At 59.9% G+C, this 57,269-nt stretch carries 45 protein-coding genes and 1 riboswitch; of the genes, 27 read left to right on the forward strand and 18 right to left on the reverse strand.

What is annotated here, in order from left to right; translation table 11 throughout:
- Nucleotides 1-74: 74 nt before the first annotated feature.
- From BN873_RS08615 to BN873_RS08630, 4 genes are read left to right on the forward strand one after another with little or no spacing between them, the layout of a single operon-like run.
- Nucleotides 75-941, forward strand: coding sequence for a hypothetical protein (locus BN873_RS08615; protein WP_139031676.1), 867 nt, complete (start codon nucleotides 75-77; stop codon nucleotides 939-941).
- Nucleotides 941-6,553 (forward strand): hypothetical protein, encoded by a 5,613-nt coding sequence (locus BN873_RS08620; RefSeq protein ID WP_048672905.1) that lies wholly within the window; start codon nucleotides 941-943, stop codon nucleotides 6,551-6,553. Before BN873_RS08615 ends, BN873_RS08620 begins: the two co-directional genes overlap by 1 nt.
- Entirely contained in the window at nucleotides 6,550-10,902 is a 4,353-nt protein-coding gene (locus BN873_RS08625; protein WP_048672907.1) for a hypothetical protein, read from the forward strand. Before BN873_RS08620 ends, BN873_RS08625 begins: the two co-directional genes overlap by 4 nt.
- A gap of 55 nt (nucleotides 10,903-10,957) precedes the next feature.
- A complete protein-coding gene (locus tag BN873_RS08630) occupies nucleotides 10,958-13,099 on the forward strand; it encodes a CapA family protein (RefSeq protein ID WP_048672908.1) in 2,142 nt (713 codons plus the stop codon).
- 84 nt (nucleotides 13,100-13,183) lie between these two features.
- Here BN873_RS08630 and BN873_RS08635 read toward each other — a convergent pair whose 3' ends face one another.
- The 3 genes from BN873_RS08635 to BN873_RS08645 all read right to left on the reverse strand — a co-directional run bounded on the left by BN873_RS08635 (nucleotide 13,184) and on the right by BN873_RS08645 (nucleotide 15,595).
- Nucleotides 13,184-14,470, reverse strand: coding sequence for a citrate synthase (locus tag BN873_RS08635; protein ID WP_048672910.1), 1,287 nt, complete (start codon nucleotides 14,468-14,470; stop codon nucleotides 13,184-13,186).
- 130 nt (nucleotides 14,471-14,600) lie between these two features.
- Nucleotides 14,601-15,257 carry a DedA family protein gene (locus tag BN873_RS08640; RefSeq protein WP_048672912.1) on the reverse strand — a complete coding sequence of 219 codons (657 nt, stop codon included), beginning with the start codon at nucleotides 15,255-15,257 and terminating at the stop codon, nucleotides 14,601-14,603.
- An 83-nt stretch (nucleotides 15,258-15,340) separates the two neighbouring features.
- A complete protein-coding gene (locus BN873_RS08645; protein ID WP_048672913.1) occupies nucleotides 15,341-15,595 on the reverse strand; it encodes a hypothetical protein in 255 nt (84 codons plus the stop codon).
- A gap of 25 nt (nucleotides 15,596-15,620) precedes the next feature.
- Here BN873_RS08645 and BN873_RS08650 point away from each other — a divergent pair, with 25 nt between their 5' ends.
- From BN873_RS08650 to BN873_RS18765, 3 genes are read left to right on the forward strand one after another with little or no spacing between them, the layout of a single operon-like run.
- Entirely contained in the window at nucleotides 15,621-16,334 is a 714-nt protein-coding gene (locus BN873_RS08650; RefSeq protein WP_139031677.1) for an invasion associated locus B family protein, read from the forward strand.
- A 36-nt stretch (nucleotides 16,335-16,370) separates the two neighbouring features.
- Nucleotides 16,371-17,243: a c-type heme family protein gene (locus tag BN873_RS08655; RefSeq protein WP_048672919.1), complete on the forward strand. Its 873-nt coding sequence runs from the start codon at nucleotides 16,371-16,373 to the stop codon at nucleotides 17,241-17,243.
- 4 nt (nucleotides 17,244-17,247) lie between these two features.
- Nucleotides 17,248-18,648, forward strand: coding sequence for a serine/threonine-protein kinase (locus BN873_RS18765; protein ID WP_053085275.1), 1,401 nt, complete (start codon nucleotides 17,248-17,250; stop codon nucleotides 18,646-18,648).
- Nucleotides 18,649-18,693: 45 nt separating this feature from the next.
- Here BN873_RS18765 and BN873_RS08665 read toward each other — a convergent pair whose 3' ends face one another.
- Nucleotides 18,694-19,632, reverse strand: a complete 939-nt coding sequence (locus tag BN873_RS08665) for an MBL fold metallo-hydrolase (RefSeq protein ID WP_048672921.1) — start codon at nucleotides 19,630-19,632, stop codon at nucleotides 18,694-18,696.
- Between the two features lie 62 nt (nucleotides 19,633-19,694).
- Nucleotides 19,695-19,773: riboswitch (cyclic di-GMP riboswitch) on the forward strand.
- Between the two features lie 127 nt (nucleotides 19,774-19,900).
- Here BN873_RS08665 and BN873_RS08670 point away from each other — a divergent pair.
- The gene (locus BN873_RS08670; RefSeq protein WP_053085276.1) at nucleotides 19,901-20,164 is read left to right on the forward strand and encodes a hypothetical protein; all 264 of its coding nucleotides are present in this window, start codon (nucleotides 19,901-19,903) and stop codon (nucleotides 20,162-20,164) included.
- A gap of 78 nt (nucleotides 20,165-20,242) precedes the next feature.
- On the opposite strand, the gene BN873_RS08675 is transcribed toward BN873_RS08670, so the two are convergent.
- From BN873_RS08675 to arsS, 12 genes are all read right to left on the reverse strand, one after another.
- On the reverse strand, nucleotides 20,243-20,812 hold the full coding sequence (locus BN873_RS08675; RefSeq protein WP_048672922.1) for a lipid-binding SYLF domain-containing protein: 570 nt from the start codon (nucleotides 20,810-20,812) through the stop codon (nucleotides 20,243-20,245).
- Between the two features lie 38 nt (nucleotides 20,813-20,850).
- Nucleotides 20,851-21,894 (reverse strand): GGDEF domain-containing protein, encoded by a 1,044-nt coding sequence (locus BN873_RS18770; RefSeq protein WP_053085277.1) that lies wholly within the window; start codon nucleotides 21,892-21,894, stop codon nucleotides 20,851-20,853.
- Between the two features lie 186 nt (nucleotides 21,895-22,080).
- On the reverse strand, nucleotides 22,081-22,425 hold the full coding sequence (locus BN873_RS08685) for a Na+/H+ antiporter subunit G (protein WP_048672924.1): 345 nt from the start codon (nucleotides 22,423-22,425) through the stop codon (nucleotides 22,081-22,083).
- A gap of 5 nt (nucleotides 22,426-22,430) precedes the next feature.
- Nucleotides 22,431-22,703: a K+/H+ antiporter subunit F gene (locus BN873_RS08690; RefSeq protein ID WP_048672927.1), complete on the reverse strand. Its 273-nt coding sequence runs from the start codon at nucleotides 22,701-22,703 to the stop codon at nucleotides 22,431-22,433.
- The gene (locus BN873_RS08695; protein ID WP_048672929.1) at nucleotides 22,697-23,191 is read right to left on the reverse strand and encodes a Na+/H+ antiporter subunit E; all 495 of its coding nucleotides are present in this window, start codon (nucleotides 23,189-23,191) and stop codon (nucleotides 22,697-22,699) included. Before BN873_RS08695 ends, BN873_RS08690 begins: the two co-directional genes overlap by 7 nt.
- Nucleotides 23,188-24,705: a monovalent cation/H+ antiporter subunit D gene (locus BN873_RS08700; RefSeq protein ID WP_048672930.1), complete on the reverse strand. Its 1,518-nt coding sequence runs from the start codon at nucleotides 24,703-24,705 to the stop codon at nucleotides 23,188-23,190. The genes BN873_RS08695 and BN873_RS08700 overlap by 4 nt, the downstream gene beginning before the upstream one ends.
- On the reverse strand, nucleotides 24,702-25,031 hold the full coding sequence (locus BN873_RS08705; RefSeq protein WP_048672932.1) for a Na+/H+ antiporter subunit C: 330 nt from the start codon (nucleotides 25,029-25,031) through the stop codon (nucleotides 24,702-24,704). The genes BN873_RS08700 and BN873_RS08705 overlap by 4 nt, the downstream gene beginning before the upstream one ends.
- Nucleotides 25,031-27,880, reverse strand: coding sequence for a monovalent cation/H+ antiporter subunit A (locus BN873_RS08710; protein WP_374727158.1), 2,850 nt, complete (start codon nucleotides 27,878-27,880; stop codon nucleotides 25,031-25,033). The genes BN873_RS08705 and BN873_RS08710 overlap by 1 nt, the downstream gene beginning before the upstream one ends.
- A 109-nt stretch (nucleotides 27,881-27,989) precedes the next feature.
- Entirely contained in the window at nucleotides 27,990-28,892 is a 903-nt protein-coding gene (locus BN873_RS08715; protein WP_048672934.1) for a hydroxymethylglutaryl-CoA lyase, read from the reverse strand.
- A gap of 96 nt (nucleotides 28,893-28,988) precedes the next feature.
- A complete protein-coding gene (locus BN873_RS08720) occupies nucleotides 28,989-29,204 on the reverse strand; it encodes a hypothetical protein (RefSeq protein ID WP_374727159.1) in 216 nt (71 codons plus the stop codon).
- Between the two features lie 39 nt (nucleotides 29,205-29,243).
- On the reverse strand, nucleotides 29,244-29,894 hold the full coding sequence (locus BN873_RS08725; protein ID WP_048672937.1) for a hypothetical protein: 651 nt from the start codon (nucleotides 29,892-29,894) through the stop codon (nucleotides 29,244-29,246).
- Between the two features lie 124 nt (nucleotides 29,895-30,018).
- A complete protein-coding gene (gene arsS / locus BN873_RS08730) occupies nucleotides 30,019-30,987 on the reverse strand; it encodes an arsenosugar biosynthesis radical SAM (seleno)protein ArsS (protein WP_048672941.1) in 969 nt (322 codons plus the stop codon).
- Between the two features lie 300 nt (nucleotides 30,988-31,287).
- Between arsS and BN873_RS08735 the strand changes: the two genes are divergently transcribed.
- The gene (locus tag BN873_RS08735) at nucleotides 31,288-32,754 is read left to right on the forward strand and encodes a sigma-54 dependent transcriptional regulator (RefSeq protein WP_048672942.1); all 1,467 of its coding nucleotides are present in this window, start codon (nucleotides 31,288-31,290) and stop codon (nucleotides 32,752-32,754) included.
- Here BN873_RS08735 and BN873_RS20375 read toward each other — a convergent pair.
- Nucleotides 32,744-32,908, reverse strand: coding sequence for a hypothetical protein (locus BN873_RS20375; RefSeq protein WP_171820442.1), 165 nt, complete (start codon nucleotides 32,906-32,908; stop codon nucleotides 32,744-32,746). The genes BN873_RS08735 and BN873_RS20375 overlap by 11 nt on opposite strands.
- Before the next feature lie 23 nt (nucleotides 32,909-32,931).
- Here BN873_RS20375 and fliE point away from each other — a divergent pair, with 23 nt between their 5' ends.
- The 15 genes from fliE to BN873_RS08810 all read left to right on the forward strand — a co-directional run bounded on the left by fliE (nucleotide 32,932) and on the right by BN873_RS08810 (nucleotide 50,369).
- A complete protein-coding gene (fliE, locus tag BN873_RS08740; RefSeq protein ID WP_053085278.1) occupies nucleotides 32,932-33,255 on the forward strand; it encodes a flagellar hook-basal body complex protein FliE in 324 nt (107 codons plus the stop codon).
- A 48-nt stretch (nucleotides 33,256-33,303) separates the two neighbouring features.
- Entirely contained in the window at nucleotides 33,304-35,061 is a 1,758-nt protein-coding gene (gene fliF / locus BN873_RS08745; protein WP_048672945.1) for a flagellar basal-body MS-ring/collar protein FliF, read from the forward strand.
- Between the two features lie 3 nt (nucleotides 35,062-35,064).
- Nucleotides 35,065-36,075 carry a flagellar motor switch protein FliG gene (gene fliG / locus BN873_RS08750; protein ID WP_048672947.1) on the forward strand — a complete coding sequence of 337 codons (1,011 nt, stop codon included), beginning with the start codon at nucleotides 35,065-35,067 and terminating at the stop codon, nucleotides 36,073-36,075.
- Entirely contained in the window at nucleotides 36,068-36,859 is a 792-nt protein-coding gene (locus tag BN873_RS08755; RefSeq protein WP_048672948.1) for a flagellar assembly protein FliH, read from the forward strand. Before fliG ends, BN873_RS08755 begins: the two co-directional genes overlap by 8 nt.
- The gene (fliI, locus tag BN873_RS08760; protein WP_048672950.1) at nucleotides 36,837-38,207 is read left to right on the forward strand and encodes a flagellar protein export ATPase FliI; all 1,371 of its coding nucleotides are present in this window, start codon (nucleotides 36,837-36,839) and stop codon (nucleotides 38,205-38,207) included. The genes BN873_RS08755 and fliI overlap by 23 nt, the downstream gene beginning before the upstream one ends.
- A 12-nt stretch (nucleotides 38,208-38,219) precedes the next feature.
- The gene (gene fliJ / locus BN873_RS08765; protein ID WP_048672952.1) at nucleotides 38,220-38,693 is read left to right on the forward strand and encodes a flagellar export protein FliJ; all 474 of its coding nucleotides are present in this window, start codon (nucleotides 38,220-38,222) and stop codon (nucleotides 38,691-38,693) included.
- Between the two features lie 39 nt (nucleotides 38,694-38,732).
- On the forward strand, nucleotides 38,733-40,994 hold the full coding sequence (locus BN873_RS08770) for a flagellar hook-length control protein FliK (RefSeq protein WP_048672954.1): 2,262 nt from the start codon (nucleotides 38,733-38,735) through the stop codon (nucleotides 40,992-40,994).
- 211 nt (nucleotides 40,995-41,205) lie between these two features.
- Entirely contained in the window at nucleotides 41,206-42,855 is a 1,650-nt protein-coding gene (locus BN873_RS08775; protein ID WP_048672956.1) for an NAD(P)-binding protein, read from the forward strand.
- A gap of 122 nt (nucleotides 42,856-42,977) precedes the next feature.
- The gene (locus BN873_RS08780) at nucleotides 42,978-43,868 is read left to right on the forward strand and encodes a polyphosphate kinase 2 family protein (protein WP_048672996.1); all 891 of its coding nucleotides are present in this window, start codon (nucleotides 42,978-42,980) and stop codon (nucleotides 43,866-43,868) included.
- Nucleotides 43,869-44,284: 416 nt separating this feature from the next.
- Entirely contained in the window at nucleotides 44,285-45,595 is a 1,311-nt protein-coding gene (locus BN873_RS08785; protein WP_102047015.1) for a polysaccharide deacetylase family protein, read from the forward strand.
- A 15-nt stretch (nucleotides 45,596-45,610) separates the two neighbouring features.
- Nucleotides 45,611-45,958 (forward strand): phenylpyruvate tautomerase MIF-related protein, encoded by a 348-nt coding sequence (locus BN873_RS08790; RefSeq protein WP_048672957.1) that lies wholly within the window; start codon nucleotides 45,611-45,613, stop codon nucleotides 45,956-45,958.
- A gap of 31 nt (nucleotides 45,959-45,989) precedes the next feature.
- A complete protein-coding gene (locus BN873_RS08795) occupies nucleotides 45,990-46,610 on the forward strand; it encodes a Uma2 family endonuclease (protein ID WP_048672959.1) in 621 nt (206 codons plus the stop codon).
- Nucleotides 46,607-47,062: a CBS domain-containing protein gene (locus BN873_RS08800; RefSeq protein ID WP_048672961.1), complete on the forward strand. Its 456-nt coding sequence runs from the start codon at nucleotides 46,607-46,609 to the stop codon at nucleotides 47,060-47,062. The genes BN873_RS08795 and BN873_RS08800 overlap by 4 nt, the downstream gene beginning before the upstream one ends.
- 1 nt (nucleotide 47,063) lies before the next feature.
- Entirely contained in the window at nucleotides 47,064-48,392 is a 1,329-nt protein-coding gene (locus tag BN873_RS08805) for an ArsB/NhaD family transporter (protein WP_048672962.1), read from the forward strand.
- Between the two features lie 69 nt (nucleotides 48,393-48,461).
- Nucleotides 48,462-50,369, forward strand: a complete 1,908-nt coding sequence (locus BN873_RS08810; protein ID WP_082161181.1) for a potassium transporter Kup — start codon at nucleotides 48,462-48,464, stop codon at nucleotides 50,367-50,369.
- Nucleotides 50,370-50,421: 52 nt separating this feature from the next.
- Here BN873_RS08810 and nhaD read toward each other — a convergent pair whose 3' ends face one another.
- Nucleotides 50,422-51,705, reverse strand: a complete 1,284-nt coding sequence (gene nhaD, locus BN873_RS08815) for a sodium:proton antiporter NhaD (protein WP_048672964.1) — start codon at nucleotides 51,703-51,705, stop codon at nucleotides 50,422-50,424.
- Between the two features lie 312 nt (nucleotides 51,706-52,017).
- Here nhaD and BN873_RS08820 point away from each other — a divergent pair, with 312 nt between their 5' ends.
- The 3 genes from BN873_RS08820 to BN873_RS08830 are packed head-to-tail and all read left to right on the forward strand — an operon-like array spanning nucleotide 52,018 to nucleotide 57,262.
- Nucleotides 52,018-53,484, forward strand: a complete 1,467-nt coding sequence (locus tag BN873_RS08820; RefSeq protein ID WP_048672966.1) for a complex I subunit 4 family protein — start codon at nucleotides 52,018-52,020, stop codon at nucleotides 53,482-53,484.
- Nucleotides 53,485-53,493: 9 nt separating this feature from the next.
- The gene (locus tag BN873_RS08825; RefSeq protein WP_048672968.1) at nucleotides 53,494-56,772 is read left to right on the forward strand and encodes a DUF2309 domain-containing protein; all 3,279 of its coding nucleotides are present in this window, start codon (nucleotides 53,494-53,496) and stop codon (nucleotides 56,770-56,772) included.
- Between the two features lie 58 nt (nucleotides 56,773-56,830).
- The gene (locus BN873_RS08830; protein ID WP_048672970.1) at nucleotides 56,831-57,262 is read left to right on the forward strand and encodes an IS4/Tn5 family transposase DNA-binding protein; all 432 of its coding nucleotides are present in this window, start codon (nucleotides 56,831-56,833) and stop codon (nucleotides 57,260-57,262) included.
- Nucleotides 57,263-57,269 lie beyond the last annotated feature (7 nt).

Genomic DNA, 57,269 nt, shown 5'->3' on the forward strand with positions numbered 1-57,269 from the left:
TCCAAAATTTCCGGAGCCCGCCAAAACCAGCCGGTATACCCAGCAACCAGCCGTGCTGGTGGTGGATTGGCTTGGTGGCCTTGCTCGCCTGGCTACCGCCGGCGGGAGCTGCCCAGCAAAGCCCATTAAATCGGCTGTTGCAGGACAGCCAGACCAAAACTTATCAAGCACCGTCCCCCGATGAGTTGAAGCAGGTCGAGTATCTGTTTCGCCAAGCCTTCACGGGTGCTGCTCGGCCGGCGCAGCGGGCGGCTTGGGCAGCTTTAGGCTTTACCGTGGAGCGGGTCACTGAGAAGCAACAGGTTTTTACGGTGATTCGGGAACAGCCGAATCAACGGCAAGGTCGGGGGCTTTACATCTTCGCGCTGGCGGCGGCGGGCGCTCCGATCCTGCAAGCTCCCCACGCACTGGACGACAAGCACACCGGGGCCATTGCCATTGCGCTGCTGGCAGAAGGCGGGTTCATGGCCGGCGCCTGGAGCACGGCCCCACGGCGTTATGAGAATGAAGATGACGAAGTGGTGAAGGATTCCGACATGGCCCATCAACCCGACAGTTATTTCATCGCCTTCAGCCGGGCGGCGGCGGCGGCGCAACCGGCTAGCGCGATTTTGCAATTGCATGGCTTTAGTAATGCAAAGCGGAAAACCGACATCGGGCGCCGTGCGAATGTCATCGTTAGCGCAGGCCAACACCAGCCGACACCGGCAGCGGAGCAGGTCGTCGGCTGCCTGCGCAACCTGATGAATTACGCCCTGCTCTATCCGACCGAGGTGAAAGAACTGGGTGCGCTGACCAACCAAATCGGCCAAGCCTTGCGCACGCTGGAACGATCCAGCTTCGTCCATATTGAAATGAATCAACCGCTGCGCGATCAAGTGAACGCCGACCCCAGCGTGCGTCAGCGGGTCGGCGCGTGTCTGCTCAAGGCTCATCCCTGATGCAGCATCGCCCCTGGCTCCGGTTCCTGCTGGTTTGGCTAATCATCGGGCCAGCAGCCAACGCCGATCCGGATCAGGTGCAAATCGACATGGTAGGTCGTTATCCCTTAGCGCTACGCTGGGATAATGTGGTCGGTGCCCCGGTCTGGGTCGCCGGCGCCAAACCGTTTGCCGGGCACGGTTGGCACCGAGCGGAATCAGAACGGCACGACGCAGGGATGTATCGAATTCGCTTGCATCCCGGTGATAGTGTTACGGTCTGGGTACCAGCTAGCGAGGGGCTGCGGATTTATCGGCCCGATGGCCGCCTGGCACCGGATGATCTAATGGTTGCGGCCGGGAACGGCTCCGGCCTGTTTATCGAGGTGCCGCTCCAACCCTCAGCAGCAGGCGATTCGCTGCTATTAGCGCCCGACTGGCCGGAAGAGCGGCTGGTGCGGGTGAGCCGACTCCCGGACAAGGCCGGCACCCTAGAAATTGCCTTGTTCGTCTCGCGCCGGGATGCGTTGGGCCAATTGGCGCCTTACCGGGAAACCATCGAGCAAACCCCCGTGCCTGAACGTGCGGCGGCATTAGCCTCAGAGCAACCGCAGGAATCTATACCTACGCCGATAGCCGGTGAACAGCGCACTGCGCCAGACCAGGGCATCGTGGCAGCCGCCGGTTCGCCCGTCTGGTTGCGGCCAAGCGACGCAGCAACGGGGCAAGCCTTCTGGCCGCTGGATGCCAGACCGCCACTGCGCGTGCGGCTCCGTGGACCGGTACGGTTGGCTCTGGAACACCGGCTACGCTATCCCCCGCAAGAAACCCGTACTCGGCAAGCCTATCGCGTCTACGCCTGGTTGGACGGTCGGCCTTGGCAGTCATTGGATTTCGTCGCCGCCCAGGAAACCCGGCGGGCGGTTTGGGTCACGACCGAGACGCGCGAGATGCCATGGCAATCCGGTTGCGCGCAGACTCTGGGCCGCGCCGAAACCGGTTATCTCGAACTCCCGGCTGGTGAACACGAATTGGCGGTAGCCGCTACCCAACCGCTCTATGCCCGCCTACGCATCCAGCGTGATCCCGATTATCTGGTGCCTGCCCTCAATGCACCGAAACTGACTGCCGCTGAGGCGCGAACCCTGCGTCCGGTCGCCCACGGCTCCATCTGGGATTTGGCAGTCACCGAATTAGCCACCCCTCTAAACCGTGTATCCCTGGCCGACGAGGACCGGATCGCCTTGCGGGTGGGGCGGGACAATGGCTATCGTGAGGGCGGATTGACCGCCGCGCTGGCCCTACGCCAAGCCGCACTCGGCCACCGTGAAGAACCCCGCCTTAGCCCGCAAGCCCAGGATACACTGGGTCTGTTCACCTTTTACCGCTCGCTGCTGCCGACCAACAAGCCAACCACTACGCCACCCCGGCTGGCCTGGCTACGCAACCGGCGATTGCTGGGGCTGGGCGAGCGACCCCGGCAGCTGGTGGTCGCGGATCGGTTCAGCGACGATCTGCTGGAGACCTTGGCGAGCGTTACCTTCGTGGAACTGGTGCCGGGTGCCGAACTGAACTACTGGTTGCCGGAGCGGCAAGCGCCGTTGCTGTTACGCATTGCCGTGGATCGGCCTGTCGCCGGTACCATCACGGAGTTTCAGCTACGCTACGACGACCAGCCCCCATTGCGGCTCCGGGTCCAAGTGCCAGAATTGGCCTCGGAGTTGTTTCTGCCGGGTACGGGCGAGGCGGGGCTGACTGCCTTGAGCGCCCAGCACGGGACATCCGGTGCCGGCACCCTAAGCGCACCGTTTGCCGCCGAACGCCCACCCGGCCCGCTGGTGGCGGCGGCGGTGGCAGAAATCGCGCTGCCGGCCATGGTCCGCCGGATTCGGCTGGAAAGCGCAAGCCGGCCGCTGGCGGTAGCGCTCCACTATCGCGCCAGCCGTCCCTATCAGCTTTCGGAAAGCGAGTATCTGGAAGTCACCAAGCAATTGGGTACCGAGGAGGTTTACCGGCAATTCGAGCAGGAACTTCACCGGGCAGGAACGCTGAACCAACCCCTCGCCAACAACAGCACGCCTGCCAATCGCTTCGATCCGACCCGCGATGCCCGGCAGGAACTCACCAACCATTGGTTACCTCTACTGCGGTTGCTGCGCGAACACAGCCGACAATTCGCTTCGCTGTTAGGACCACCACCCGCCAACCTAACACCGCGTGCTACCGCCAACGACGATCCGGCGGCGGCCGCACGACTGGAGCAGGCGAACCAATGGCTACCGGCTTTGGAGCAGTGGAGCCAGTTAAGCGACTCCGCCAGGGCAACGACACGGGCGGCGGCTATCGTGGGGCAAGCACGGGCCTTACGCCAATTGAACGAAACCTTGCTGGCCGAGCAGATGTTACGTGGGGCGTTCATGCATGACCCTAGCCCGCTGGTGCGCGGGCAGGCCTTCGAGCAACTGATTCAAGGGGCACTGGCGGCTGAGGACATGGACAATGCCCTGATGTTGGCCAGTGCGGCTGTCACCCGCCAACCGGAGACCGAGCGATTGCGTCAACTGGCGGAACTGCTGCTTGATGAGGGCCAAGCGGATGATGCCCTGACGGTCAGCTTGGCGTTACCGCCCGCTAAACGGCCACTGGCCGTGGTGGCACACGCCGCCTACGAACTGGGCTGGTGGCGAATATTTGCTCGTACTCTGGAACAGTGGCCGGATGTCGCTCAACGCCGACTCTGGGAAGGGTATCGGGCACAGCGCGAGGGGGCTTATCAAGAGGCGGCGCGGCTGTGGCGTGACGCGGGCGTCACTGGGCGGGAATTGGCCGACCGATTGGAAACCGGGCTGGCGATCCGCGACCGGTTGGCTGATCCCGATCCGATGGTGCGGGAGCGGGCCATCGGCGATTGGGCGCGCTGGCAAACCCGACAACCCGGTCCTCACCGCTGGTACAACGCCCATCATCTAATCAGCGACTATGCAGGTGCACCGGCTTTATCGGCACCCGGCCGTGATTTGCTCAGTCAGACCTTTCGCGCCCTGCCCGACCGGCCCGTACAACTGTCCGTGTTCGGCCCGGCCCGGCTGCGCATTGATGCCCGGCTCACTCACCCGGCCCAAACCGTCGCAGATGCCCCGCCGGTCGAAAGCTGGTTGTTGCTGCGTGACGGTGCGCGGATTGAGCGCCTGCCGATTACCGGCGACCGGCCCAGCCAGGGCTTGCGGATCGTCGATGATGGCAGTGAATTGCCGGGCCGCAAAGTCAGTTTAGAGTATATCGTCGATCCAGGCTGGCACCACATTGAAGTAACCGCGCCGCAGCGGTCGTTACTGGTCCAGGCGTCCATTTGGCGGCCGGCCATCCCCTTGCGGGTTCTGCCGGAACTGACCCCCACCGCTGTCATCGCTGCTGCACTGGGTTTGTCGCACGGCCAGCCGGAACAACGCCCGCTCCGGCTTTGGGAACGCTGGCCGTTCGGCCGCAGCGCGAACCAACCGACGGAAGCAGATGCAGAAACCCCCTCAACACCGGCCCCGGAAAAATCGGCCTCGGGCCTCGCGGCCGGCTTGCCGGTTTCGGTTGTCACCGACTGCCGTCTGGAACCGCGCACGCTCTATGCGTTCCCCACCACCTTCCCAGCGCCTGCCGCGCAAGCGGAACTGCTGAGCCGACTGACGGCGGCGCTGCCGGCTGATCTGACCTGGCCCACGCCGCCTACCGGCTCGGCGGATGCGCTACGTCACCGCTTGACAGCGCTGCTGTGGGAAGTGGAACAAGCCCCGGAAACACTGGCACAACGTCTGCCGGAAGCCGAGCAACTGGTCGCCACGCAGCCGGGCGTATCGGGTGTGGAACCGTTGCTGCGTCGGCTACGACAACGCGCGGAGTGGGAACCGTTGCTGAACGTTGGCCGTAGCGCCGGCGTGCGCCCCATAACGACGTCCGGCTGGTGGCCGGAATCACCCTTTCTGCGGATTCGCAAGGCGCTTTCGCCACCGGTCACCGCCGAAGAACAGGTGTTGTCCGGCAACGAGGAGCTGGGGCTATTGAGCGCCAATAACCAAGCGACCCGGCTGCGGCTCGAACTGCGTGCCACCGATGTCCGTTACTCGCTACCACGCCCGCTGACTGCTTGGTATCGGCTGGACGAACAGTCCCCACAGCGGGTGCTTCTCGACGCTGCCACCGCAGCACTCCCGCTTCATTTGGACGTGCCACCCGGTCAGCATGTGCTGCGCATCGGCATTGCCGAGCCGGTCGCCAATCAATACCTGCGCGTGCGGGTTAGCGAATTGCGCGGGCGCACCGCTCGGCCGGTGACGGATGATCTGCGACGGATGTATCAGGTGGCGACCGCCAGTGAACCGCTCCAAGTCCCACTGATGGGTCCGGCCTGGTTACGGATCGATGAATTGCGCGGTGATGTGCTGGATAGCCGCTATCAATACCTTGGCCCCGGTCTACAAACGGTGGAAATTCGCCCGGCCAAGGGTCAGGCGGAAGGGTTGTATCGCCTGCACACCCAACGGCTGCTGGATAAGCCGCGTGAGAGCACGCCGCCACGCATCGCCCGCTGGACTCTGGAACCGCCACCCCTAACTCCCGCTCGTGTTCCGCAAGCGCCGCTGCCATCGACGTGGGTATTACAAGATCAGTATGCTTTGGGCGAGCAGCAAGCGGGCACCTGGTCACTGGGCCTTAACCTCCTGCGCGCGGTGCCCATCGAGGAAACCAACGGCAGCTCAATCGGTGACGATTATTTGGAAACCTTGGCCAGCTACCGTTATTACAACGAATGGCGGCGCGACTACTATCAAGCCGATGCGCTGTACCGCTCACACCGTTACGGCAATCCTACCTTCGGTCTGCGCGCCATCTGGCAGCACGAAACGGAATGGCCTGATACCACCTTCCGGCTGAGTTGGGAAGGCTACGCACAACGGTCGGAAGGCTGGGCTTGGAATTCCACCGTGCGCGGTGAAATCGCCCAGGCTCGTGAAATCGGCCCACGGACCCGACATCAACCCTCGCTCGGTTTCTTTTATCGCGATCTCCGCCAGCAAGCGGATTACGACTATGAGCCGGGCTATGTCGATTCGGACGTGCTCAGCGAATACAAATACTTTCATCGCCGGGGGCTGGTGGTGGCCGACACCCTGGTCCATCGGCCCTGGCTGGATACCCTTTGGTACGCTGGCGCGGCACTGACCTCCGATGAGCGCGGCAGCTTCTTTGAACCGGAACATGCCAGCGCCACGGTTGGCTGGAAACAGCTCCTGGGTGACTGGCAAGTTAACGCTGCTTATCGCTGGACCCACTATTTCGCCCAGGGCGGGCACGATTGGCATCGCCCACGCGCATCCGATAGTCAGACGCTGCGGGGTGCTATCTGGTGGGATGGCGCCTGGGGTGGAACCGGTCGGCTGCAAGCGGGGTTAGAGGCGGAATACGATCCAGACAACCGCGATTATGGGATTTGGTTGAGCCTGCATTGGTTTTCTGACCGGGGCCGAGGTTACCGCGATTTCCGGCCCGGTACCGTGGACTTCCGTGATCTGCGCGAGCGGCTGTTACCGCTGGATTTCAACAACCGCATGGACGAACCACCCGGTGAGGAACGAGTCCCGTGATCGCAACGGCCGAATCCGCTGCCGGCAAATGGAAGAAGTGGGTCGAACCCCCGCGCCCGCGTCTCGCATTTGCCGAAGCCGAGATTCGTAAATACCTGCACGAGGGACTAACGCCGGCACTGGCCCGCGCCTCCCGCAGTTTGCTGGGCGAACTGATTACCGGGTTCCTGGGCGATTGGCCGGGGGCGCGTGATGATCCGCCGGAATGGGCGCTCCCCATGACCCTGCTTTATCGCTTGACGGTGTTTTTGCGCTACGAATTGGAGCGACGGCAAGCCAAAATCCGGCAACTGCGGGCGGATTACGCCGATTACAACCGCCGCTATCTGGGTGCAGCCACGCTGGAAGAGCGCCAGCATCACATGTTGGCATTCGCGGCCACCCTGGGTGCCAACCGCCGTCAGCTTGCCGGTGATCGCCGCGCCTTTGACCGTTGGTTCGGCCACGACACCCTGGTAGAACGCTATCAGCGACACCACGCCATCAGTGATCGGTTCCTGGCGTTTACGCTGGACCGGCTCGGTGCGATCAGCGCGCGTTTGCTCGATCAGGCCGGCCCCCTCGTCGGTCATGCGCTGTTATGGCCTCGGCTGGAATTGGAAGAGGTATTGCTGCCGCTGCTCGACTATGACGGCGATGCGCGGGTACGGGTGGCGGCCTTTCATGCGCTGGCGCTGGCGCTACGGGCCTTGCCGGCGGATCAGATTGAAAACCCGGTCAGTGAAGGTGCCTTGCGCTACATCTACGGTTCGGCGCTCGATCAGCGGCGGATGATCTGGATTCAGACGGAAGCACTGGCACTGTTGCCTCATCTGGATAAGGTTTCCCTCACCACGGCTTTGAAAGTGCGGCTTGGCCAACCGGGTAGCGGTGATGATCTGTTTGTGCGTCGGCGGGCGGTGCTGTTGCTGGGTCAGTATTTGCACCGCCTGCCGGAAATGGCCGCGCTGTTGCCTATCGCGTTGGCAGATACCAGCCCCTATGTCCGCCAGGGTTTGGCGGAAGCGCTACCCACCATGCCACAATCGTTAGCCCTGCCGAGTTGGGAAGCACTGGCGCTGCGCGATGCCACTGCTCAGGTGCGTGCGGCGGCGCTGCTGCAAATCCCGCTTCTATTGGCGGAACCTGGTGCATTTGAACCGCTACTGACCGGGCTGATAGCCGCACTGGCTCAGGAGCAAGATGCCTGGACGCTGCGGGTAGCCTTGCGGGTTGCCTGGCAAGTTCATCAGCATTTACTTAGCAAGACTCGCGAAAGTGAAGCAGCGCGGTGGGCGAATGGTGTATTGCCGGCTGTGACGCACCTGCGCGGCCATGCCGCCAAGCCCTCGGTGCGACGGTGGGCGGCGCAAACCTGCGAGCAGCTTTGGGTGTGGAGCGATCCCCAACGCCGCACATGGCTGCAAACGCTAGCCAACGAGGTCGCCGCCGTGCCCGCCGGCCACCAGCGCCGCTTATCGCGGGCAGTCGCCGCCTTGGAAGAGGCCACGCTAGGGCGCCTGCTGGCATTACTGGCACAGACCGATCACGGCTGTATGCTGAAACGCGGCTGGTGGGGGAGCTGGCTGACGCGCGGTCAGGTGCTGCGCTTTCGGACCTGGCGCTGGCTGCACGAGTTGCGCCATCCGGCCACCGACAAACGGCAAGCCTTTCGCCACACCGTCGGACGAGTCTACGACGGCAATCTCTACGCGCCATCGGGCATTCTTGCCGAGCTGGCCGAAACCAAAGTGCCTGGGGAGCCGCTATATCTGGGCACGGAGGACGGCTGGCGCCCGTATTTGCCGCTGGTAGACGAGCTGATTTCTTGTCTGGATCAGTGGGATCGGCGATTGCGCCGCTACAGCAGCGAAGGGATTACCGAAATCGTCGCGCCGGTGGCGCTGTGGCGGCGGCTGTGGGCGCGGGTTCTGCTCACCGTTCGCTTTGTGGAGTATGCCCGGCTTCGCAACTGGCAGGAAGGTGCGCAAGCCAATCCAGCCGGCTATTTAACAGCCATTGCCCAGCTTGGCTTCACGATCCGTTTCATCCCCTATCCCGCCGCCGCTGCCAATGCGCCGGAGATGATCGATCCCCTAGTAGGGCGATTTTTCCCAGAACCCGTTCCCGAAACAACCCCCGATCTCGCGCCTGCGACTGCACCACTGCTCGCCGGTCATATTCCGCTGTTGGCGGTTATCCCATTCGGCGACTGGTCGGCCTTTTGGGAAGAGTTTCGGAGCTATTTTTTCTCGGTTTATCAGAACTCCCTGTTTGATCTTGGCATTTTTCTGGCCGGACTCGGCGCTCTGTTTTTTGGCCGCCACATCGTCATCAACCAACAGATCCGCCGGGCACGCAGCCGAATTCCGCTGGTGATCGGCGGCTGGGGTACACGCGGCAAATCCGGCACTGAGCGCATCAAAGCGGCGCTGATGAACGCCCTCGGCTTTAGCATCATGTCCAAGACCACCGGCTGCGAGGCGATGTTCCTCCACGCCGATCCCTACAGCACGCTGCGGGAATTGTATCTCTACCGGCCCTACGACAAAGCCACCATCTGGGAACAGGCCAACGTCCTGCGTCTGGGCGACCGCCTCCACACCGAAGTGTTCCTGTGGGAGTGCATGGGGCTAACGCCGGCCTATGTCTACACCCTGCAACGGCAATGGATGCGCGATGATCTGGCCACCATCACCAATACCTATCCAGATCATGAAGATGTGCAAGGGCCGGCCGGCTATAACATTCCGCAGGTGATGACCAACTTCATCCCCCAAAACTCCACACTGCTGACCAGTGAAGAGCAAATGTTGCCGATCCTGCGGGATGCCGCCCAGCAGCTCGGCACCGATCTGGGCACTGTGGGCTGGCTGGAAGCGGGGCTGCTGACCCCGGACGTGCTGGCCCGGTTTCCCTACGAAGAGCATCCTTTCAATATCGCGCTGGTGCTGGCCATGGCCGATAGATTAGGCGTTCCACGGGATTACGCGCTCAAGGAAATGGCCGACCGGGTCGTAATGGACATCGGCGTCTTGAAGAAATATCCGAAAACCAGTGTCGCCGGCCGCTTTCTGGAATTCATCAACGGCATGTCCGCCAATGAACGCTTCGGCTGCTTGACCAATTGGGTGCGGATGGGCTTCGACCGGCAGGATCGCTATCAGGAACCTGGTGTTTGGATTACCACGGTAGTTAATAATCGCGCCGACCGGATACCGCGATCACGGGTCTTCGCGGGCATCCTGGTCGCCGATGTCAGCGCCGACCGCCATTTCCTCATCGGTACCAATTTGGATGGGTTGCAAGGCTACATTGAGGAAGCTTGGGGAATCTATATTCAGGGTCTTAGCCTGTGGCCGACCACTGCCGACGCCGAACCGGCATTACAGATTCTGGAACAGCAGGCCCGTTGGCAGCGGGTGTCCATTGAAGAAATCCATCTCCGCCAACGACTGGATGCAGCGCTGGCTGGCATCGGCGTCACGGTGACCGCCGAACCGCCTGCGGCATTCTGGCGCGATGCAGCCACCTTGCAAGCCTATTTGACGACCGCTGGCGCAGGAGAGCACGCGGAAGCCATTGCCCGCCATCTGGTTGAAGAAGGTGAATGTTATCAAGCCTATCGGGCGCTGGCTGACCGGGTGAGCGCCGCCGATACCGCCCAGCGACCGGCGCTGGAAACGGCGTTTCGTGAGCAACTATGGCAATGGTTTGCCCGCAAACTGGTCGTGATCCGTGACCCCCACAGCACCGGCGAACAAACCATCGCCCGTATCGTCCAGGAAACCCCGCCGGGTTTGTTCAACCGGATCATGGGAATGCAGAACATCAAGGGGCCGGGATTGAGTTTTGTCTATCGCTGGCAAGGCTGGGAAATTTGTCACAAGGCTTGTGATCTGTTGGCCAGCCCTGATCTAACCCTAGCGCGACAGGGGTTACGCGAACTCGCCGCGCTACAGGAGTTCGGGCAACTGGGCGAGCGGTTGGCGCGGGAAACCGTAGCTGCCGTACGCCAGCGCCCGGTAGCCCAAAGCGAACACTTCCAGGCAGAACTAAGCCTGATCGAAACCCGCATCGAGCAATCCTCAGCAAAGCTTAAAGCCCAGCTACAAACTGGCCACGCCGGCAGGCCCGGTCGCCTGACCCAAGTTCTCGGCGCCATTGAGGCCTTTTTGGATTCCGGCGATGCAGTCAAGCGCCGCCAACTCGCCGACCGCATTTACCGGGATTTAGCCGATGAACGCATCGGCCACCAACGCGCCGCCCTGGAGTTGCAAGCGCTGACCCAGCGCCAGAAAGGTGGTTGGCTGGAAAAACAATTCCGGGCCTGGCTGGCCTCACTCCGCCGCCCGCCCGCTTCTGCATAAGACCGGCTTTTCGATACGATAGCTGGTGAAGCCCGTTATTCTGAAGGAGAGTTTGATGCGTATCCGCCCATTGATCCTGCTTGCCGTTCTATCCTTGGCCACCCTTGGTTGTGGCGGCGGTGGTGGCAGTGCTGACAGCAACAATGCACCTTTACCGACCCCGAGCGGCAATATCAGCGGCCTGGTCATCGATTTGGATGGACACCCGATCAAAGATGCGCAAGTCGAATTGGCCGGCAGTACCACGCGCACAGATGCCAGCGGTCAGTTCAGCCTAACCGCCAAGTCACCCGGCTGGGTCACGGTGCGACACGCTCAATTCCTCTCTCGCACCCGTGCCGCCTTCCCTGATCGACGGCTTTTAGTGCGCCTCACGCCGGATGACGGGGAAACGATCACCCTGCACTTAGCCGGCGACACCATGTTTGGCCGGCGTTTTTATGACCCGAATAACGATGGCGATACCCGTGATGGTCTCATTCAAATCGGCAACGAGGCTCAAGGCCAGGCGCAATTATTGCGCTATATCCAGCCGCTGTTGACCAACGCCGATGTGACCGCCCTCAATCTGGAGTCGCCCCTCGCCAGCGTTCCCTATTTTGATCCAACCCAACCGCGCCCCAGCGCTTTTCACCCAACCAAGGCATTTGTTTTTGCCAGTCATGTCAGTGCCCCGCTGGCCTTGCGTGATGCGGGGGTGGATGTGGTCGATCTTGGCAACAACCACATGTATGACTTGCTGGAAGGCGGCATCACTGAAACCACAATCACCTTGGACGGCTCCGGCTACCCTATCGGCACCGGTCAATTCGGGGCCGGTCATACCGAAGCTGCGGCTTGGCAACCAGCATTTTTTACCACTGGCAACACCACAGTGGCCTTCGTCGCGTGTACCACGGTTACCGGTTTTGAACATCCCATCTCTTATGTAGCCAACGGCACCCAAAAAGGTGGGGCAGCCCGTTGTGCAGAAAAACCCTTGCAAGCAGCTCTTCAGACCGCGCGGACGCGAGCGCAAATCGTGGTGATGATGATTCATGGTGGAGTCGAATATGGTCGCAACCCCTCGCCGATTGTCCAAGAGTTCAGCGCCATCGCGCGCAAAGCGGGCGCAAGCCTGATCATCAATCACCACCCTCATGTGGTCGGTGGCCTCGACTGGCAAAACGGCGTCCTGACCGCTTGGACCGTCGGCAATATGCTCTTCGATCAAGATGTTTGGCCGACTTTCGAATCGTATCTAATCGGGGTCCAGTTGCGGCGCGGTCAGGTGATTCACGCCTATGTCGAACCGTTGATGATCGCTGACTATGTGCCGCGGCCCGTGGTGGGTACGCTGGCCGAGTATGTCGCGCGCGGTGCGGCGGGTCGTGCGCCCGGACCCTTCCTCATCGAAGATGGCGCCACCGAAGTGGATATCGGCGGGCGGGCAGTCGCCCAGAAAGTCGCGGTTTCACTGGACGGCGGCACCGGTGCCGGAACGCTTTATCGCTTTGAAAACGGTGCCTGGCTGGACGGAGCACAAGGCTCCGGGACAGTGCTGCCCGGCCGGGATGTACTGTGGGTGGGTTCGTTTGAAGACGAGAGCGCTGATGACCAAGCTAATCCAGGATTATTATGGGATTTGGGAGGAAACGATGATCGAATGATCGGCTCGGCCTACGCTTATGAAGGCCAGGCCGGTGTGCGGCTGCGGCGGCTTTTCAGTAACAGCACAGATCTGGTGCTCACTCCAAAACATCGCATCCTGATCAAGCCCAATCGTAAGGTTTCGGTCATTGGCCGCGTGCGCACCAACGGCAACGTCTCATTGCAGTTGAGTTGGTATCGTGATAGCAGCGGCGCTTCCTCGTTACAAACCGTAGTGCCTGATTTAGTGCCGAACAATGACACCTGGCAGCCGTTCCGGGTCGATACCACGACACCCAATTTCCCTGAAGTCGATGATTTGGACAACCAGAATCCGTTAAAACCGGCCGTCGGCTTATTCCTACGCCTGGCCCCTCCAGGCCGCGACCGAGCGACTGCTGATTTCGACAATATCCGTTTGATTCTGTGGGAAGAACCTGGTATCGCACCAAGCGCCCAGCACGATTACCTCCAGGTCATCGGCGCCGTATCGGCTACGCTACGGCGCGATGTATTGCCGGGAGCGGAAAATTGGGAACCGCCACCTGCGGCCAAAGCGGTTCCTTAACAAACCGTGGACGAAATTGCCTGATCGGCACACGACAAAAAAGGCACGAAGTACGTGCCTTTTTTATCAACAACAGCGGCTGACTCAGCGCTGCTCGACCGGTACGTAATCCCGCAGAGTGTGGCCGGTATACACTTGCCGTGGCCGATAGATGCGGGACTTGGGATCGTCGTGGAGTTCCTTCCAGTTAGCGATCCAACCCGGCATCCGGCCGATGGCGAACATGACCGTGAACATGTTCAAAGGAATCCCCATCGCCCGCAGGGTGATGCCGCTGTAGAAATCGACGTTCGGATACAGCTTGCGCTCAATGAAATAGTCATCGTTTAGCGCCACCTCTTCCATTTGTTGGGCAATATCCAACAGAGGATCGCTGATATTCAACCGTGCCAGCATCTTATCGGCGGCATCCTTAAGAATCTTGGCGCGCGGGTCGAAATTCTTGTAAACCCGATGCCCAAAGCCCATCAGCTTCAGCTTGGTATCTTTTTGCTTGACCCGTTCGATGTATTCGGACACTTTCATGCCGGACTGCTTGATAAACTCCAGCATCTCAATCACCGCCACGTTGGCGCCACCATGCAGCGGCCCCCACAGCGCACACACGCCGGCCGCGCAACTGGCGAACATGTTGGCCTGGCTGGACGCTACCATCCGCACCGTGCTGGTGGAACAGTTCTGCTCGTGATCAGCATGCAAGATCAAGAATAAGTTGAGCGCGCGGCTGACTTCCGGGGTCGGCCAGTATTCACGGTAGGGAATCGAGAACATCATGTGCAGGAAGTTCTCGCAATACTTGTATTCAGGATGCGGATACATCAGCGGCTGACCGATGGACATCTTGTAGCTGGCCGCCGCGATGGTACGCACCTTGGAGATGATCCGGGCCGCCGCCTTTTCCATGGTGTTGTCGTCCTCAATGTCCATCATCTGCGGCTCGTAGCAGCTCATGGCGTTGATCATCGCCGAGAGAATCGCCATCGGCGGTGCATTGGGCGGAAATCCCGCAAAGTGGCTGCGCAGGCTCTCGTGCATCATCTGGTTCATCGTCAGCCGACGGCTGAAGCGTTCCATTTCCTGTTCGGTGGGCAACCGGCCCCAGATCACCAGCCAAGCCGTTTCCACAAACGTGGAATGTTCGGCCAGTTGCTCGATGGGAATGCCGCGATAGCGAAGAATGCCTTTATCCCCATCGATGTAGGTAACCGCCGATTTGCAGGAACCGGTGTTGCTGTAGCCATCGTCGAGCGTGATGTAACCGGTACGGTCGCGTAGCGTGCTGATGTCAATGGAAAGCTCTTTCTCGCTTCCCTCGACAACCGGAAATTCATGGGGTGTTCCATCCAATTCAATGCGGCATGTATGGCTCATGGCGTGGACTCCGTTGGTCTATGGATGTTGTGGTTTTATCAGTGTGGGTCTATGGCGCCGCCGCTGACGGATCGACCGTCGCGGTTGCCGCGCTCGACCGATTATACAGGGCCAATACAACTTGCAAACGCTATGGGTTTTCGCTCACCTCGACCGAGCTACGGCGATGCCGCCAGTATTCGATAATCCCCGGCATGAGTGAAAGAATGATGATGGCGACGATGACCAAAGAGAAATTCTGTTTGACGAAGGGCAAATTGCCGAAAAAATAGCCGCCATAGAGGAAAGAACCGGTCCAAAGGACGCCGCCGGCCACGTTATACCACTGGAACCGGCTGTAGCTCATACCGCCTGCACCCGCCACGAACGGGGCAAACGTGCGCACGATGGGCACAAAGCGGGTGATAATGATTGTTTTTCCGCCATGGCGCTCGAAAAAACGGTGTGTTCGGTCCAGATATTGCTGCTTGAGAAAGCGGGCATCAGGGCTGAACGCCTGTTCGCCCAGATAGCGGCCCACCGCGTAGTTGACCGTATTACCGAGGATGGCGGCGAACGTCAGCAGGAGAAACAGAAGATGAATATTGATCTCACCGATAGCGGCCAGCGACCCGGCCGCGAATAAGAGCGAATCGCCCGGCAAGAACGGCGTGACGACGAGGCCGGTCTCGCAGAAGATAATCAACCAAAGAATTCCATAAAGCCAACTGCCGTACTGGCTAGCCAATGCCGTCAAATGCTGGTCAAGATGGAGAAAAAATGAGATTGCAGCCTGCAAAAAATCCATAGTTGAATACTCGTTGAACTAAAATGGCGCATAAGCGGCCAAAATCGTTGCCGGCGCTGAGTTGTTAGCACCCGCTCTGTGTTTTAATCGGCGCAGTTGCACCACGGCTCGGCCGGATCGGGATAAGGCGCGATCTGATAGCCGCCGCGCCGCAACGCCGACTCGGCGCCCACCGGCCAACGCATCAGCGTCACCGTCTGTGGATTGATCACGGCACCCGCTGCATCGACCAGTACAGCGGTTGCGCTTTCGGCTGGCCAGTGCAGGATCAACGGCCGAACCGCGTAACCGCAACGGACTAAAACACCGATGGATCGACCGCTTTCGGATAAAACCATAGCCATACTCCGCCGCAGCGCACTCATGGCACACTCTATACGTTGGTGGACTGCGCACTATACCGGAACCGATGCACGGCCAGCCATCCCCATCGGCACACCGCCGCTGGGAGGCGGTAACGCTGCCCTGCGAGCGCTTCTACTGACTACACCACTGCAAGAGGAGGTTTGTGCCGTGTCGGCCAATGCATCCAACACGTCATTCGTCGAGTCGCTCGCGGCACCCCAGCGGCGCCCGCTGGCTTGGCTCGTGCTAGCGAGCGCCCTGGCGCTGCTATCGGGACTCGCCCACGCCAGTTGGACGACGGCCATTCAACTCGACCCGATCACCCACCAATCCCGGTGTTTGCTGAGCAGCGAACCGATCCTCACCCCGGCCGGCCACGACGATACCACACCGGTGACGTTGGTCTTCAACGGGAATAGTCTGGTGGTGATCACCCAATCGGAGCTGGACGGTTCCTTCGCCGATTTGCAGTTGACCGTGGACAAGAACCCACCGATCCAGAGTGCCAACATTGCCCGCAAGATGCAGTTGGTCTTTGACCAGAATCTGCCCGATCTGGTCCGCCAGTTGCGGGAAGGTCGTCAAGCCACCGTCCAACTGCGGTTCTGGCCCAACTGGCCAGTTACCCAAACCTTTCCGGTGACGTTTAATCTGGCAGGTTTCAGCAAGGCCCACGATGCCATGAACCAAAGCTGTCAGCCAGCAGCCGGCGCCAATCCGGTCCCCCGCTGATCGCCTTTTTATCTGACAAAATCTCAGGAGCCTCCCATGGGTCTACGCATGAAGTTCAATCTGGTGCTACTGCTGGCTTTCCTGGTCGGCTTAGTGCTGGCGGCCTATCTGACCGACCGCATCCTCAAGCAAAACGCTCGCGAAGAAGTGGTACAAAATGCCCGCATCATGATGGAAAGCGCGCTGGGCGCTCGCACTTACACCGCCGAACATGTCAAACCGCTGCTGACCTTGCAGATGAAACGGCAGTTCCTACCCCAAACGGTGTCGGCCTACGCAGCGGGCCAGAGCTTCAAGGCACTGCGTACTAAATTTCCCGAATACACCTATAAGGAAGCGGCGCTTAACCCGACCAACCCCAATGATCGGGCCAGCGATTGGGAAGCGGATATTATCAACGAGTTTCGTAACAACGCCGATCATAAAGAGCTAGTGGTCGAGCGTGATACCCCGACCGGACGGATGCTAAACCTGGCACGCCCGCTGGGCATCTACGACCAAGGCTGCCTGACCTGCCACGGTAAGATTGAGGACGCCCCGAAAACCATGACCGATATCTACGGCGTCACCAACGGTTTCGGCTGGAAGATGCAGGAAATCATCGGTGCGCAAGTCGTCACCGTACCCATGTCCGTACCCCTGAATCGTGCCCAGCAAACCTTCACTACCTTCATGATTTTGCTGGGAGGCGTGTTTTTGTTGCTGCTGATACTGCTCAATATTCTGCTGCATTTCGTAGTGATCCAACCTGTAGTGCGGATCGCCGATATCGCCAACCAAGTCAGCATGGGCCAGACGGACGCGCCGGAATATGTGCGTCCTGGCAAGGATGAAATCTCATCGCTGTCGCAGTCCTTCAGCCGGATGCGCCTGAGCCTGGAAAACGCCATGAAGATGCTGGGCGAATAGCGATATGGCCACTGAAAGCGGCGAGTCCACCACAACACGTCCGCCGCAAATTAGCCGCTACCGGCTGCTCAGAACGCTTGGCCGGGGCGCGATGGGCGTGGTGTACCTCGGCTATGATGAGGCAATTGATCGGCAGGTTGCCATCAAAACCATTCATCGCACCTTGCTGGAAGGCCGAGATGGCGCTGAATGGCTGGAGCGGTTTCGGCGGGAAGTACGCGCCGCTGGCCGCTGTTTGCACCCGAATATCGTCACGGTCTTCGAGTACGGGGAGGAAACAGGGGTTCCATACATCGTTATGGAATATGTGCAAGGCCGGGAATTACGCGATTACCTGAAGGACCGTCAGCCGCTGCCCTTGGCGAACGCCGTGGCGGTCACCGTGCAGGTACTGCACGCGCTCAATCACGCCCACGCCAGCGGCGTGGTGCATCGAGATATCAAGCCGGGCAACATTATCTTATTGCCCGACAGCCAAGTGAAAGTCTCGGATTTCGGCATCGCCCGCGTGGAAGCGACCAGCGGGATGACGCAACAGGGCATGACGGTCGGTACACCGGCTTACATGGCCCCAGAGCAGTTCAGCGGCCGCGAGGCGGATCGGCGAGCCGATATCTACGCCACCGGCGTGGTGCTGTTCGAAATGCTCACCGGGAATCGCCCGTTCGCTGGGCGTGGCGCTGGCGAGCTGATGTATAAAGTCCTCAACGACCCGCCACCGCGCGCCACCACGCTAAACCCGCGCTTGCCATCGGAATTGGATGCGGTGCTCAAAAAAGCCCTGGCGAAAGCACCGGAGGACCGCTTTCAATCCGCTGGCGAATTTATCGCCATTCTGGAAAATCTGCGACTGGTTGAACGTGAGGTGACGGCGGATGGTTCTACGCTCATCCGGGTCGCACCGGTGCCAGTTCCTGAATCCCCGACCAACGCCTTACCCGGCTGGGATGCCACGTTACTGAGTCAAACCGAGCGTTTATTGACCGAAGTGCTGGGGCCGGTGGCCAGGGTGTTGATCCGGCGCACCGCACAGCAGGTCAGTAGTCCGGCTGAACTGCTGCAACAGTTGGCGGCGGCGATCCCTGGCGAGCCGGAACGGCTGCTCTTCCAGCGGCGAATGCGGGGTGTGATGGGCGGCACCCTGGGGGGTAGCATCAGCCGCACGGTCACGGGGGGCAGCAGTGCGCCCAGTAGCCAGATCAGCGCACCGGTCGGCTCTCTCGATCAGGCAATGCTCGAAACCGCCCGCCAAAAGCTGGCCGTGTATGTCGGTCCAATCGCGAAAGTTCTGGTCAAACAGGCTGCCGCTCAGGCACGAACTCCCCAGGAACTCTACCAGCGGCTCGCGGAGCATATCCCTACCGCGAACGAGCGAAGCGCGTTTCTAAAGCAAACGCCAGGGTAGGCGAGTCGCTCCGTATCAAGGCACGACAACCTCAGCGCCGCCAGTTCACGCTGATTGACCCAGCCAATAATCCAGCCCCTGAGCGCTGATTTCGATATCGGCTCGCAACACCTCGCGCCACTGATCGGCTGGCCAGCGTTTTTGTACCGCCTCTTGCTCCATAAGCGCCCATACCCCGGCTAAAAGCCGCGCACCGCGTTCCGGGCCACTGTCCCGCTCCCGTTCGGCTACTGCGACATGGGCATCGATCAAGCGATGCAGATCACCCCCCAAACGCGGCACATCCCGCACTTCGGCAAAGTGGGTGAGATAAACCGCCGGTGGCCGGTACGACAGAATCCGATCCACCGATTGGTGCATAACCGGCGGCTCGAATTGGCTCGGTGAGGTGGTGGGAATGATGGAAGGCCGCCCATCGATATCCAGCTCACGAAAGGACATGCCGAAGATATCGCCGGTAAACAGGCAACCGCTGCGGGTGTCGAGCAAGACCAAATGGTGGCGGGCATGACCAGGAGTATCCAGGCAGACTAACGTGCGACCCGCCAGATCGAAACTGAAACCCTCGCCCGCTTCCTGAATCCGCTCAACAGGGATTGGGATGGGATCACCGTACAGATGCTGAGCTTCCGCCGCACCGTATACCTCCTGCACAGCGGCAAACAGTCTGCTGGGATCGGCCATGTGCCGTGCGCCGCGTGGATGGACGATGAGCTTCGCCGCAGGGAAGGCTTGAATCATCGCGCCAGCACCGCCGGCATGATCCAGATGGACGTGAGTCAAAAACACATAATCAACGCTGGCGGGCGACAAACCCAAGGTCTGTAACGCGCTGAGCGTGCGCGGTAAACACGCATTACTGGCGGTATCCACCACCGCAACCCGACCATTTTCGACGATGAGATGAACCGCAGCGAGCAGCGGCCGGATGTAACCGGAGTCAACGGCGTAGATACCATGGGCGTAGCTTAATAGATCAGCCATCGGATGTTATTTCCATTTCAAAATTGGGTTAATTATGCTATTATTCATATTGAAATATATACCAAAAACAAAACCAAACCGATTGTAAGGTCGGGACGGAAAGTCACGGGTCCTATTTCACGGGAAAGCCGGGCTGCCGCATTCGATCCGCGTGAGGGTCGGCGTGGTAGACCGGTTTTTTGTTTGAGTGGTTATCGGTGTGCATCAACGCCTCGCATAGCTGGCCTGGCCGCCGCGAGACGATAGCTTCAAGATGAGGAGACGTGCGATGTTAACTTATAAAGATTGCGTAGATGCAACGGGTCTGGAAGAAGGCGAGATCGAAGCCATCGCCCAACATGAGCACCTGCCGGAAATCGTCGCGGCCGAACTCGGTTACGGACTGGCGCAACAGACAGGTGGCGAACAGATCATCGATCAGATGATTCGTGATGACATCAAAACGGCCAAGCAACCCGAGACAGCGATGCGTTGGCAAACGGTTCTCGACCGGTTCGAATCCAACCACCAGATAGGGACTCAAAGCGTCTAGGACGCGACCCGTTCGTCCCAAGTTCTTTAATCCCACCGCATCGCTTCAGGGCGATGCGGTTTTTTGTGCGGATAGAGCTTAATTCAAATCCACATCGCGGAAATAGCGGGCGCCCCAATCCGTCTGCGTGGCGACGCCTCTTTCGTTCAGTTGATACACCACGATCTTGGGATCGCTGGATACGTTGTCCGGCGATCCCGACATGGCAAACTGGCTTAACTGTTGCGGATCGCGGAATACCATGATTTGCCAGTACGGCTTGACCGATGTCCCTGGACCGAGGTCGGTGCGGGCCAGTTGCATGAACGTTACCTTTCCGCTCCTTTCCATCACCATGCCCCGGCCGTGCTTTTCGACCAGGACTGCATTCAAGCCGTTGATCTCGAACACCCCATAACCGGCGGCGCCTTCAATTTCAGTTCGAGTGAACGGCTTAAGCTTGTAGAGTTGTTCCAAGGTGCGGTTGCGGACTTTAAGAATAGCCTGGCGTTGCTCCTGTTTGGCTTTCTCGCTCAACGTCCCAGTAGAGCGCGGCACCGGTTTACTCTTTGGCTTAGACGGCTCCGTGGCGCAGCCGGCTACCAGCAATCCGGCCAGCAAACCACCGATTACCAGGGTGTGCCGGATCGCGGAAGAAGTGAATCGCATGATGTGGTTCTCGCATCTCCGCTGGGAAGACAACAGTTCTAAAACAGTTCGATATCGCCGAAATGGTCATCGGGGACGGCCAACGCGCCATTGGCAATCAGTTTTTCGTAGGAACAAACCTGATTGCGGCCGTGCTCTTTGGCGTAATACAGCGCCTTGTCCGCGCGTGTGATCAACTCCGCCGCTACTTCCAGATCGAGAATTTGAATGAAACCCACGCTGGCGGTCACTTGGCCGACTTGGGGAAAATGATAGCGTTCCAGATTCTGCCGGAACCGTTCCAGCACATTGTGGGCATCCTCCAGTGCGCGCGTCTTGAACACGACGACGAACTCCTCACCGCCATAGCGGAACAGCAGATCGGCACGCCGGAACGAACTGCGCATGATATTGGCCATCAAGATCAACACCTCATCGCCATACAAGTGGCCGTAGGTGTCGTTGATGCGCTTGAAATGATCAATGTCGAGCACGGCTAGCCAATAATGCTTACCGCCATCCCCTTCGCGCCGCTCAGGTTGTTCCCGTCGCAATTTAGCCTGTGCGCTACGCCGGCTGGCGTGCAAGATCTCTAACAGCTTGTCATCGAAGGTTTTGCGATTGAGCAAGCCGGTGAGTTTATCGCGTTCGTTGTCCTCGATTAATTTCAGGTAGTTCCAGTAAATTTGTACGAACCCTTCGACCAGCCGATGATCCTCCCGCAAGTCACGGCTGGCGACCAACCGCAAAAACCCGATCAATTTGTCGTGGCGAGGAATGGGGAAGGTGTGACGATTGCCTTGGGCGGTAGGTTCAACCACTACCTGCTGCTCTTGCACACAGGCGAGAAATCCCGCATCAGTAGCCACCGGAATCATCGTTTCAAGATCGTCCAGGTCGTCACTGGGAACCTGGCAGCCCTCATGATCCACCCGCACCAGCAGGTTGGCTTGATCCGCTTCACAGCGATAGAGAGCGATCTCCTCGACGGCCAGCAGATCGAACATCGTCTGGGTCAAGCAGATTTCCAACGATAGCCGGTTGCGTTTCTCAGTCAACCGTGCGATGGATTCGAGCAGTTTATCGTGGTCAAGCTCGTTCACAAGCACTCAAACAACGGTTAATAGCCTAGACGGAACCAGCGATTAGCCTGGTAGTCACCAAACACTGAGGCCACGCGCGCCGGCAGGTCGCATCGATTCCCAACCCAACGGGTCTTGATACTCGTAATAGTATGATCTGTTGGGTGATCAGACTCAAACGGGCGACCTCAGCGGTCTCAACGATTCCTATCTTGCATCACCCTTAGATCGGGCTGCTTGCTCGTCCGGCAGCAATTCTGCCAACGAACGCAATTTGAGATGTAACGCCGCCTTGGAGAGCAGATGCGCGCTGACCGGTGCGGTGATGAACAAAAACATTGTTACCAACGCTTCATGTAGGCTGACACCTTCGTCGTGTGTGCTGAAATACAATGCTGAGGCAATCAGGAGGCTGCCGACCCCCAAGGTGGTGGCTTTGGTGGGCGCGTGCAGCCTCATATAGAAATCAGGCAACCGCACCAAGCCCAGGGAACCGATGAAGGTAAAAAGCGCACCGGCCAGAATCAGCAAAGACAGCAGGATATCCAGCATTGGACTCACTCGATGATATCGCCGCGCAACAAAAACTTGCACAGCGCCACGGTGCCGATGAAACCCATCAGGGCGATCAAAAGCGCTGCCTCGAAATAGAGGGTGCTGGCCAGATGAATCCCCAGTAGGACCAGCCAGGCGATGGCATTAATGTAGAGCGTATCCAGTGCCAGGATGCGATCTGGAAGATCAGGGCCGACCAGCAGCCGCCAGATACTGAACACAAAAGCGGCCGTCACCAACGCAAACGCGACCGGCAGGGCGACACTGGTCAGCATGGCTCAAAAACCTCCCGCAACGGTGCTTCATAGCGATTTTTGATAGTCGCCACCAAAGCATCTGGGTCGGTGGCATCCAGCGCATGGACCAGCAAATACCGACGATCCAGCGACAAGCGTGACGATACGGTGCCAGGGGTCAGGCAGATGGTATTGGCCAACACGCTAATGGCTAAATCTGAGCGCAGCGCCAGCGGCACCTGTACAAACACCGGCCGCCGCCGGGCTGGTGAGCGAATAATCAGCCACGCCACCACCACATTCGCCAGGACAATATCGACCAGGACGATGCCGATAAAACGCAGCAGGATAAGTGGCCGATGAATCCGCAGGGTTTCCGGCCAAAAGCGGGCGGCGAATAGAGAAATGCTCCAGCCCAATAGCAATCCCAATACTATCTGGCCGGGAGCAACGCTATTGGCCAGTAGTAACCAAACCACTCCCAGCGCCAAGGCAACGAGCGGATGCGGCAGCACACGGTGTCTCATGGCTCCCCTCCCGGCTTGAGAACGGCCTGAATATAACGTTGCGGCTGTAACAGTTGCTCGGCGCTCGCGCGTGCCCCGTGCTCCAACACACCGGCGGCTACCGTCAGCGCCAATCCCAACAGCAGTAGACCCACAATAGGCGCCAGTTCACGGGCCAGTGCAACCCCCGGTTCCGGCGTGAGATCCGCCGTCGGTGGTGACGCCTGGTAGAACAGCAGACTGCCGGTTCGTGCCAGAGTGATGACACCGATCAGGCCAGCGCTTAGCACGGTGGCCATGATCCAGGACCACCAGGGGTGCGCGAGTGCCGCGCGCAACGTCAAAAACTTCCCAAGAAACCCCGATAAGGGCGGCAGGCCGACCACCGCCACGGTGGTGACAAAAAACAAACCGCCCAGGATACCCGCGCTGACAATGGTCGGGCCGGGATCGAGTCGATCTCCCAGGTCGCCACGCCGCTGGGTAATGCGGTCGGCCAACAAAAACAGGGCGGCGGTGGCAAAGGTGGTATGCGGCAGGTAATACAAGCCGGCGGCGATCCCACTCACACTGCCCAGGCCGAACGCCGTCAATAGTGATCCCACCGAGGCCACCACCAGATAAGCGGCTTGTTGGCGAAGGCGGGTACTCGCTAGAGCACCCACCATGCCGACTAGCAAAGTCGCCAAGGCCATCGGTAATAACCACGGTTCCAGCAATCCGGCGACTAATCCCGCATCCGCCCCAAACAGCAGGGTATCAACACGCAGAATGCTATAGGCGCCGACCTTGGTCATAATGGCGAACAGCGCGGCAACCGACGCGCTGGTATGCGCATACGCCTCAGGCAGCCACAGATAAAACGGCAGCAGCGCCGCCTTGAGCGCAAAGACGGCAAACAGCAACAGGCCCGCTACCCGCACCAGTGGCGCATTCTCCGGCGACACCGCAGCAACCTTGCGCGCCAGGTCGGCCAGGTTGAGCGTGCCGAGTATCCCGTAGAACGTACCCGCTGCAAACAGGAAAAATATCGACCCAATCAGGTTGACCGTCACGAAATGCAAACCGGCCCGCGTTCGCTTGCGTCCACCACCGTGCAACAGCAGCCCATAGGAGGCGATCAGCAGGATCTCGAAGAACACGAACAGGTTAAACAGATCACCCGTCAAAAACGCACCGTTCAACCCAAACAGTTCGAACTGGAATAGGGTATGAAAATGCGAACCGGCCGCATCATCACCGCGCAGCGCATACCACAGAGCGAAAAAGGCCAAGAATGCGGTAGTGACCAGCATCCAGGCAGCCAAACGATCCGCCACTAAGACAATACCAAACGGCGCCGGCCAATTTCCCAGGGTGTAAACCAGCATACGACCATCGCTCACCTCCGCCGCCAGGGCCAGTGCCAACCCAAGCTGACCCGCGACAGCAACAACACTCACGCCGCGCTGCCAAGCAAGACTTCCGTGCCCCAGCAACAATAGGATGCCGGCCAACCAAGGCCATAGCACCGGCGCGATGACCCAATGGTTCATGGTCGATGCAACCCGTCCACATGATCATTACCCATCTCGGCACGCGCCTTGAGGGCCAGCACGATGACGAAAGCTGTCATGGCGAAGCTGATCACGATGGCCGTCAACACCAGCGCTTGCGGTAGCGGATCGGCATAGCCGGACACGCCGGGGACGATCACCGGTGGCTGGCCGATAGTGAGTCGGCCCATGGCAAACAGAAACAGATTCACCGCGTAAGACAGTAAGGTCAATCCCAGCACCATCGGAAATGTCCGAGCGCGCAACGCTAGATAAATTCCACCAGCGGTGAGTGCGCCAACGAGTAGCGCGAACAATAGCTCCATCAAGGCATCTCCCCTGATACGGCGGTGCCTTGCCGAGCGCGCGCGGAGCGCCGCTCAAAACGGTGCAATAAGCCTAAGCGAATTAAAATCAGCAAGGTCGCGCCGACCACCACCAGATAGACGCCCAGGTCGAACACCAGGGCCGAGGCCAGCTCGAAATCACCCACCACCGGCCAATGCAGATGAGTAAACGCCGAGGTGAGGAACGGATAGCCCACGAGCAAACTGGCCAATCCGGTCAAAGCGGTCGCCAGCAAACCGACGCCGATAAACCGCTGCGCATTCCATGGCAAACGTTCCTGGCCCCAGGCAATCCCGTTGGCCAGATACTGGACGATCAACGCCGCCGCTGTGAGCAGACCGGCGATGAAACCGCCGCCGGGCAGATTATGACCACGCAGAAAGATGAAAGCTGACACCAACAGCGCCAAGGGCAACAGCAATCGGGCAAGAGCCGCCATGATCGCCGGGTGAACATCCGCATCCCAGGGCTGGCCTTTAGGGTCATCAACCGGACCATCCAGCCGCAACCCTTCCAATAAGGCGTAAATACCAAGAGCGGCCAGGGCCAATACGGTGATCTCACCCAAGGTATCGTAACCGCGAAAATCCACCAAAATGACGTTAACCACATTGGTGCCACCGCCACCCGCCACACTATTGGCCAGAAAGAAATCGGTGATACTGTCGTAGGGACGGGTCAGCACCGCCCAGGTCAGCGCTGCCGCACCAACACCGCCGGCGACCGCCAATATCCCATGCCCACTGCGTTGCGTCATGGTCGATTCGATAGGACTGTGTGGCGGCAGGAAATACAGGGCCAGCAAGAGCAACACCACCGTCACCATCTCCACCGCAAGCTGGGTTAGCGCCAGATCCGGGGCGGAGAACTTGACGAAAATCAGCGCCATCACCAGGCCAACCGCTCCGATCAGGATCAATGCTACCAAGCGCTGTCGATGTAAAACCACCACGCCGGTCAGCGCTGCCAGCAATCCCAAAGCCGCCACTAGGCTAACGCCATCCACTGACAACAGCGGGCGCCGTCCGGTCAGTGGTACCGGATCACCGAGAAAACCTGCTGTCCCCAACACCAGCGCGGCGGCGATCACGACCGTCAGCAGCCGCTGTAGCGAACCCGTATCCAGCCACCGGGTCAATGCACCGCTTACAGCGAACAACCCATTGAGTAAGGCATTATAGATCCGCTCCGCATCCAACCCCTCGGTGTGGCGGTCATGAAACGCGAACAAGGGTTTGCGCCCCCAATAAAGCAGTCCGCCGCCAATCAGGGCGATCACGCTCATCGCCAGCGCCGGATTCACACCATGCCAGAGCGCCAGATCGTGGGCCAGTGGCGGTCCTTGCAAAACCGCAGTACTCGCTACTGTGAGGAGCGGTTCCACCACTTGGGCTGGGAAGATGCCCACCACCAGGCAAAGCAACACCAACACCTCCATCGGCACCTTCATCCAGCGCGGCGGTTCGTGTGGGGTTCGCGGTAGGTCAATGGGATCGCCGTTGAAAAATACATCGTGGATGAAGCGCAGCGAGTAGGCTACCGCGAACATCCCGGCCAGGGTAACCGCTGCCGGCAGCAACCAACCCAAGCGCAAATGAGTGGCGGCACTGAATGCTTCCGCGAAAAACATTTCCTTGGATAAAAAGCCATTTAATAAGGGCACGCCCGCCATCGCGGCCGCAGCCACCATGGCCAGCGCCCCGGTATAGGGCATTTTCCTCCATAAGCCATTAATCTTTCTCATATCACGGCTACCGGTTTCGTGATCGATGATACCAGCCGCCATGAACAGTGACGCTTTGAACGTAGCGTGATTGATGATATGAAACACACCCGCTACAGCGGCCAGCGGCGTACCGATACCGAACAGCAACGCAATCAAGCCCAGATGGCTGATGGTCGAGTAGGCCAATAAACCTTTGAGATCATGCTGGAATAAAGCGAAGAGCGCACCCAGCACCAAGGTGATAACGCCCGCGCCACCGACCAGCCACGACCATTCGTCCGTTCCAGACAAGGCTGGGAACAACCGTGCCAACAGGAAAATGCCCGCCTTAACCATGGTGGCCGAATGCAGGTAGGCCGAAGCCGGAGTCGGCGCCGCCATCGCGTTCGGCAGCCAGAAATGAAACGGAAACTGGGCCGATTTGGTGAACACGCCGAGCAGCACCAGCACCAGCATGGGCCGATAGAGCGGATCGGCGCGGATCGCATCGCCGGCCTGCAAGATCACCGATAGCTCGTAACTGCCGACAATCTGGCCGAGCAGCAAAAAACCACCCAGTAGGGCCAAACCGCCCGCGCCGGTGACGGTGAGGGCCATCCGTGCGCCGTTGTGTGCTTCCTCACGGGGATACCAATAGCTAACCAGCAAAAATGACGAGAGGCTGGTCAATTCCCAGAAAATCAGTAGCTGGATCAGGTTCTCGGCGAGAACGATGCCCAGCATCGATCCCATAAACAGCAGCAGGTAGGCGTAGAACCGTCCCAGCGGATCTCGCTCCGACAGGTAATAGCTGGCATACAGCACGATCAACAGACCGATGCCTAAAATCAGCAGGGCAAACAGCAGGCCCAAGCCATCGAACCGAAACGCCAGATCAAGGCCGACGCTGGGCAACCAGCGCAACCGCTGGATGATGGTCTCCCCGGCAAACGGCGCACCCGCTAGCGGCAGCAAGCAGCCGAACGATAACAGAACCGTGAACCCCGCTGCCCACGCGGCATGAGTGCGACCCAAGCGCGCCAGAACCGCCACCAGGATGGCACCAAGAAACGGAATCAGGGTGACGATCAGCAATAAACCCATAGCGACAAGAATCAACATTGACCGGCCGCTGCAACGGCTCGCATTGCGGGGGATCGGGCGGAATTCGGCGGACGGATAAACCGTCTATCGGCTTCGCTCCAATCGGTGCGCAGGGGGACCGAATCGGCTAGCGGCTAGCCGCCTTTGCCAGGGCCACCTTTGAGACTGGCACCCGACCCAGGCACCGGCTGATCCATGCAGAACATTCTAATAGGCGATCCAGATCGATACCCGTTTCGATGCCTAATCCCGCCAGCAGATACACCACATCCTCAGTGGCGACATTGCCTGCGGCGCCTTGTGCATAAGGGCAGCCACCCAACCCCGCCACTGAACTGTCGAACACGGTGACACCGCATTGCAGGGAGGCATAAATATTGGCAATCGCCATCCCGTAGGTATCGTGGTAATGGCCAGCCAGACAATCGAGCGGCACGCGGGTGCTAACCGCCGCAATCATCCGCTTGGCGGCCTCCGGCGTGCCGACACCGACGGTATCGCCGAGGCTGATCTCGTAACAGCCCATGGCAAACAGCGCGCCCGCCACCTCGGCAACCGCTTCAGGCCGAATAGCATCCTCATAGGGGCAACCCAGCACACAGGATACATAACCGCGAACCGGAATCCCTGCCGCCTTTGCCGCCGTCAGCAACGGCTTAAATCGTACCAATGATTCCGCTATCGAGCAGTTGATATTCTTTTGGGAGAAGGACTCGGAGGCGGCACCGAAGACGGCGATTTCCCGCGCACCTGCTGCCACGGCTGCCTCAAAACCTTTGAGGTTGGGCGTGAGCACCGGATAGGCGACCCCTGGCAAACGCTCAATAGCGGCCATGACGGCAGCGCTATCGGCCATCTGTGGCACCCATTTAGGCGACACGAACGCAGCGGCCTCAATGACTTTGAGACCAGCCTCACCCAGTCGGCTGACTAGGGCCACCTTGGTGGCGGTGTCGATAATTTTCGGCTCGTTTTGCAAGCCGTCACGCGGCCCGACTTCGACGATCTTGATGCGCTTGACCACGGTCATGCGTCCTTATGGCTGGTATCACCCCGTGGTCGGGCTGCCGCTGTGTCACCAAGCAAGCCGACCGTCCTGCGCCGCGCTCGGAGAACGGCTAGGCGTTTAGCGCCCTTTGCGGTGCGAATCGGTTCGACCGTCACCCCGACGCACCGGGCGTGGCGGTCGGTTTTTAGTCTCGTCACTGAAGCGGAAGCGGCCGGCCAGCACACAGCCTTTCATGCCTGGATTACAGGTTTTCTCCAGGACATGCTGGCAAACGCCATTCAACTCATGCGGACAACCCCAACCGCCCATCGTTTCTGCTCCCCGTTCGGCCAACTCCACCTTCCTGGCGGAGCATGGCCTGAAAAGAAGGTTCTACCATCGTTGATAATAGTCAGGGCCACCCGGCCCACCTGGAAAACCGGGGCCTCCAGGCGGCGGGTAGGGACGATTCGACCGGCCTGGCGGACCTTGCCGACGCCGCTCCGGTCGGCGGTAATAATCCTGCCGGTCGCCGTAATCCGGTCGTCCCTGATACTCCGTCTGATTATAGCGGTTGGGCTGGCCCTGATAACCCGACTGGCCCTGCGAATTCTGCGGCGGACGATCCGGCCGACCCTGCTGGGAACCGGACTGGCCCTGATAACCCGACTGGCCCTGCGAATTCTGCGGCGGGCGATCTGGCTGGCCCTGCTGGGAACCAGACTGACCGCCTTGCGAATTCTGCGGCGGACGATCCGGCCGACCCTGCTGGGAGCCGGACTGGCCTTGGGAACCCGACTGGCCTTGTGAATTCTGTGGCGGACGATCCGGTTGGCCCTGCTGGGAACCGGACTGACCGCCTTGCGAATTCTGCGGGGGACGATCCGGCCGACCCTGCTGGGAACCGGACTGGCCCTGATAGTCCGGCGGCGGGCGATCTGGCTGGCCTTGCGAACCGGACTGATAGGGTTGAGCCAAGGCTAGCGGCGCTTGGCCCACCAGCAAAAAAGCGCCCAACACCACGGCAATTTTCGTCAATTTCATCTTAGTTCCTCACCTCGTGCAGCCTGCTGGTTCCGATCAATCCGTCCGACGCTGAGCGTCTAGACACGATTATGGCTAATTTCGCAACCATGTTGTGGAATAACTGATTAACATAAGCTGAATGTTAGGCCGGATCGAGTGCGCCACCGCAACTGCTGCCTTGTCCGGCGGTGCAACCGTAACAATGATCGGCTACCCGGATGCGAGTCCCAATTAAATCTTGCTCCAGCAGCGCGGATAAGTGGATGCTTGCTGCTCCGTTGGTTCCGAGCGGCAATCCCAGCATCTGGTTGAAATCGCAATCATAAACATAACCTCGCCAATCCACCGAAATCAGGCTACGACACATGACCCCATCCAAATTTTCCTCCCGATGCGCCCCTTTGAGCAGATTCAGGTAATCGGCGAATTGTCCTTTGGTTATCAATTGGCTACCAAAACGCTGGATGGGCATGTTGGCCAATGCAAACAATCGAGTGAATACAATCCCATAACGGGTTAACAGCGCCTGACGATAAGCCGCTTCCAGGCCCGCCTGATCCGGCGGCAGCATTGGACCCAGCGGGTTGTAGACCAGATTCAGCACCAGGGGGCTGCCCGGTTGACCATAGCCCAAGCGGTTGAGCTGTCGCAGCCCGGCCAGGCTGGCCTCGAATACGCCCTTACCCCGCTGCCGGTCAACGTTTTCTTCGAGATAACACGGCAAGGAGGCGGTGATCTCGACGGCGTGCGCCGCCAGAAAAGATGCCAAATCCTCCTGGCCGGTCTCGCTGAGAATCGTGAGATTGCAACGGTCGATGACATGGATACCCAACGCGCGAACATCGGAAACGAATCGCCGAAACGACGGATTCAGCTCCGGTGCACCGCCGGTCAAATCCAAGGTGGTGATCTGCCGGGCCGTCAAATAACGCAACAGCAACGCCATGGTTTCCCAACGCATTTCCTCGGTTCGCTGCGGCCCGGCCGCCACATGACAATGCGTGCAAGACTGGTTGCAGCGGTAGCCCAGATTTGCTTGCAGCGCCTCCAGCGGACCTCGGTGGATGGCGGGGAAATCGGTTTTTACCAGCAGGGGAAGCGTGTCACGCATGGCGTTATTCTCAAAAAAGGCCTGATCAGCCCGCTAAAGGAAACATCGCATCACTCCCAGCCCTTACGAAACCGGATCGTGTTTGGATGCGTAGGCAGCCACTGCCGGGAAAATCGCCTTTAATGTCTCCTTTAATAATGGCGAAATCGAACGTTCTTGAGATAATCTACCGAAAGATTGCGGTATCGATTGGACTCCGAGCAGGACATGCTTGACGGATTTGCCCCGTGGGAGCGCGCTTGCCGACTTTGACCGGTCGATTAGCCGCTGTGTTTCAACCCATTCGAGACGATCCGACCGATGAATACCGCGCTGTTGGTACTGGATGACGAACCCGGTCGAGCCGAGGAATTGTGCCTTTTACTACGGTTCCTGGAAGAGCCTCAAGTCGTGCACGCTGAATTCTCGAACTGGCAAGCCCATGTCGAAGATAACTCGGATTTGCGTTGCATTTTCCTGGGGAGCCACGGCGATAGTGCCCAACCCCCGGTGGATATCCTCTACGCAATCCGTGCTCTCACGCCGCGTATTCCCATCATTTTAATTGAGAAAGCGGATGAGCCGTTGCGCCTGCCGGCCACGGTAGAAGCCAATTGTGGCGGCCACCTGGCTCACCCGTTCCGGCACGCGCCGCTGAGTCAGATCCTGGCCCGCTCCCAAGCCAGCGCCCAACGCAATGGTCGGTTTGGCGCCACACCGGCCCGGCGCAACATCGAGCTGTTTCGCAGCCTCACCGGTCACAGCACGGCGATTCTCCGCGTCCGGGAGCTGATCCAACGCGCTTCACCGTCGGAATCGACTGTGATGCTGCTGGGTGAATCGGGCACCGGCAAAGAAGTGGTCGCTCGTAATATCCATTACTTCTCCAACCGCACTCAAGGCCCATTCGTGCCGGTCAATTGCGGCGCGATTCCCGACAACCTCCTGGAAAGCGAGCTGTTTGGTCACGAAAAGGGCGCCTTTACCGGCGCCATTTCCACCCGTCGCGGCCGGTTCGAGCTGGCGCGGGGTGGCACGCTGTTTTTGGACGAGATCGGCGATATGCCGCTCAACATGCAGGTCAAGCTGCTGCGGGTGTTGCAGGAGCGCGTCTTCGAGCGGGTCGGCAGTGACCGCAGTCTGGAAGCCGATGTCCGAATCGTGGCCGCCACTCACCGTAACCTGGAGGAGATGATCAAGACCGGCGATTTCCGTGAAGATCTCTATTACCGGCTGAACGTTTTTCCCATCGAAATCCCGTCGCTGCGCGAGCGGATCGAGGATTTGCCCAAGCTGGTGGAAGAATTGATCGAGCGCATGGCCCATGAACAAGGCGGTGTACGCATTGCACTGACGGCGGCCGCCGTGCGGAGTCTTAGCCACTACCACTGGCCCGGCAACGTCCGCGAGCTGGCCAATCTGATGGAGCGTTTGGCTATCCTCAAACCGAACGGCCAGATCGATACCGGTGATTTACCCGTCAAATTCCGCGCTCACGCCCCGCTGGAGCCGATCTCGGTGGCCTCAGTCATGGCCGAGGTCGAGGATACCACCACAATCCCCACCACCCGCGCCACAGCCAGCGAACCGGCCACCCTGCCGCCGGAAGGCCTTGACTTGCGGGAGCATATTGCTGATCTGGAATCCTCCCTGATTCACTCCGCGCTGGAAAAGGCCGATGGCGTCGTCGCCCATGCGGCTTCCCTCCTGAAGATGCGCCGCACGACCCTGGTCGAAAAAATGCGCAAGTACAACATCCGGCGTGGCGACGATGATCTCAGCGACTGATGTCGAAACGTTGGCGGTCGAGAGGCTCATCACCTTCGCCAAATAATTGGCGTCCACAAGCGGCTTTCAATAACGCCTTGTCATGCAGCAGTTTTCTTGAAGGCACGGTTTTTGCTTTATTCGGCTTGCCATTCGCCTTGCCGGCGATTTTCAACCCATTCTAGGGAGCAGGAACCGATGACCGCCATTGATACAACCCACACCTTGACCACTGGCTTACGTTCAACGGCAACGTCCACCAGCAGTCTATCCGCTGCGACTAGCGCCGGGACCGACGAGTCGGCTGATTTCGCCGAGACCCTCAAAGCCATGTTGGCCAATGTCAATGGTTCACAACAGCGCGCTACCGGCTTGGCCGAATCGTTCGAAGCCGGCCAGGAGCAGGATCTGGCCGGTGTCATGGTAGCCCAGCAGCAGGCTCGGCTAACGTTCCAAACCGCTCTACAGGTGCGTAACAAGCTGGTTTCGGCCTATCAAGACATCATGAATATGCCGATCTGAACGGGCCGACTCGCTTAATCGCACAAGACGTTTCAGAAGGAACGCGCCGTGGCTGGAGCAAGTAACCCACCGATCCCCAATCCCTCAGCCGGCATCGACTGGCGAGCCGCACTGGCAAAATTCCGTCGGCCGGGGCCGGCGCAGATCGGCATTCTGGCCGGGCTGGCAGCGCTGCTGGCGCTGATGGTGGCTGGCGCGCTTTGGCTCAACACGCCGACCTATGATGCACTCTACCGAGGTTTGGCCGAAGCCGATGCCGGTCAAATCATGGAAGCCCTGCAAAAGGCTGCCATTCCCTTCAAGATCGATCCGCGCAGCGGCGCTCTGTTAGTACCGGCTGATCAAGTTCATCAAGCCCGCCTGAAACTGGCCGGTCAAGGCTTGCCACGCGGCACCGTCAACGGCCTGGAAGCCCTTGAGCAAAAAAACAGTTTTGGCGTTAGCCAATTCATGGAAACAGCGCGTTATCAGCACGCATTGGAAGGCGAGCTGGCCCGCTCGGTGATGACCATCGGGTCAGTCGAAGCCGCCCGCATTCATTTAGCCTTTCCCAAGGAAACGGTGTTCGCCCGCCAGCAACAGCCGCCTACCGCGTCGGTGCTGGTACGGCTGCATCCGGGGCGGACGCTCGACGCTGGTCAAGTCGCCGCCATCGTTCATTTGATCGCCTCCAGTGTTCCCAAGCTCAGTCCTGACAAGGTGTCGGTCATTGATCAAGCCGGCAATTTGCTAACTCGGCCCGAACGGGAAGACGGCAGCAATCTCAATCTTGATCAATTGGAATACACCCGCCGGCTGGAAGAGCGCTATGCGCGGCGGGTTGAAGATTTACTGGCACCGCTGTGGGGCGCAGGCCGCGTCCGTGCCCAAGTCGCCCTGGATCTCGATTTCACCGCCAGCGAGGAAACCGCCGAGCGCTACGAACCTCGCCAGGAACCCCGCCCCGTCCGCAGCGAGCAACTGCTGGAGGAAACCCAGCCCCGACCACAGGCTGCCGGTATTCCGGGTGCGCTCTCCAACCAACCGCCGGGTGTGGCGACCGCGCCGGAAACGACTGCGGCCAACCCGGCCAACCCGGCCCAGGCGCCACAAACGCCGGCTACACCGGGCACCACGGCACCGCCGCAGAGCGCATCCAATACAGTGGCCACCCCCACCCGCAAGGAAACCACCCGCAACTATGAGCTTGACAAGCGGGTGACGCATAGCCGGGCTGTGCCAGGACGGCTCGTCCGGGTATCGGCGGCCGTCGTCGTTGACGACCGTACCACCCTGGAAGCCGGCCAACCGGTGCGCAAACCCTTAAGCGCCGAAGAAATCGAGCGCATCACCGCTCTGGTCAAGCAAGCGGTCGGTTTTAATGCCGAACGTGGTGACAGCGTGAACGTACTCAATGCCGCTTTTGCGCCGGCGGGGGCCGATGAGCCGCCGTTGCCGATGTGGCAGCAGCCCTGGTTCCTGGAACTGGTCAAGTGGGGTGTGGTTGGGGTGCTGTCGTTAGCCGTGTTGGTGCTGGTGGTACGGCCGCTGCTGCGTCGCGCGCTGGCCACGCCGGCCACAGCCCAACGCGCCTTGGAAGCCAATGAGACCCCCACCGCGCTACCCGCGCCTGAAGAAGGCGTGGAAGGCTTGCTGGAAGATCAAGTCCACATCGGGGGTATTATGGAAAATACCCGCCCCAAGAGTCTGACTGGACCGTCCGCCGAACAGTTGGAAGAGCGCATGGAATTGGCTCGCTCCCTGGTGGCCGAGGACCCCAAGCGCGCCGTCCAGGTCATCCGTGGCTGGCTGGCCAGCGAGAGCTAAGCGATGAACGAACTCACCGTCGAATTCAAAGGCGTTGACCGAGCGGCCGTCATGCTGATGGCGCTGGGCGAAAGTCACGCCGCCGAAATTCTCCGCCACCTGGACCCGCACGAGTTGCACAAGCTGGGGGTCGCAATGGCCAATCTGGCGAATGTCAATCGCACCCAGTTGGGCGAAATCGTCCAGTCCTTCAATGATGAAGTGGACAACCAAACCTCGCTGGTGTCCGACGGTGAAAATTATATTCGCGGCGTCATCAACCGCGCGCTGGGACGGGAAAAGGCCAGAGGTATCCTGGAACATATTTTCAATCCCGAAGAGCATTCCGGGGTCGATTCGCTGAAGTGGCTGGACGCCAGTTCCATCGCTGGCGGTCTGCGTGAAGAACACCCGCAAGTCGTCGCATTGGTACTGTCTTCATTGCCGCCCGAACAGGCGGCCCAGGTTGTCAACCTGCTGCCGGCGCCGGTGCGCGATGAAGCGCTGTTGCGGGTAGCGATCCTTGATGAGATCCCGGCCGGGGCACTGGCGGAATTGAACGAGCTGATCGAGAAGCAAGTGATGCGCAACATCAATGCCGCTGCCACCGCCAAGATCGGCGGTCCCAAGCGCGCCGCCGAAATCCTCGGCCGCCTGGACGCCGCCATCGAAGGCCAGATTCTCGACAAGATCAAGGAAGTGGACACCGACCTCGGCGACAAGATCGAAGAACTGATGGTGGTGTTCGACAACCTGATCGGGCTAAGCGACCGCGATATCCAAACGCTGCTGCGCGAGATCGCTTCCGACCAGTTGATGATCGCCTTGCGCGGTGCCGATGCCGCCGTCCAGCAGAAGATCATGGGCAACATGTCCAAGCGTGCGGCTGAGCTGTTGCGCGACGATCTTGAAGCGATGCCGCCGGTCAAGCTCAGCGACGTGGAAGCGGCGCAGAAAGAAATTATGACCACCGCTAAACGGTTGGCGGAGGCCGGGGAAATCACCTTGAGCAGCAAGGGAGACGAGCTTGTCTAAGATCATTGCCGGTGACCAGCTAACCGCCTACCAGCGCTGGGAGATGCCCAGCGTCGATCAATCGCCCGAACCTGAACCCCCACCGGCAGCCAGTGCCGGTGATGGCAATGCCCGCCCACTCAAATCATCCAAGCCCGGAAAACCGAGCACCGCCCTGCCCACGCTAGAGGAAATCGAAACGATTCAGCGCGAAGCCCATGAAGAAGGTTTTGCCGGCGGTTATCAGGAAGGCCGCCGCGAAGGCCGCGAGCAAGGTTACAAGAAGGGCCAGCAAGAAGGCCATGCCGAAGGCTATCAGCGCGGCTACGCCGAAGGCTTGGCGGGTGGCCGCGATGAAGTCTTGTTGCGCATCCAGGCGCTGGATCAGATCCTTGGGTTTTTGAGCCATCCGCTGGAGCAGTTGGATACGGCGGTCGAAGAGGAGCTAAGTTGGTTGGCCACCCAAATCGCTCGCCGGTTGATACGCCGCGAACTGCACATTTCACCGGGCGAAATCGTGCCGGTGGTGCGAGAGGCGGTGGGCCTATTGCCGGTCGCCAGTCCCGGTGTACAGGTCCGTTTGCATCCTGAAGATGCCCGGCTGATCCGGGAAGTCCTAACCCTGGGCCGCGAGGACGAGCCGGTCTGGCGGATCGTTGAAGATCAGACCCTCAGCCGGGGTGGCTGCATTGTGAATTCCGAGCTGTCGCGGATTGACGCCACCTTGGAAAAACGGTTGGGTGCGGTCATCGCCACGGTATTGGGAGACGAGCGTGAGCAAAATGGCAAATCTCCCCACAATTGATCGGGGCCACGAGTGGGTGGCACGGCTGGGTCAGCGGCGGGCGCGGATCGTTAATACCCCCAAGCTGGTGGTCGAAGGGCAGTTGACACGCCTGGTCGGCCTCACCTTGGAAGCCGCCGGTTGTGTTGCGCCGATTGGCGCCCATTGCCTGGTTGTCAACCCAGATGGGGGTCGTTTTGAAGCCGAAGTGGTCGGCTTTGCCGGCGGCAAGCTGTTCCTGATGCCCAGTAGCGACATCTACGGCCTGATGCCCAACGCGCGGGTCATTCCCACCGGCGGGGCCAGTCAGGCTCCGGTCGGTGATGCGTTGCTCGGTCGAGTGCTCGATGGCTCCGGTCGGTTTTTGGATGGATTGGCACCACCGCCGGTGCAATGGGCGTCGATGAGCGGCAAAACCATCAACCCATTGATGCGCAAACCGATCCGCGAAGCACTGGATGTGGGGGTACGTGCGATTAACGCCCTGCTCTCGGTGGGACGAGGCCAACGCATGGGTCTGTTCGCCGGCTCTGGCGTCGGTAAGAGCGTGCTGCTGGGAATGATGACACGCTTCACCAACGCTGAAGTGGTGGTGGTCGGTTTGATCGGTGAGCGCGGCCGCGAGGTCCAGGAGTTCATTCAGGAGATCCTTGGCCCGGAAGGCATGGCGCGCGCTGTGGTGGTTGCGGCGCCCGCCGACGATCCCCCGCTCAAGCGCCTGCACGGTGCGGCGCTGGCCACTCGCATTGCTGAACATTTCCGCGATTCCGGTCGCCAGGTCTTGCTGTTGATGGATTCCTTGACCCGCTACGCGCAGGCGCAGCGCGAGATCGCCCTGGCCATCGGCGAACCTCCGGCAACCAAGGGCTATCCGCCGTCGGTCTTCGCCAAGCTGCCCCGCCTGGTAGAGCGAGCTGGCAACGATACCGGTGGCGGTTCGATCACCGCTTTCTATACGGTTTTGGCTGAAGGCGACGATCAGCAGGACCCCATCGCCGACGCGGCACGAGCCATTCTGGATGGCCATGTGGTGCTGTCGCGCCGCTTGGCGGAAGCTGGCCATTATCCCGCCATCGACATCGAAGCCTCAATCAGCCGGGTGATGCCGCAGATCAGCACAGTCCGCCATCAGCAACTGGCCCGCCGCTTCAAGCATATTTACTCGACCTATGAACAACACCGGGATTTGATCAATGTCGGCGCCTACGTGGCCGGCAGCGATCCGGCTGTGGACGAGGCCCGCGACTATTATCCGCGCCTCAAGCAGTTTCTGATGCAACGCACCGATGAGCAGGTAACCTTGGCCGACAGTCTGCAAGGGCTGGAAACCGTGCTGCAACCTCGGCCTAAAGATTCTAAGGGTAAATAAAGGGAATGCACCGTGGCCGGCAAAGCTCATCCATTGCAAGCAGCGGTCGATGTGGCTCGTTCTCGAGAGGACCAAGCCGTCAAATTATTGGCGGAGTCGCAACGCAATCTGCGCGAACAAGAGACGCGCTTACAACAGTTACTGCTATTTCGCGGCGAATATGCGGTGCAGTTCGAGGCCGAAGGGGGAAGTGGCGGCATCACCGCCCGCCGATTCCAGGATTACGCTGCCTTCCTGAACAGCTTGGATCACGGCATCACCGAATCGAAACATCAACAGGAGCGCTTGCGGGAGGATCTCCAACACAAGCGTCAGCACTGGGTGCAAACGCACGCCAGAACCAAAGCACTCCAAGAGGTGTTGGCACGCGATCAGGACGCGCAGCGCAAGCGAGAGGATCAGCGCGCTCAACGTGATAGCGACGAACGCAACTTACAACGCGCCAGCGCTCGGACACGATCAGCGGATGAGGCAACATCCGAATGATCGGTGAAATCAGCGAATCTTGCCGACGGGAGCGATGCCATGGCACAGCTTGAATTAGCCAGTTTATTGGCAGCCACCCCAGCGAACGGCCTCACCGGGGCAACCGGTAGCACCCTCTCGGCCGAAGCCGGTGTGGAAACAACGGGCACCGCACCTTCCTTCAGCCAATTGCTGGCGGGCAGCGCGCAAACGCCCGCCGCACCGCTCGCTCCTGGCCAGCTCGTAGGCGAGTTAGCAGCGGCATCAACGATCAATAACTTGCCGCCCCCAGTGCCCACGCCGGCAAGCAACGATCCAGCCAGCCTCGACCAAGCAGTCAAACTACTGGCGCCAGCGGCGCTGGCGGAGGGCTTGGTACCGACGACTGATGGAGTCGCATCGGGTGAATCGGGTGAATCGGGTGAATCGGACGAACTGAGCGGTGAGGCGATAGACGCCCCCAGTAGCGAGCACGCAGCCGAAGCAGCCTGGTTGGGTTGGCCGCTGTTTTTGGAGTCACGCACCGCTTTGCGCGACAGCAGCGCCCTTGGCACGGAGCACCTGCCAAGCCCACCTGCGGAAACCGCATTGGTGGATAGCACGCTTGAGGGCATCCACTCGTCATCCGCCAAGCTTGCGCCATGGACTCAGTGGACCGAGGGCAGCGCCGGACAAACAAACCCTTTAGAGGACGCTCCACCGGCTCTGATTCAGCAAACCATGATCACGGATGACCAAGGGCAGCGCGCTACAACCAAGATGATGGAGCCAATACTTGCTGCTTCGAGCCGTGTCGATTCACTGGTCTCGGCAGCACCCACGACAGCGGCCCTGGCCGGTTTACCGCCGGTGCCGCTCTCGGATCAGACAGCATCAAGCCTCAGCGCAACGCTGCGGGCGGCTGATTTTGCCATTGATTTGCGCCAAGCCGCGCCTTCTCACACTGAGCCGGCACACCATCAGATGATCCCTGATCCCAATGGGCTAGCTACCCCACCTGCCGCTGCCAGCACCAGCCCGGCATCGACCTCGGCCCTTAGCGGAAGTCATCGTGCGTCAAGCATCCCGCTGCCAAGCAGCGCGGACCTGACCGCACCCATCAAAGCGGCGACATTAGAACCGTCGCCTGCTTCAGCAATGACCGTCAACGCAGTGACCGCTCCCGTCACCGCCGCAGCGGAAACCGTTTTGGCTAAGCCAATCACCTTAGTCACCAGCCAGCCAGCAACAGAGCTAGCGGCGAGTGACGAGCGGATCGACTGGCAACGACGCTTGGCCCAGTCTCTCGCGCGCACCCGGCAACCAGGGACAGCGCAGCAGCCTAACCCGCCAGGTGATTCGCTGAAGTCTTTATCGGCGGTAGCCAAAGCCTCTCTGGGCGCTGCCGATACGGAAACCGGAACCGACAGCGCGGCGGTTCGACCGCCTGCCACCTCCCACGGCTCACAAACCGAAGCAAAGCCGGCAACGGGCGCCGGACTGCAACGACACCCACTGTTCGCCATCCCTTTCGCACCATCGCGCGGCCCACTGCTCACCGAAGAACCGACCCCAGCGAGCACCAGCACGGCGATGGACACTAAGATGCCATGGGAGAGCACGACGACCAGCAACAAACGGGGGCAAACTTCGGATTTATCGCCAGCCATGACTGATCTGGAGCCGGTTGCATCCATGCCGTTGGAAACCCGCTGGAACTCATCCGCGACGGCCACCGCCTCGGTCACGACTCCAGAGCGCGCCGCTGATAACGGGCTCACCACCCGAATCGCTGAATCAACCCCAACCGCTGCTATTCCGTTAACACGAGTCGATTCTTCCACCGCCACGTCGCCCCGGCCCGCCGCGTCCAGCGTACCCACTCCTCTGCCAACGGCACCGGAAACCCTGGATTTGCAGCAAAAAAACTGGGAGCGTACCCTGGCCCGTCAGCTCGATTGGGCTGTCAGCAATCGGTTTCAGGAAGCCGAAATCAAGGTCAACCCGCCTGATCTGGGACCGCTCGAAATGCGGCTGACGCTGCACCATAATCAGACCAGCGTCATGTTCTTCAGTCACGAGGCAGCGGTGCGGGAAGCGCTCGAAACCGCCCTGCCCCGGCTGCGCGACCTGCTGGATAGCCAGGGAATCACCCTAAATCAGGCGCAGGTTTCGGATCAATCGTTAGCTCGCCATCAAGCCAGCGCCGGGGAGCAATCGGGCTACGGCCAGCGCGAGCGCAACAGGACGCCATCACCTTCCGATACCGAAGTTCCTGCGGAAACAGCACAACCCCGAAGCCGTTCTCGTGGTTTGCGTGGCGCAGTGGACGATTATGCCTGAGCAGGCAGAATGGTATGGCTGCGAGAAGATCTGGAAATTGACTCGGTTACGTTAAATCGAGGCAGACGTATTTGAGTTCGTTGTAATCATCCAGGGCCTATCTGGCTCCTCACGGCCGTGTCCCGATTGCTTGATCCTCGTGGCTTCAGAACATCTTGCTGCATCGGCCAGCACGTAGCATCATGCTTTTTCCCTGTTCCCTGGATGCACGATGAACCGTCGCGGTTTTCTCGGCTCGTTGGCCGCTGCCACGCTCACGGCGAGCGGTGCCCACGCCTGGTGGCGGTCCACTGCGGCTAAAACCCCACCTCTGCCCGAAGGCGCTATTGTGGGCGCAACCGATAGCCTCGGCCATCGGCTGCGTGGCGGTGGTTTCCCGGCAGCCACTGCGACGCTGAAAACTCCGGTCGTGATTGTTGGCGGTGGCATCGCTGGGCTGTCGGCAGGCTGGAAACTGCTGAAAAGCGGTTTTCGTGATTTCGTTATTTTGGAATTGGAATCCGAAGTCGGTGGTAACGCTCGTTACGGTCGCAACACCATCAGCGCTTATCCCTGGGGCGCGCATTATCTGCCCTTCCCCACGCAAGAATCCCGTGCTGTCCGTGAACTGCTGGCCGACGTTGGCGTGCTGCACGGCGATCCATTTGCCATCGAACCGATCTATGACGAACGCGCCATCAACTTCGCGCCGCAGGAGCGCTTGTATGCGCAGGGGATCTGGCATGACGGCTTGTGGCCTGAAGTCGGCGTTCGGCAACGCGATCTGGATCAGTACCGACGCTTTCAAGACCTGATGGCCACTTTCAAGGCCCGCCGTGGCGCGGACGGTCGCAAAGCCTTCGCCATTCCCAGCGACTTGAGCGCCCGTGATCCTGATCTGTTAGCGCTGGATCGGTTATCCATGCGCGATTTTCTGCTGCAACAGGGTTTGGATTCAGAGCCGCTGCACTGGTATGTCAATTACGCCTGCCGCGATGATTACGGCTGTCGCCATGACCAAACCTCGGCCTGGATGGGGATTCACTATTTTGCTAGCCGGGATGCGCTGGCTCAGGACGCCGATAGTGACGATGTACTGACTTGGCCGGAAGGGAACGGTTGGCTTGTGGAGCGGCTGCGGGAACGATTGGCCGCGCACCTGATCACCCACGCACTGGTCTGGCGCATTGCCGAGAGGGATCGAGATATGGCGGTTGACGCCTGGCTATCGCAGGAAAATCGCTCGATTCGACATCGGGCACAAACGGTTATTTGGGCAGCGCCGGTGTTTCAGCTTCCTCAACTCTTTCGGGAACTGTCAGCGGACCTGACAGCCGCCATCGGTGAGTTTCAGTATGCCCCATGGCTGGTTGCCAATCTGAGCTTGCGTGCATTGCCGGAAGAACGGCGCGGCGCACCGCTGTCATGGGATAATGTACTGTATGACAGCGAGGCGCTGGGTTACGTGGTCGCTACCCACCAACACCTGACCGCGCATTCCCAACAAACTGTGTTCACCTGGTATCAGGCGCTGTGTGACGGCCCGCCCCAGCAAGAGCGGCAGCGCTTGTTGGAAACTCCGTGGGCAACCTGGGCGGAGCACATTTTGCGTGATCTCTCCCGACCACATCCCAACATTCGCCAACTCGTCACCCGACTGGATGTGATGCGCTGGGGCCATGCCATGGTGCGACCCCGACCGGGCTTTGTCTGGGGCGAAGCACGACACCAGTTGGCCCGCTTGCAGGATCGCGTGCTGTTCGCCCATTCTGATCTCAGCGGTTATTCGATTTTTGAAGAGGCCAACTACCGTGGCGTGCGGGCAGCGGAGCAGGCGCTGCAACAGCTTGGCATCGACTATTCCTCTTCGGTCGGGATATAAGCTACAGTTTTGTTAAGATAGCCTGACTAAAGCCATCAGACCCCGTGATCCCGCTTACTTCGCCTGGACATCCCGATATGATCAATCCCGCGTTCGATCCCGACCAGACTCTAACCGTCAAAATGAGCGAGGATGCCACGCTGGAGTTGCCTCTGAAGAAGATCATGGTGCCGCCCGGCAAAAAGATCGTGCTGCGCAAAGACTACGATCCCACGTTTACCGCCGGTTTCAAGGGTAAGAAAGAGGCAGCGCGTAAGCTGGAAGAAAATAGCGAGCAATTGGCGACTTATCAGGATGTTCTCTATGCGCAAGATACCTATGCCTTGCTAGTCATCTTTCAGGCGATGGACGCGGCTGGCAAGGATGGCGCCATCAAGCATGTCATGTCCGGCGTCAATCCCCAGGGTTGCCAGGTTTTCAGTTTCAAAGTGCCGTCCAACGAGGAACTGGATCACGATTATCTGTGGCGCTCCATGAAGGCGTTGCCGGAACGCGGTCGGATTGGGATCTTCAACCGCTCCTACTATGAAGAAGTGCTGGTGGTGCGCGTGCATCCCGAATTTCTCAATGCCGAGAAACTCCCGGCGGCAGCCCGCGAGCACATCTGGCAAACCCGTTACGAACAAATCAACGGTTTCGAGAAATACTTGGTGCAAAACGGGATTATCGTGCTGAAGTTTTTCCTGAACGTCTCCAAGGAAGAGCAACGCCAACGCTTCCTAGCCCGCATCGACGAACCTGAGAAGAATTGGAAGTTTTCTCCGACCGATGTCAAGGAAAGAGGGTTTTGGGACGATTACCAGCACGCTTACGAAGAGTGCTTCAACCATACCAGCACCGAATGGGCGCCTTGGTTCGTCATTCCTGCCGATGCCAAATGGTTTACCCGAATTGCCGTTTCGGAAATCATTATCCATACCTTAAAAAACCTGAATCTGCGCTACCCTGACGTGAGCGAGGAACGGCGCCAGGAATTGTTGGCCATCCGCAAGATGCTGGAAACTGAAAGCTGAGGCGATCAAGCGCTAACTGAACCGTCATCACCAATGGTCGCTCAATCTGGGCCGACCTAACGCAACGTCGCACATCAAGACGTAATCCACCCATGAGGAGATAGCGATGAGTAAAAGCGCCGACATCAAAAAAGAAACCAAGAAGAAACCGACGAAGACGATCAAGGAAAAGAGAGCCGAGAAAAAGACTAAGAAAGACAGCAAGGAATCTTAATCCTTCCATTCGCTTATCGGCCGGATAGACCTTCCATCCGAAAGCGCATACATTGCCGGCGACCCGCTAGCAGCGACGAGCGATCTTGATGGCCAAAACTTGGCTATCACAACCGCCGCCTACAGTGTGTTGCCGGTTTTTGCATTTTTAGAATCTACAAAAGATCTTGAGCATTCCCATCACACCTTAGAGGAGACACGCGGTGCGAGAAATTTATCATGCTCTAGTGCTGAATATGCACCAACCCCCCCGCAATCTGGAAAACCTGCTCGACACCAATGAATGGGAAGTCAAGGAAATCCTGTTTGCCTATGACCGGATGCCGCGCATGTTGTGGCCTTATCAAGACATCGCCCGCGTGCATCTCTCCCTCTCCGGCACGCTGTTGGAAACGCTCTCCAACCCGGATTTCCAAAGCCGGATGTACGGCGTGGTCGATTGCGGCAAACTGCTTTGGCACCTGCAAAACCAGCAACTGTTCGAAATCCTCGGCACCGGTTATTACCACCCGGTGCTGGCGCTGATCCCGGAAGCGGATTGGGATGAGCACATCGCCCGTTGGCAAGCCATCGCTCGTCATCTGCTGTGGCGGCCCCAGTTCAACGGCTTCTGGCCGCCGGAGATGGGTTTCGACATGCGGCTGATTCCCCATTTGAAAAAAGCTGGCTATCGCTACGTCATGGTCGATTGCGAGTATGTCGATCCGGTGGATTCGATGAACTGGCAGGAACTGCGCTACCGGCCACATATTGCGGAATACGGCGGTGAGCAAATCGTCATTATCCCGCGTGACCGCGAACTGTCCGATGCCCAACTGTCTGGCATGGATTACGGCTGGTTCCATCACGAGCTGCACGAGCGCACCAAATGGTGCGATTTTCCGCCCCTGGTGGCGACGGCCACCGACGGCGACAACGGCGGCTGGTTCCGCAACGTTTCGGAAAAGGCCAATTTCTGGAATTATTTCTACCATGAAGCGATGGAGGAAATCAGAGCCGGACATTCGGCAATGCGCCCCATCTTCATCACGGAATATCTGGACCGCTTCGGTGCGCATGGTCAGGTTACTGTCCGGCGCGGTGCCTGGAACACCGATGCTCACCACGGCTGGGATTTCCACCAGTGGCAAGGTTCGTGGATTCAGCGCGACACCATGGTGCGCGTGCATGATTTGAGTCAGGATTTTCACAGGGTTGCGGATGCCGTTGCGCTAGCCAACGATCCTAATCCAGAACTGGCGCGGATTATGGCTGAAGCACATTGGCGGCTGTTACGCGCCGAGACCAGTTGCAACTTTTACTGGGGAGAAGCCTGGGTCCACAAATCGCACGCTGATTTGGACAGTGTGGCTTGGCATTTGGGCGAGGCCAAGGCTTTGCTAGGCGACCGGTTGTATGCCGTACCGGTGGCGGTGGAAACTGCGACCGAGGAGGCCGTTGTGCCGACACCATCAGACGATAGCGCACCACCGTCGTCGAATGGCTCTACCCTGCTCGATTCACCGGAATCCTGAAACAAGGTCAATCTTATGCCCCTGCTCACCTTGCAAACATCCGCAAGCCTGTCTAGCCAGCAACGCCACGATCTGTTGGCGCCGCTCTCAAAAATCGTTGCCGAGTGCATCGGCAAACCGGAACGTTACGTCATGGTCGCCGTCAGCGAAGCCGCCATGCTGATGGGTGGTGCGGAAGCACCCGCCGCCTACGCCGACATCCGCAGCATCGGCGGTCTGAACAATGCGGTTAACCGCAAGCTGTCCGAAGGTGTTTGCCGCGTCCTGCAAGAACAACTCGGCATTCCGCCGGATCGGGTTTATCTCGGCTTTAGCAACGTCAGCGTCGAAAACTGGGGTTGGGACAGCGGAACGTTTGGCTAGCGTCCACCGACCACTATCGCGGGAGGTTTCAATGGGACAGCCACTCCACAAACCGATCTCATCTTTCAGCTACGCCGATTACTGCCGCTGGCCCGACGATGAACGCTGGGAATTGATCGACGGTGAAGCTTACGCGCTAGTTACGCCCGGTTTAGCGCATCAAACCGTGGTTGGTGAATTGTTTGTGCAGGTTGCTAACTTTTTGCGCGGCAAACCCTGCCGCCCGTTTGTCGCGCCTTTCGACGTGCGGCTGCCACGCCGCAACGAACCCGATGACGAGACAACCACGGTCGTGCAGCCCGACATCTGCGTGGTCTGCGATCCGACCAAGCTGGATGAGCGCGGCTGTCGCGGTGCGCCGGATTGGGTGATTGAGGTTCTGTCACCCAGTACCGCCGCCAAGGATCAGATTCAGAAGCTGGCCGCCTACGAACGCGCTGGCGTACAAGAAATGTGGCTGGTGCATCCCACCGATCATGTCGTCATCGTCTACACTTTGAACGCCGACGGGGCTTACGGTAAACCGGCCATTCACGAAACCACAGGAAGCTTGCCATCCGGCCTGTTTCCTGAGCTGCTCGTGGACTGGGGATTGATCTTTCAGGATGCAACCGTTCAGCCGACCCCTCCCCCAACCAAGGATTTTCCATGACCGCTCGAAATCTCATGAATCCCAATCCGGTGACGCTACGGCTCACCGACACGGTGGCCGCCGCCGCCGAGCACATCATTAAAGAACATTTGCGCCATATCCCGGTGGTCGATGACCAGGGCCGTTATGCCGGAACCTTCAGCATCTACTCGCTGCTGCAACTGGCCTTGCCCAAAGCCGTGACGATGAAAGAAGGCTTATCAAACGCCGGTTTCGTCAATGAGGAGACCCCAGAACTCGCGCGACGGCTGCGTGAGCGCAGTAACGAAGTCGTCGCCAACTGGTTGAGCAAAGACCCGGTGCTCCATCCTGATTCCTCAGCGATGGACGCGCTGCTCTTGCTGCTGCAAGGCCATGTCAGCGTGCCGGTGGTGGAAAAAACCACTCAGCGGCTGGTCGGGATGATGTCATCCTGGAATGTCATCGAAAAATTGACGGCGGAGAAGCCATAACATGCACGAATCAGGAGCAGTCGCCTCTACGGGGTATATGTGGGTCGCCGCCATCTTGTTCATCATCACCTACGGGGTGGTGATGAGTGAAAAGGTCAACCGCGCCATCGTCGCCCTGGTGGCGGCGGGTTTGATGATCATTCTCGGCGTGCTCAATCAAGAAGCCGCCATTCGTGGCATCGATTTCAACACCATCGGCCTGCTGATCGGCATGATGCTGATCGTCGCCATCACCCGCCAGTCCGGCATCTTTCAATATCTGGCGATCTGGTCGGCCAAGAAAGTCAACGCCAACCCGTGGGGCATCCTGGTGATGATCTCGCTGGTCACGGCGGTGACTTCGGCCTTTCTGGACAACGTGACCACCGTGCTGCTGGTGGTGCCGGTGACGCTACTGATTACCGAAGAACTCAAGGTCAAGCCCTATCCGTACCTGTTTTCGATGATTTTCGCCTCCAATATCGGCGGCACGGCGACCCTGATCGGCGATCCACCCAACATCATGATCGGTTCCGCTACCGGCCTGACCTTCAACGATTTCGCCTGGAACCTGACCCCGGTCATCCTCGTGGTCATGGCCGCAACCCTGATCCCGATTTATTTCATCTGGGGCCGTCATCTCCGAGCCGCCCCCGAAGACCGTCAGCGGGTGATGCAGTTCAATGAATTCGAGGCGATCAAGGACTGGCGCTTGCTCAAGCAATGCCTCTCGGTGATTGGCCTGGTGATTTTGGGTTTTGTCTTTGCCAAGTTGTTGCACCTGGAAGCTGCCACCGTGGCCATGACCGGCGCAGCCATCTTGTTGCTGTTGGCCAATTTCGGCCACGATCCCGAACATCAGAGCAAGCATGTACTGGACGCCTTCAACGAAGTGGAATGGATCACCATTTTCTTCTTCGTCGGCCTGTTTATCGTGGTGCATGGCGTGGACAGCACCGGTCTGCTCAAGCTGCTGGCCGATAAAATGCTGGCGATGACTGGCGGCGATCTGAAAGCCACTGCAATGGTCATCCTGTGGTCGTCTGCGGTGCTGTCGGCGATCATCGACAATATTCCCTTCGTCGCTACCATGATCCCGCTGATTAAGGCGATGGCCCCGACCTTCGGCGGGCCGGAAGGCGTCATGCCGCTGTGGTGGGCCTTGTCGCTGGGCGCGTGCCTGGGCGGCAACGGCACGTTGATTGGGGCCAGCGCCAATCTGGTAGTCGCCGGTTTCGCCGAACGGGCCGGTCAGCCGATCCGCTTTATGCGCTACACGCTGGTCGCTTTCCCGATCATGCTGATGTCGATTTTCATCTGCATGTATTACCTGGAATGGCGCTACTTGTAACGTGCCCTGGCCCTGTCTCCGTTGGCTAACGCCCGACGGACAGGGCCGTCTCCCGACAAAACTTTGCAGATGAACGCTCCTGCCGATCCGCTCCCGGCCGACGATTCCGTTCCGCACGATTCCCGTCTCCTGCCGATAGCCCTGGCGGCGTTGGGCGTGGTGTTCGGCGACATCGGCACCAGCCCGCTGTACGCCATGCGGGAATGCTTCGGCAGCCACTACGGCCTAGCCCCCACCCACGACAACGTGCTGGGCATTCTCTCGCTTATCTTCTGGGCGCTGATCGTCGTCATCTCCGTCAAATACGTGACCTTCGTGATGCGCGCCGACAATCGCGGCGAAGGCGGGATTCTGGCGTTACTGGCGCTGGCCACCCACCACTTCAAGGGCAGTGCGCAACAGCGCGCTTGGTTGGTCGGACTGGGGATTTTTGGGGCTGGGCTGTTCTATGGCGATGGCGTGATTACGCCGGCGATTTCGGTGTTGAGCGCGGTCGAGGGGCTGCACATCGCCACCCCGTTGCTGGATCGTTATGTAGTCCCCATCACCCTCATCATTTTGGTGGGGCTGTTTCTGATTCAAGCGCGCGGCACGGCGCGGGTGGGCGCGTATTTCGGGCCGGTCATGGTGCTGTGGTTTTTGACCGTAGCGCTGCTGGGATTGGCGAGCATGGTGCAAGCGCCGGAGGTTTTGTCGGCGTTTAATCCCGGCTATGCCCTGACGTTTTTCACCATCAATCGCTGGACCGGTTTTCTGGTGATGGGATCGGTGTTTCTGGCGGTGACCGGCGGCGAGGCGCTGTATGCCGACATGGGCCATTTCGGCAAGCGGCCGATCCGCTTGGCCTGGTTTTCCTTCGTGCTACCCGCCATCGTGCTCAACTATCTGGGTCAGGGCGCGCTGCTGCTGCGCGATCCGACGGCGATCAGCCATCCGTTTTACCTGCTTGCGCCCTCCTGGCTGCTTTATCCGGTGGTCATTCTGGCGACTTTAGCGACAGTCATCGCCTCGCAGGCGGTGATTTCCGGGGTGTTTTCCGTCACACGCCAGGCGGTGCAACTGGGTTACTGCCCACGAATCGCCATCCGCCACACCTCGGATCAGGCCATCGGCCAGATTTACGTGCCCGCCGCCAACTGGGCCTTGCTGATTGCGGTGATCGTGCTGGTGCTGGGCTTTCACACCTCATCCAATCTGGCCGCCGCTTACGGTATCGCGGTGACTATCGCTATGGTGATTGACACCCTGCTGGTGCTGACCCTGGCCCGCATCGCCTGGGGCTGGAGCTGGTTGCGCATCGGCTTGGCGGTCGCGGCGTTCCTGATGCTCGAAATGGCTTTTCTAAGCGCCAACGCCCTCAAGATTCCGCACGGCGGCTGGATTACCTTGTTGATTGCGGGCGCGATTTTCACCCTGATGATCACCTGGAAAGACGGCCGCAAATTGCTCAATCAACGGTTGCAAGAAAACGCCATGCCGCTGGATTTGTTTCTGCAAAGCCTGAACGCCGGTTCCACCCTGCGAGTACCGGGTACGGCGGTGTTTCTCACCAGCACCCCCGATGGCGTGCCCAACGCGCTGCTGCATAACATGAAGCACAACAAAGTCATCCACGAACGCCTGATGCTGCTGACGGTAAAATCGGAAGAAATTCCGCGTCTGACAGACGAGGAGCGCGTGAGCGTGCATCCGCTGGGAAACAATGCCTGGCGGATCGTGGTCCGTTACGGCTTCACCGAAAATCCCGACTTGCCGCACGCCCTGGCGCTGTGCGAGCGCTACGGGCTGCATTTCGAGATGATGGACACCACCTTTTTCCTGGGCCGGGCGACGCTGATTCCCACCAAGCGGGCCGGGATGGCGCTGTGGCGGGAAAAACTGTTCGCCAGCCTGTTTCGCAACGCGACCCGGCCGATGGATTTCTTCCGCATCCCCTATGGCCGGGTGGTGGAAATGGGTACGCAGGTGGAGTTGTAAACCGGCGACCCGCCCGGCCCCGCTTGCGGGCGGGGTACGCGGGTGCCTGCGGTCAGTGCAACAGTTGATACTGGAGCAGATAAGCGCCTGCTCCGGCGAAATAGCCAATCAGCGCCAGCCAGCTAATCTTCCGCACATACCAGAAGAAGTGAATCTTCTCCAGGCCCATCGCCGCCACGCCCGCCGCCGAGCCGATAATCAGGATCGAGCCGCCGGTTCCCGCACAGTAGGCCAGAAATTCCCAGAGAAAATGGTCGGTCGGATACTGCGCAAGGCTATACATGCCCATCGACGCGGCGACCAAGGGAACGTTATCCACTATCGCACTGACCAGACCGATGATCAGCACGATCACATCCTGCCGTCCCACCGTCTGCTCCAGCCATTGGGCCAGCGCCGTCAAAATATGGGTGTGCTCCAGGGTGGCCACCGCCAGCAGGATGCCGATGAAGAACACGATGGAGGCCATGTCGATGCGGCCCAAAGCATGAACCAGCGTCAGGTGCTGCTTTTCTTCATCCTCTTTGTGGCGATGCACCAAATCGCCGACCAGCCAGAGAATGCCTAAGCCAAACAAGATGCCCATGAAAGGCGGCAGATGGGTGATGGTCTTGAACACGGGAACGGCGATGAGGATGCCGATACCGAGAAAGAACATCAGATTGCGTTCAAACTCTGTCGTTTGTGGGCCGCGATCACCTTCGCTGAGTTGCGGCGACTCGACCGGCTTACCGCGCAGCAGATACGCCGTCACCGCCAGAGGAACCACCATACTGAGCACGGCGGGAATGAAGACCGACGCCATGATCGCCAGCGTCGTGATCTGCCCACCGATCCACAGCATGGTGGTGGTGACATCGCCGATGGGCGACCACGCGCCCCCCGAATTGGCGGCAATGACGATGATGCCCGCAAAGAACAGCCGATCCTCATGCTTGGCCAGCAATTTTCGCATCAGCGAAATCATCACGATGGTGGTGGTCAGGTTATCCAGCACCGCGCTGAGGAAGAACGTCACGAAGCCGACCAGCCACATCAGCGAGGAGAGCTGCGTCGTTCGGATGCGTTGGGTGATTACGGCAAAGCCATTGTGGGCATCCACCACTTCAACGATGGTCATGGCCCCCATCAGAAAGAACACGATCTGGGCGGTGGCCATCACCGACTCCCCCAACTCCTCCCCGACTTGGTGCGACTCACCGCCCGCCAAGGCGTAGATCGTCCAGAGCAGTCCTGCGCCCACCAGCGCCGAGGCTGATTTGTTGATCTTGATGGGATGCTCCAGGGCGATAACTGCGTAAGCGATGACAAACACAATGACCAGCAAAGTCAGCATGCAATAATCCTCGTGGGGGATGGGAGAGTTGCTATTGACTGGAGGGAAGCCCGATGAGGGCTAAGGGTGTACCGAATCCTTGATACCCATAGCTTAGTAGAGCATCAGCCCATAGCCTGAAATCCAGATGACGTGCTAGCTTCTTCTGTATTCTTATCATCCCGCTAAGAGGCTTGGGCGCGATCAACTTTCGATAAGCCTGACAGAATGAAACGGTTGACGTAAAATACATTTAATATTTAACATTAAATTCAAAAAGTTAAAAAAATATACTGGTGATGGCTCCACCCCCTCAGCGACGATAATAAGAATATGAGAATGCTCAGCCTGATTTTATGGATTCCTTTCTTTGGGGCAGTGCTGATTGCCTTATTACCGGCGGCCCAACAGCATCTGATTCGCGGGGTGGCCTTATTTCACGCCGCCCTGGCCTTGCTCCTGTCGTGGAGCCTGCTGGTTCCGTTCGACCGGAGCACGGCGGTGCTGCAATTCGTCGAACAGGTGGTGTGGAGTTCCACCATCGGCGTGTCCTATGCGCTCGGCGTCGATGGCCTGTCTTTGCCGCTGGTGTTGCTCGGCACGCTGCTCACCACCGTGGCGCTGCTGGCCTCGGATAAGGTGACGACCAGCGTCAAGGGCTATCACGCCTGGCTGTTGATTCTTGAATTCGCCATGCTCGGTGTATTCATGGCCCAGGACTGGTCGCTGTTTTTCATGTTCTGGGAACTGACCCTGATCCCGCTGTTTTTCCTGATTGACCTGTGGGGCGGGGAAAAACGCCACGCCGCCAGCCTCAATTTCGTGCTGTACACCATGGGCGGGTCGATCTTCATGCTGATCGCCCTGATCATGATTTATCAGGAAACCCCGCAGCATTCCTTCGCGATGGCCACCATGGCCAACGCGGCGGTGACGCTGCCCCGCAACGAGCAGGTGTGGCTGTTGCTGGCGTTTCTGGTTGGCTTCGGGGTGAAAATCCCCATCTTTCCGCTGCACGGCTGGTTGCCGCTGGCCCACGTCGAAGCGCCGAGTCCAGTTAGCGTGCTGCTCTCTGGCATCCTGTTGAAGATGGGGGCTTACGGGTTGTTGCGGGTGGTCGAGATTCTGCCAGCTGCGGCGGTGCTGTTGCAGCCGTTGCTGGTCGGCATCGCGCTGGTCAGCATTCTGTACGGTGGATTGCTGGCATGGCGGCAGACCGATTTGAAAGCGATGATCGCCTATTCCTCGGTCAGCCACATGGGCGTGGTGGTGCTGGGCATCTCGACCCTGAACGAGATTGGCTTGCAGGGCGCGACCTTGCAGATGGTGGCGCACGGGCTGATCGCCGGAGCGCTGTTCTTGCTGGTCGGCCTGCTGTACGAGCGCACCCACAGCCGCGAGTTGGCCGATTACGGCTCGCTGGTGCGGGTAACGCCGCGCTTCACTTTTCTGATGACGCTGGCCTTGCTGGCCGGGATGGGAATGCCGGGCCTGGCCGGGTTCGTGGCCGAACTGCATGTGTTAATCGGCGGCTTCGCCCAATGGGGCTGGCTGATGGTGCTGGCGAGCGTCGGGGTGCTGTTGAGCGCGGCCTACGCGGTGCGCACCATCGGCGGCTTGTTCGCCGGGCCGATCCGGCCGGAACTGGCGCAGATGCCGGACATGCGGCCGCTGGAACTGGCGGCCGCCGTTCCCCTGGTGGCGGGTTTGTTGCTGATGGGCCTGTTGCCGGCCCCCATCGTGGCTTTGAGCAGCGCCAAGGCCGCCGAATGGGCCGCGCTGTTCGGCCGCTTGCCGTAGGAGAGCACCATGTCCGCATCCGTTGCCCAGCCCGCAACCGACCTGCCGCTCACTCCCCGGCAGCGGGTCGAACACGCCATCGCTCATCTGGATCACGTCCTGCCGGGGCAAGCGCCGATTCTAAATTTCGTCCATCACAACACCCTACACGGCTACCAGCATCTACCGTTCGAGGAGGCGCTGGCCGCCGCCGAAGCGCTGACTGGGATTCATCCCTATCTGCCCGATGCAGCCTTTCGCAAGCTGTTTCGGGCGGATCGGATTGTCGCCGCCGATCTGGAGGCAGTGTTTGCCCAACGGCCGGAACTGGAGATTGAACGGGTGCTGGCGCGGACGGGGGATCGCGCCATTCGCCGGGGCGAGGTGCTGCACATCGCGCTGGTGTACGGCGTCGAACCGCTGGCCTTGAACGATCTGATCTGGCGCATCGAGGAGTTGCAGGCGACCCGCCAGTTTGCCGAGGACGTGCCGGATGCTGCCCGTCAACGCTTGCTGGCGAGTGCGGGCCGGGAAGGTCTGACCGATAGCGGCGCGGCGCTGGAGGATTTATGGCGGGCTTGTCTGGAAGGCTTTCAGCTACCGGCCTTCGATCTCCACCCGGAAGAATTGGTCGATTTGCAACTGAATGTCGCCAAGTCGTTGCTGGCGCGGTTTCGTGAGGCGGGCGAGACGGACGCCGAAGGGCCGGTCGTCCACAAGCGGATGCAGGCCGAAGCCGCCGCCTTGCTCGACCGTTTGTTCGGTGACGTAGGCGATGGGAGCACGCTGCGCGGCGTGTTGCGGAGTTTGACCGGCCAAGATCTGTTCGATCAGGTGCGGCCCTATCTGATCCGGTTATCCGCCGCCTATCTCGACGAGGGCTTGGCGGCCTGGAACCTGCCCGACCGGGCGGAAGGCTTGTACGCGGCGTGGCGGCGATTGATCGAACGCGATCCGGCCTGGTCGTTCGCCGGGCTGCCGCACTGGCGCAAGACGGTGGCGAGTTGGCCAACCGATCCGATGGAAGCGGTCATTGCCGAATTGCGGTGCTTAGGGCTTCCCGAAACGCGCTGGGAGGGTTATCTCAAGCGGCTGGCGCTGGAACTGCCGGGCTGGTCGGGGATGGTGAACTGGCGACAACAGCATCCCGCCTATCCGGCGAATCAGCAAAACCCGGTCGCGCTGGTCGATTATCTGGCGGTGCGGCTGGGTCTGGATCGGCTGTGGATCGAGCAGTGGTGCCGGGACCATTGGGCTATCGCAGGCACGCTGCCGGCCTTGCGCGATTATTTCACGGCGCGACCGGCGGAGGCGCTGGCGCGACACGCTTTATACGCCGGGCAGTTGCCGGAATATCTGGCCAGCCGGGCGCGGGAACTGGCGGAGCACCACGCCCCGCTGGCCGCCTGGGATACGCTGGCCGATATGATCTGGACTTGGCTGCACAGTCCGGTCGCCGCCGAAGCCGACAGCCACACCGTGCACGGCAGCGCGTGGCGCTTGTTCCGGCTGGCGCAGCATCTGGGCCTGTCCGGCGGTGAAATCCGGTCACTGACGCTCGCCGATCTGGAACGGCTGCTAGAACCGTTGGACGCCCTATCGGCTCCGGTGCGCGGCGCGCTGTGGCAAGACGCCTACGAGCACCATTACCGCGATGGCTTGATCAACGCCCTGGCCAACAATCACGGGCGCTGGCCGCTGCGGCAAGAGCGACCACAAGCGCAACTGGTGTTTTGCATCGACGACCGCGAGGAAGGTATCCGCCGCCATTTGGAAGAAGCCAACCCGCAGATCGAGACCTTCGGCGCGGCCGGGTTCTTCGGGGTGGCGATGAACTGGCGCAGCCTGGACGATCAAAGCGTGACGCCGCTGTGTCCGGTAGTGGTCACGCCCGCGCACGAGATTCGCGAAGTCGGCCGACCCGGCGCGGAAGCCGAATTGACGCTGCATAACCAGCGGCGGGATTTGCGCGGCCGGTTGGGCGCGTTCTACCAGAACATCCGACGCAACCTGTGGTCTTCGGCGCTGGTGATTGACGCGCTGGCCCCGGCGGTGTTACCGGTGCTGGCGGGCAAGATTTTCGCGCCGCGCCAGCAGGGGCGGCTGGCCCGCGCGACCCACAGGCACTGGGTGCCGGACGCACCAACCGTCGTGGCGGTAAACGCGGTAGACGCCACCGCACCCGCGACGCCGGAACAGCCGCGCCTGGGCTTCACCGACGCCGAACAGGCTGACCGGGTGGCGGGCCTGCTGCGCAACATCGGCCTGACCCGGCAATTTGCCCCCATCGTGCTGCTGATGGGCCACGGCTCGATGAGCCAGAACAACCCGCATCTGGGCGCTTACGACTGCGGCGCGTGCGGTGGGCGGCACGGCGGGCCGAACGGGCGCACCTTCGCGGCGATGGCCAACCGGCCGGTGGTGCGGGAATTATTGGTCGAGCGCGGTATCACCGTGCCAGCCGATACCTGGTTCGTCGGGGCCGAGCACAACACCTGTGACGAGTTCATTACCTTTTACGACCGCGGCGATGGTCCGCCAGCAACGGAACAGGCGCTGCGGGCGCTGCAACCGGAATTGGATCGCGCCTGCGCGCTGTCGGCGCAAGAACGCTGCCGCCGCTTTGCCTCCGCGCCGCGTGATCCTGCGCCGGAACGGGCGTTGCGCCATGTCGTTGGCCGGTCGCGGGATTTCAGCCAGGCCCGGCCGGAACTCGGTCACGCCACCAACGCCGCTGCTTTGGTCGGTAGGCGGACGATGAGCCAGGGCGTGTTTCTGGATCGGCGGGCGTTTTTGATCTCTTACGATCCGACCCAAGACCCGACCGGCGCGGTGCTGGAAAATATTTTGCTGGCGGTGGGGCCGGTGGGTGCGGGCATCAATCTGGAATATTACTTTTCCACGGTCGATAACGAGCGGCTGGGCTGCGGCACCAAGACACCGCACAACGTGACCGGCCTGTTCGCGGTGATGGAAGGCGCGAGCAGCGATCTGCGCACCGGCCTGCCGCGCCAGATGATCGAGATTCACGAGCCGGTACGGTTGCAGATCGTGATTGAGGCGCGCACCGAGATTCTGGCCGCGATTTACGGCCGGCAACCCGGCTTGCGTGAGCTGATCGGCAACGGCTGGATTCATGTCATCGCCAAAGACCCGGACAGCGGCGAATTTACGATCTTCGATCCGACGCACGGCTTTATACCGTGGGCCGGGCCGGTGCGGCCGCTGCCGGTGCGCGCCCGTTCCGGCGACTGGTATCGAGGTCACACCGAGCCGCTGCCGCCGGCGTTGATTGGGGAAGCAGGATAAGAACAAGAACGGGATTCAGATGCACCCGATTCCCCACAATTCCAAGATATTGTAGTCTATGGAGTATTTGAGGAATAGGGATGAGTTGGGTATCAGAAGAACTGGGGGTGTGGAGTTGGGGGATGCCCGGCGGACAAAGCGATTGATCCGACTGATGGAAGGGCTCTGGGCGCACCCGAGTGGACATATTCCGGTAGCGAGTGGGGGGTTTGCCCAGACCAAGGCGGCCTACCGGCTGCTGGAGAATCCGGTGTTGGAGTGGCGGGAGATTCTGGAGGTGCATACGCAGCGGACGGTGGAGCGGATAGCGGGGCAGGCGGTGGCGCTGTGCATTCAGGACACGACAGCATTGGATTTCACCTCACAACCAGGCATTGCGGGGCTGGGCCGGTTGAGCTACGGAGTCTGTCAAATTTTTTGTGTAAATGCGGTTTTGGTTAGTGGAGTGAGAGTGGCAAGCGGCCCTCGAATTGAATGGCGAAGCGATTGAGGGCCTG

Origin of the sequence: Candidatus Competibacter denitrificans Run_A_D11 (assembly GCF_001051235.1) — a bacterium.
GTDB classification, from domain to species: Bacteria; Pseudomonadota; Gammaproteobacteria; order Competibacterales; family Competibacteraceae; genus Competibacter_A; species Competibacter_A denitrificans.

Bases quoted from the DNA above. Each gene is read 5' to 3' on its own strand.
- BN873_RS08620 (WP_048672905.1), top strand. From the start codon at position 941: ATGCAGCATCGCCCCTGGCTCCGGTTCCTGCTGGTTTGGCTAATCATC.
- BN873_RS08630 (WP_048672908.1), top strand. From the start codon at position 10,958: ATGCGTATCCGCCCATTGATCCTGCTTGCCGTTCTATCCTTGGCCACC.
- BN873_RS08635 (WP_048672910.1), bottom strand. From the start codon at position 14,470: ATGAGCCATACATGCCGCATTGAATTGGATGGAACACCCCATGAATTT.
- BN873_RS08640 (WP_048672912.1), bottom strand. From the start codon at position 15,257: ATGGATTTTTTGCAGGCTGCAATCTCATTTTTTCTCCATCTTGACCAG.
- BN873_RS08645 (WP_048672913.1), bottom strand. From the start codon at position 15,595: ATGGTTTTATCCGAAAGCGGTCGATCCATCGGTGTTTTAGTCCGTTGC.
- BN873_RS08650 (WP_139031677.1), top strand. From the start codon at position 15,621: ATGGCACACTCTATACGTTGGTGGACTGCGCACTATACCGGAACCGAT.
- BN873_RS08655 (WP_048672919.1), top strand. From the start codon at position 16,371: ATGGGTCTACGCATGAAGTTCAATCTGGTGCTACTGCTGGCTTTCCTG.
- BN873_RS18765 (WP_053085275.1), top strand. From the start codon at position 17,248: ATGGCCACTGAAAGCGGCGAGTCCACCACAACACGTCCGCCGCAAATT.
- BN873_RS08665 (WP_048672921.1), bottom strand. From the start codon at position 19,632: ATGGCTGATCTATTAAGCTACGCCCATGGTATCTACGCCGTTGACTCC.
- BN873_RS08670 (WP_053085276.1), top strand. From the start codon at position 19,901: ATGTTAACTTATAAAGATTGCGTAGATGCAACGGGTCTGGAAGAAGGC.
- BN873_RS08675 (WP_048672922.1), bottom strand. From the start codon at position 20,812: ATGCGATTCACTTCTTCCGCGATCCGGCACACCCTGGTAATCGGTGGT.
- BN873_RS08685 (WP_048672924.1), bottom strand. From the start codon at position 22,425: ATGCTGGATATCCTGCTGTCTTTGCTGATTCTGGCCGGTGCGCTTTTT.
- BN873_RS08690 (WP_048672927.1), bottom strand. From the start codon at position 22,703: ATGCTGACCAGTGTCGCCCTGCCGGTCGCGTTTGCGTTGGTGACGGCC.
- BN873_RS08695 (WP_048672929.1), bottom strand. From the start codon at position 23,191: ATGAGACACCGTGTGCTGCCGCATCCGCTCGTTGCCTTGGCGCTGGGA.
- BN873_RS08700 (WP_048672930.1), bottom strand. From the start codon at position 24,705: ATGAACCATTGGGTCATCGCGCCGGTGCTATGGCCTTGGTTGGCCGGC.
- BN873_RS08705 (WP_048672932.1), bottom strand. From the start codon at position 25,031: ATGGAGCTATTGTTCGCGCTACTCGTTGGCGCACTCACCGCTGGTGGA.
- BN873_RS08710 (WP_374727158.1), bottom strand. From the start codon at position 27,880: ATGTTGATTCTTGTCGCTATGGGTTTATTGCTGATCGTCACCCTGATT.
- BN873_RS08715 (WP_048672934.1), bottom strand. From the start codon at position 28,892: ATGACCGTGGTCAAGCGCATCAAGATCGTCGAAGTCGGGCCGCGTGAC.
- BN873_RS08725 (WP_048672937.1), bottom strand. From the start codon at position 29,894: ATGAAATTGACGAAAATTGCCGTGGTGTTGGGCGCTTTTTTGCTGGTG.
- arsS (WP_048672941.1), bottom strand. From the start codon at position 30,987: ATGCGTGACACGCTTCCCCTGCTGGTAAAAACCGATTTCCCCGCCATC.
- BN873_RS08735 (WP_048672942.1), top strand. From the start codon at position 31,288: ATGAATACCGCGCTGTTGGTACTGGATGACGAACCCGGTCGAGCCGAG.
- fliE (WP_053085278.1), top strand. From the start codon at position 32,932: ATGACCGCCATTGATACAACCCACACCTTGACCACTGGCTTACGTTCA.
- fliG (WP_048672947.1), top strand. From the start codon at position 35,065: ATGAACGAACTCACCGTCGAATTCAAAGGCGTTGACCGAGCGGCCGTC.
- fliI (WP_048672950.1), top strand. From the start codon at position 36,837: ATGGCAAATCTCCCCACAATTGATCGGGGCCACGAGTGGGTGGCACGG.
- BN873_RS08770 (WP_048672954.1), top strand. From the start codon at position 38,733: ATGGCACAGCTTGAATTAGCCAGTTTATTGGCAGCCACCCCAGCGAAC.
- BN873_RS08775 (WP_048672956.1), top strand. From the start codon at position 41,206: ATGAACCGTCGCGGTTTTCTCGGCTCGTTGGCCGCTGCCACGCTCACG.
- BN873_RS08780 (WP_048672996.1), top strand. From the start codon at position 42,978: ATGAGCGAGGATGCCACGCTGGAGTTGCCTCTGAAGAAGATCATGGTG.
- BN873_RS08790 (WP_048672957.1), top strand. From the start codon at position 45,611: ATGCCCCTGCTCACCTTGCAAACATCCGCAAGCCTGTCTAGCCAGCAA.
- BN873_RS08795 (WP_048672959.1), top strand. From the start codon at position 45,990: ATGGGACAGCCACTCCACAAACCGATCTCATCTTTCAGCTACGCCGAT.
- BN873_RS08800 (WP_048672961.1), top strand. From the start codon at position 46,607: ATGACCGCTCGAAATCTCATGAATCCCAATCCGGTGACGCTACGGCTC.
- BN873_RS08805 (WP_048672962.1), top strand. From the start codon at position 47,064: ATGCACGAATCAGGAGCAGTCGCCTCTACGGGGTATATGTGGGTCGCC.
- BN873_RS08810 (WP_082161181.1), top strand. From the start codon at position 48,462: ATGAACGCTCCTGCCGATCCGCTCCCGGCCGACGATTCCGTTCCGCAC.
- nhaD (WP_048672964.1), bottom strand. From the start codon at position 51,705: ATGCTGACTTTGCTGGTCATTGTGTTTGTCATCGCTTACGCAGTTATC.
- BN873_RS08820 (WP_048672966.1), top strand. From the start codon at position 52,018: ATGAGAATGCTCAGCCTGATTTTATGGATTCCTTTCTTTGGGGCAGTG.
- BN873_RS08825 (WP_048672968.1), top strand. From the start codon at position 53,494: ATGTCCGCATCCGTTGCCCAGCCCGCAACCGACCTGCCGCTCACTCCC.
- BN873_RS08830 (WP_048672970.1), top strand. From the start codon at position 56,831: ATGGAGTATTTGAGGAATAGGGATGAGTTGGGTATCAGAAGAACTGGG.